The organism is Cellulosimicrobium sp. XJ-DQ-B-000 (assembly GCF_031119065.1).
Classification (GTDB): domain Bacteria; phylum Actinomycetota; class Actinomycetes; order Actinomycetales; family Cellulomonadaceae; genus Cellulosimicrobium; species Cellulosimicrobium funkei.
Window position 1 is genome coordinate 284458 of the sequence record NZ_JAVHYN010000003.1, and the last position, 57671, is coordinate 342128.

The following is a 57671-nucleotide window of genomic DNA, read 5'->3' on the forward strand; positions in this document are numbered from 1 at the left end:
GGACGACGTCGACGACGACCTGCGCGGTGAGCTCGAGGAGCTCGTCGGCGGCGAGCTCGTCGACGAGGACTACGACGACGTCACGGACGGCGTGGTCGTGTGGTTCCGCCAGGACGACGGCGACCTCACCGACCTGCTCGTGGACGTCCAGACCGTGCTCGACGACGGCGGCCTCATCTGGGTGCTCACCCCGAAGCCCGGCCGGCCGGGCCACGTGGGCCACAACGACATCCAGGAGGCCGCGACCACGGCCGGGCTGCACGCGACGAGCACGTTCGCCATCGCGCCCGACTGGTCCGCGACGAAGCTCGGGACCCGTGGCCGCGGTCGCTGACGACGCCGCGACGACCGGGCGCACCACGCCGCCCGGTCCGGGCGACCCGGCGCCCGACTTCACGCTGCCGGACACCCACGGCACGCCCGTCCACCTCGCGGACCTGCAGGGTGGGCCGGTGCTCCTCGTGTTCTACCCCTTCGCGTTCTCGGGGATCTGCACGGGCGAGCTGTGCGAGCTGCGCGACAACCTCGAGGAGTTCGAGGCGGCCGGCGTCACGCTGCTCGGCATCTCGTGCGACTCGGTGTTCGCGCAGAAGGCGTGGACCGCGCAGGAGGGCTTCGAGTTCGACCTGCTCTCCGACTTCTGGCCGCACGGGGACGTCGCGCGGGCCTACGGCGTCCTCGACGAGGACAACGGCCTCGCGCTGCGCGGCTCGTTCCTGCTCGACGCCGACGGGATCGTGCGGTGGTCGGTCGTGAACCCGCGCGGGCAGCGTCGTGACCTCGACGGTTACCGACGGGCGCTGGAACAGCTCTGAGCCCTGGGAGCCGGGCGGTCGTGGCAGGTGGCGGGGTGCCGACCCGGTAGGCTGTGCTCCGCCGTTCCAGGGCCTGTAGCTCAGCTGGTTAGAGCGCCACGCTTACACCGTGGATGTCGGGGGTTCGAGTCCCTCCGGGCCCACCCACCACTCCCTTCCCGCCAGTCACGGTCGTGCCGTGCTGCGACGTGGCACCCGCCGCCCGTGCGAGGGCAGCGCGCCGTGTCGGCGGCCGCCCCTAGCATCGGGCCCACCAGCAGCGACGACGTGACGGTGAGGTAGAGGGTGCTCGAGAAGGTCAAGGGTCTGTTCCGGCGTGACGAGGGGCAGACAGGAGGCGACCGCCCGAGCGCTCGGCTCGTCGACGCCCTGAAGGTGCTCGCCGTCGCGTCGCCGGAGCTCGAGGACCGTGCGGTCGCGTACGTGCACCGGGGCGAGGGTCCTGAGGTGCTGCTCGAGCTGGAGGCGCTGCGGGGCGGCGACGTCGAGGCGCTCCTCGGCCGTCCCGGTCAGTCCGGGGCCTACTCGTGGACGACCCCCGCCCAGGACGACCGGTTGAAGGCCGCCGTGCCGGGGTGGACGTCGGCCAAGGCGGTCACGGCGCGCTCCAACCTCTACACGCTCTCGGACTCCGTCACCGTCCCGGAGCTCGTGCGCCTCGGCCGCGTCCTCAGCGCGGTCTCGTCCGAGGTGGACCGCGAGCGGGCGTCGGACCCGCGCTGGCTCACCACGCTCGTCAACGACATGTCGCGGCGCGCGAACGAACGCCGGCACGGCCAGAAGGGCAAGGGCGCGCCCGACCGCTGGACGCCGGACCTGCTCGTGGCCCTCGCGGTGGAGGGCGGCGTGCCGGAGGCGGACGCGCCGGCGGTGGTGCTGCGCGAGCTGTTCGAGCGGCCGGCGTCGGCAGGCTGGGCGTCGCGGCACCTGGGCCCGGCGCTGCTCGGCGACCCGGCGCGGGAGTTCGTCGTCGCGCACCTTGACGTCGCGACGCAGGTCCTGCCGGGGGTGAGCGCCGCGGGGCGAGGTGAGCTCGTGGCGCTCGTCGCGGGGGACCCGGCGGCGACCGAGACGCTCGCCCCGCTGCTCGCCGTGCTCGCCGCGGACACGAGCAAGGCGGTGCGCGAGGCGGCGGTCGCCGCGCTCGTCCCGCTTCCCGCGGCGCGCCAGCGCGAGCTCCTCGCCCCTCTGCTCACGTCGCTCCCGGCCTCGCGGCTCGGCGCCGTGGTGACGCGGCTCGCCCAGGTCGACGGCGGTCTGGCCACCCTGGAGGAGGCGGCCGAGCGGTCGACGGGCGCCCGGGCGACGCTGCTGCGCGACACCGTCGAGCGAGCGCGTGTGCTCGACGCCGCGCAGGAGGACGAGCCCGAGATCGACGTGCCGCCCTTCGAGCCGCTGCCGGAGACGGTGCTCGGCGACGAGCTCGTGCGGGCCGCGCGAGCCGCGATCGACACCGCCCTCGAGCGCGCCCGCGCCGACCACGCGGCGAACGCAGGGAAGAAGGACGACGACGGGTGGCCGCGGTGGCGCCGTCTGACCGTCGAGCAGGACCTCAAGGAGCTGCCGGGCATCACCGACGAGGACATCCGGGTCTTCGCGGCGTTCCTGTCCGGGACGAGCACCCGGCGCCCCGGCGGCGTCGTCATGCGCCGGCTGTCCGCGCCGGGCGTCTTCTCGCGCCTCCCGGGCATCACGCTCCTGCACCGGCTGCGGCTGCAGGGGAACGAGGGGCGCGGGCGCAGCGAGCGGTTCGGCTGGTACCGGCTCCACGAGGGCGACCTTCTCGACGTCGACCTGCGCGTCCTCGACGAGGCGCTGCGGCGCATCGGACGCGACGACGCCGGGGCGCTGGTCGACGAGCTGTACTTCTCGACCTGGTGGGCGACCGACACGGTGACCCCCGAGCACGCGTGGCCGTACTACGCGGGGCATCTCGACCGGCTCGCCGCCGCGCTCGACGACCGCGAGCGCACGTACGGCAGCGCCAAGCCGGCCCGGGCGCTCGCGGTGCTCGCACAGCTGCCGCAGGTCCCGCGCCGGTTCCTGCCGCGCCTGACCGAGCTCGCGCTGGGCGAGGGCCGCACCTATCGCGCGACGGCGCAGGCGGCCCTGAGCACGCACCCCGGGGTGCGCGGGCTGGCCGAGCAGGGCCTGGGCAACGGCCGGTCCGAGGTGCGCCGCAGCGCGGCGGAGTGGCTCGCCCGGCTCGGCGACGTCGAGGCGGTGCCCGCGCTGCGCGCCGCGCTCGGCAAGGAGCGCAGCGAGGTCGTGCGCGCCGCGCTCCTCACGGCGCTCGAGGCGCTGGGCGAGGACATCTCGGCCGACCTCGCGCCCGAGGCGCTGCTCGCGGAGGCGACCAAGGGCCTGCGCGCGAAGAAGCCGGTCAGCATGGCGTGGTTCGACCTCGACGCGCTACCCGCGGCCCGCTGGGCGGCGGACGGCTCGCCGGTGGACCCGACGGTCCTGCGCTGGTGGGTCGTGCTCGCGGTCAAGCTCAAGGACCCGAGCGGTGCCGGGCTGCTGGAGCGGTACCTGTCGCTGCTGCAGGAGGAGGACCGCGCACGGCTCGGCAGCCACGTGCTCGCGGCGTGGGTCGCGCAGGACACGCGCAACCCCTCGCCGCAGGAGAGCGACGCGTACGCGACGGCCGGTGCCCAGCTGCGGTACGACCAGTACCAGGCCTGGGCCAAACGCTCGCCCGAGCACTACTCGGTCGAGGCGTCCAAGACGCTCGAGGACCACCACCGCGACCTGTACCGCGAGCACCAGGCCACGTACGTCGGCTCGGCGGTCAAGGACAAGGGTCTGCTCGCGCTGACCGTCGCGATGCCGGGCGCCGAGCTCGCCGCGACGTTCCAGCGCTACGCGAAGGCGCACGTCGGGCGTCGCGCGCAGACCGAGGCGCTCGTGCACGCGCTCGCGGCGAACGGGCAGCCGGCCGCGATCCAGGAGCTCCTCGCCGTCTCGCGACGGTTCCGTCAGGCGACGGTCCAGGAGACCGCGCAGCGCCTGGCGGCCGAGCTCGCGGAGCGGCGCGGCTGGACGGCGGACCAGCTCGCCGACCGCACCGTCCAGACCGCGGGGTTCGAGGACGACGGGCTGCTCCACCTCGACCTCGGCTCCCGGGAGTACGTCGGGCGCATCACCCCCGCCTTCACGCTCGAGCTCACGAGCGACGCCGGGAAGGTGGTCAAGGCACTCCCGGCGCCCCGGGCGCAGGACGACCCCGAGCTCGTCGCGGCCGCCAAGAAGCAGCTCACCGCGAGTCGCAAGGAGCTCAAGGCCGTCGTCGCCCTGCAGACCCAGCGGCTCTACGAGGCGATGTGCGTGGGCCGCACGTGGACGGCGTCGGAGTGGCAGGAGTACCTCCTCGGGCACCCCGTGATGTCGCGGCTCGTCGAGCGGCTCGTCTGGGTCGAGAACCCCGGGACGGAGGGTGCCCGCCCGTTCCGGCCCGACGGCGGCGCGCTCGTCGACGCCGACGACGAGGACGTGGAGCTCGGGGCAGAGTCCACGGTCGGGCTCGCGCACGCCGTCCTGCTCGGCCCGGAGGCGACGGCGGCCTGGACGGCGCACCTGGCGGACTACGAGGTCGCCCCGCTCTTCGCGCAGCTCGACGTCACGACGCCCGACGTCCCCGCGGGTGCGACCGCGATCGACGACCACAAGGGCTGGTTCTCCGACAGCTTCTCGATCCGCGGGCGCGCCACGAAGCGGGGCTACTCCCGCTCGCAGGCCGAGGACGCCGGGTGGTTCAGCGCGTACACCAAGGCGTTCACGAGCGCGGGGATCGTCGTGCAGATCGAGTTCACGGGGTCGTTCGTCCCGGAGGAGAACATCCCGGCCGCGGTGACGGCGCTGACGTTCGAGCGGACGGGCCGCGGCTCCGGACGGGGGACCGCGCGGATCGCGGACCTGCCGCCCGTTCTCGTCGCGGAGGCGTACCGCGACTACGTGGCGGTGGCCGAGGCGGGGTCGTTCGACCCCGACTGGGAGCGGAAGAGCCAGTGGTGACCCGGCGGACGCTCCCGTGAGCGGCGGCGCCGCCCCGTGATCGTCGTCGCGACGCTCGCCTGGCTGCTCGTCGCCGTGCTCGCGCGCCGGTCGCCGGCGGTCCGGTCCGCCGTGAGCACGGCGACGTCGACGCTGCTCGCCCTCGCGGGGGTCGGGGCGGTCGTCGTCGTCGTGGCCGTCGCCGCGGACGACGGCGGGACCCGGGCGCTCGGCGCGCTCGCGAGCGTGCCCGCCGCGGCCGGCGCGGTCGCGGCGGGTACGTGGTGCGCGCGAGCGGTGGTCCGCCCCTGGACGGTGCGGCGGCGCGAGCGTGCTGCGGGCCGGGTCCCGTGGCAGGACCGCGTGCTCGCCGCCGCGGCGCGCACCGGGCCGCGCGTGCGGGGCGTGCGCGTCGCCGACGTCGCCGCCCGCTCGGCGTTCCGCGTCGCCGGGGTCCGCGTCACGGGCCTCGCCGCCGAGATGTCGTACTACGGCCTCATCTCGCTCATCCCGCTGACGACCGCGATCGGGTCGAGCCTCGGCTTCCTGCGCCCGCTCCTCGGCGACGACACCGTCGACTCGATCCGCTCGTCGATCGTCGGCGGGCTCACCACGGTGTTCGCCGAGCACGTGTCGACCTCGGTCGTCGCGCCGCTCGTCGACAGCCTCCTCGACGAGCAGCGCACCGGGTTCGCCGTCGGGTCGTTCCTCGTCGCGCTCTGGCTCGCGAGCCGCGTCTTCCGCGCGGCGGTCCGCGCCCTGGACGACGCGTACGGCGTCGAGCGGCGCCGCGGGGTCGTGGCGCAGTACGTCCTGGGGGTCGCGCTCGCCCTCGGCGCGATCGTCACGGCGGTGTCCGTCGTCGCGCTCGTCGTCGTCGGCCCGCTCCTGGGTGACGGCGCCGACCTGGCCGAGCGGCTCGGTCTCGACGCGGCCTTCCGGCAGACGTGGGACGTGCTGCGCTGGCCGACCGTCGTGCTCGTCTGCGGCGCGTACCTCACGCTGCTCTACCGCTACGCACCGAACGTCGACACGACGTGGCGGCGGTGCCTGCCGGGCGCGGCCGTCGGTACCGGCGGCGTCCTCGTCGTGTCCTGGGGGTTCGGTCTCTACGTCCGGCTCGCGGGACCGGCGGCGCCGGGCTCCGAGGCGGGGACGACGGCGGTCGTCCAGGCGGCCGGGCAGATGCTCGGCCTCGTCCTCGCCGGGGTCCTCTGGGGCTGGCTCACGAGCATCGTCGTGCTCGTGGGCGGCGTCGTGAACGCGGAGGCCGACCCGCACCGCGTGGTCCCGGCGGGACGCGCCACGGGCGCAGCCTGGGCCGGTGGGGAGAGCGCCCCCGTGACGGGCACGGCCGCCGAACCCGTCGACGACCGCTCCCGCGGCACCGGCGCCGGCCGTGTGGGACGCGGCTCCTACGCTGACCTGCAGGATCACGGGCACGGTGCCCGCGACCGGACCGAGGAGGAGCCCGGGTGACGAGCACGACGACCGGTGACGAGCAGGCGCTCGCGGAGCTGCGACCGCCGGCGGAGGTCCGGTACGCCGACGAGCTCGCGGTGCTCGCGCAGGCCGACGCCCGACGCGGGGCCGACGTCCCGCCGGGCTGGCGCCTGAGCCCGCGCGCGGTGCGGGCGTTCGTCGTGGGCGACCGGGAGCTGGGCGTGAGCCGCAAGTTCTTCGGCGACGACCCGCTCGTCGACCGCGCGGTCGTGTCGTTGCTCGGCCGGCAGGGCCTCATGCTCGTCGGTGAGCCCGGTACGGCCAAGTCCCTGCTGTCCGAGCTGCTCGCGGCGGCCGCGAGCGGCACGTCGACCCTCACGGTGCAGGGCACCGCGGGCACGAGCGAGGACCACGTGCGGTACTCGTGGAACTACGCGCTCCTCATCGCGGAGGGGCCGAGCGAGCGCTCGCTCGTCCCGTCGCCCGTCTACCGCGCGATGGAGAGCGGGCGCGTCGCGCGGTTCGAGGAGATCACGCGCTGCGCCCCGGAGATCCAGGACACGCTCGTCTCCGTGCTGTCCGAGAAGCAGCTCATGGTCCCCGAGCTCGGCGCCGACGCCCGCGTCGCGGCGCGGCCCGGGTTCAACGTGCTCGCCACGGCGAACCTGCGCGACCGCGGGGTCCACGAGATGTCGGCCGCGCTCAAGCGGCGCTTCAACTTCGAGACGGTCGCGCCGATCCGCGACCGCGCGTTCGAGATCGAGCTCGTCGAGACGCGCCTCACCGCCGAGCTCGGGCCCGTCGAGGACCGCCCGGTGCTCGACCGTGACGTGCTCGAGGTGCTCGTCACCGTGTTCCAGGACCTGCGCACCGGCACGACGGCGAGCGGCGCACCGGTCAAGCGCCCCGAGACCGTGATGTCGACGGCGGAGGCGGTGAACGTCGCGATCGCGGCGTCGCTCGAGGCGCGCTACCTCGGTGACGGCACGGTCACGGCGGGGCAGGTCGCGCGCCAGGTGGGCGGCGTCGCGCTCAAGGGCGACGAGGAGGACGCGCGGCGGCTGCGGCACTACGTGGACAACGTCGTGCGGGAGCGCGCGCGGTCCGACGCACGCTGGAAGGACTTCCTCACGGCGGCGGGCGACCTGTGGCGGTAGCCCGGCGCGCCGCGTGGGACGCCGCGCCGCCGCGGCTGCGACAGGCGGCCCACGACCTCGCGCTGCTGCGCGAGCGCGACGGCGTGCACCTCGTCGGGGTGCGCCACCACAGTCCCGCCTGCGCGGTCGCGGTGGCCGCGCTGGTCGCCGAGATCCGGCCGTCCGTCGTGCTCGTCGAGGGGCCCGAGGAGTACACGCGTCTCCTGCCCGCGCTGCTCGACGAGCGGACGGTCCCGCCCGTAGCGGTCCTCAGCCTCGCCGGCGACCTCGCGGACGCCGCGGGAGGCGGCGTGCGCGCCGCGGGCTTCTACCCGCTCGCGCGGTACTCGCCCGAGTGGGTCGCCGTGCGCGCGGGGCACGCGGCGGGCGCGGAGCTCGCGTTCGTCGACTCCCCGTGGGGGGAGCGGGCAGGAGAGGAGGACGACGAGCGGGGAGCCGCCGCGCGGACCGTCCTCGCGGAGCGCCACCTCGCGCACTCGCGCACGGTCGCCCGGCTCGCGGAGCGGCTCGGGTGCCGCGACCACGACGAGCTGTGGGACCACCTCTTCGAGGCGCGCGAGACGGCGCGCCTGCGCGACTGGCGCGAGCTCGTCGACGACGTGTTCGCGTGGGCCGCGCTCGCGCGGCTCGACTACGAGGACGAGGCGCTCGCCGCCGACGGCTCGCTCGACCGCGAGGCGCGCATGTCCGCGCGCGTCGCGGAGCACGCCGCGCGTGCGGACGGGCCGGTCGTCGTCGTGACGGGGGCGTTCCACACCCTCGCGCTCGTCGAGGCGCTCGTCGGGAGCGAGTACGGCACGGCGGTCGTGGCGCGGCGCCCCGCGGACGGGTACGGCGACCTCGCCGACGCTCCCGCGTGGCTCGTCCGCTACGACGACGAGCGGCTCGACGCCCTGCGGGGGTACGGCGCGGGCATGCCCGCGCCGGGCTACTACGACCGGCTCTGGGCCGCGCACCACGACCCGGCCGGGCTCGCTGCCGCCGCGGCCGGGGTGCTGGTCGACGTCGGGCGCGGGGCGTCGGAGCGCGGGGCCCTCGTGAGCGTGGCGCAGTCCCAGGCCGCCGTCGAGCACGCGCACCGGCTCGCGGCCCTGCGGGAACGGCCCTGGCCGTGCCGCACCGACCTGCTCGACGCGATCACCTCGTGCTACGTGAAGGACCCGGACGACCTGGACGCCGCGGGCGACCGACCGCTCGGTCTCGCGGTCGCCGAGGTCTTCGCCGGGCGCGCGCTCGGCGACGTCGCCCCGGGCGGTGCGGCCCCGCCGCTCGTCGAGGAGGCGCGTGCCCGCGCCCGGGCGCTGCGCCTCGACGTGTCCGACGCCGTGCCGCGCACCGTGCGGCTCGACGCCCGCCGTCGTGCCGCGCACCGCGACCGGCGCCGGTTCCTCGCGCTGTGCGCGTTCCTCGAGCTGGGCTTCGCCCGCCGGGTCTCCGGCCCCGACCACGTCGCGGGCCGCGGGCTGGGCCTCGTGCTGGAGGAGTGGACGTACGCGTGGACGCCGCTCGTCGAGGCGCGCCTCGTCGAGCTCTCCCACCGCGGGGCGACGCTCGAGGCGGTCGCGGTCGCGCTGCTCGACGACGCACGTGAGCGGGCGCGCGAGGAGCGCTCGAGCGACGCCGTCGCGCGCCTCGTCGCGCAGTGCGTCGTCGTCGGCCTGCCGGAGCGGCTGCCCCCGCTCGTCGCCCTCGTGCGCACGACGCTCGACGTGGACCCGTCGCTCGCGTCCGTCGTCGCGGGCATGCGACGGCTCGTCGCGCTGTGGCGGGCGCGCGTCGAGCTGGAGCTGGGCGACCACGCGCAGGCCCTGCTCGACCTCGCGGAGCAGGGGCTGGCCACGACCGCGTACCTGGTCCCGGACCTCGCGGCGGCCGACGCGACGACGCAGGACGACGCCCTGGCGAGCGTCGTCGCGCTGCGGTCCCTCGTGCGCGACGTGCGCGGCGCAGGCCGGGACGGACCGGGCTCGGCGGCCGCGACGGTGGGGCAGGCGCTCGCGCGCGTCCGCGAGGACGCCGACGCGTCCCCGGCGGTGCGCGGGGCGCTCACCGCGTTCGCCGCCGTCGACGACGAGCTCGACGACGAGCCCGGCGACCACGGGCTCGTCGAGCGGGTGCGCGCCCAGCTCGCACCCGGCGCGGACCCCGTGGCGGCGACGGCGTTTCTCGGCGGGGTCCTGCGCGCAGCCCCGGACCTGCTGCTCCACACGCCGGAGATGTTCGACGCCGTCGACGAGGGCTTGCGTGGTCTCGACGAGGACGCGTTCCGAGCGGTCCTGCCGGACCTACGGCGCGCGTTCACGTGGTTGCGGCCGACCGAGACGCACCGGCTCGCCGAGCGCGTCGCCGCGCGCACCGGGACGCGCGCGGACGCGCTGGACCGGCGCGTGCACGTCTCGGAGGACGACCTGCGGGCCGCGCTGGTGGTGGAGCGCGAGCTCGTCGCCGTGCTCGAGCGGGACGGGCTGGGCGCGTGGGCTCGCGGGAGCGCCTCGTGACGGCGGGCGGCGGTCTCGGCGTGGCCGGGCGGGCGGACGACCAGGAGGCCGCGCGGCGCTGGCGGCTCGTGCTGGGCCGGTACGCGGGCGACACGCTGCCCGTGGCGCCACCGGACCAGGCGCTGGACCGCACGCTCGGGCACCTCTACGACCGCGAGTACACCGCGCGCGGCCACCGGCACGGCACCGGGGGAGACGCCGGCGAGGGCCGGGGCCGCGGAGGTGGCCGCGGAGGGTCGGTCGTCGAAGGGCTCGACTGGCTGGGGTCGGCGCGCGAGCTGTTCCCGCGCGAGACGTTCGAGCGCATGCAGGTCGAGGCGGTCGGCCGGTACGGCATGACCGAGCTGCTCGCGGACCCGCAGGCGGTCGAGGCCGTCGAGCCGAGCACGGAGCTGGCGTCGGCGCTCCTGCGCGTGCGGGGCAGGCTCGGGCCGCAGGTCCAGGACGGGCTGCGACGGATCGTCGCGCGCGTCGTCGAGGACGTGGTGCGCCGCCTGCGCCCCCGCTTCGTGACGGCCGTCGACGGGCGCCGGGACCGGTCCCGCCGCTCGTTCGTGCGATCCAGCCGCACGTTCGACGCCGCCGCGACGGTCCGCGCGAACCTCGGCCGCTGGGACCCGGAGCGCGGGCGCCTGGTCGTCACGGACCTGCGCTTCTCGGCGCGGCGGCGTCGGGCGCTGTCGTACGACGTCGTGCTGCTCGTCGACCAGTCGGGGTCCATGGCGGCCTCGGTGCTCTACAGCGCGGTGAGCGCGGGCATCCTCGCGGGGCTGCCGGGGATCACGGTCCGCCTCGTCCTGTTCGACACGGCGGTCGTCGACATGTCGCACCTCGCGCACGACCCGGTGACGGTGCTGCTCACCGCGCAGCTCGGCGGGGGGACCGACATCGCGCGCGCCGTGCGGTACGCGGAGCAGCACGTGCGCGACCCGCGGCGCACGGTCGTCGCGCTCGTCAGCGACTTCGAGGAGGGCGGCTCGGTGTCGCAGCTGGTGTCCGCGGTGGGGCGCCTGCACGCGTCGGGCGTCCGGCTGCTCGGGCTCGCGGCCCTCGACGGGCAGGCGAACCCTGCGTACGACCGCGGCGTCGCGCGCCGGCTCGCCGAGCAGGGCATGGAGATCGCGGCGCTCACGCCGGAGCGGTTCGCCGAGTGGCTCGGCGAGGTGCTCCCGTGAGCGGGTCCGGCGCCGGGCCCGGTGCGTGGGCCGCGGTGTACGCGGGGTACGACGACGCCGCCCTCGCCACCATCGCGAGCCCGGGTCTCGTCCGGCGCGCCCGCAAGGACGTCGCGGCCGGGCGGGTCGAGCCGGTCGAGGCGCGCCCCGACGGCGTCGTGGTGTCCGTGGGCGGGGTGCGGGTCGAGCTCGACGCGCGCGGTCCCGCCGGGGCGCGGTGCGCGTGCCCGACGCCGGGCACGTGCCAGCACGTCGTGGCCGCGAGCCTGTGGGCGCGGGAGGCGGGTGCCGCACCCGCGGCGGCTCCCGCCGCGGCAGGTGACGGCGCGGCGCCGTCCGCCCCCACCCCGGACCCGGTGGCGGAGATCCTCGCGCTCGACCCGCGCGTCGTGCACCGTGCCGCGGGCGCCGCCGTCGTGCGGGCGGTCGCCGAGACCGTGCCTGCTGATCCCGTGGAGGGGGCGGTCGGTGGGCCGCCGGTGGAGGTGGCGGTCGACGGCCCGCGCGCGGAGGTCTCGTGGCCCGGCGCGCCGCGCGTCACGTACGTCGCGGGGGCGGGGTTCCCGGGGATGCTCGTGGCCCGCGAGGGGGCGGCGTGGAGCGACGCCGACGAGCGCCGGTGGCGGCTGGAGGCGCTCGTGCACGTGTGGCGTGCGCACGGCCGGCCGTGGCCCTGGCCCGAGCGAGCCGCCGCGACGCCGCGTGCCACGGGCGTCCCCGACGCACGGGCGGTGGCCGACGAGGTCGTGCGCGCGGTCGAGCGGCTGCTCGACGTCGGGCTCTCGCACGTCGGCCGCGACGACCTGGAGGAGCTGCGCGGTGCGGGCGTGGTGGCGCGGCTCGGCCGGCGGCCCGCGGTCCAGCGCCTCGTGACGTCCGCGGTCGGGCGGCTCGAGGCGCTCGCGGACCGCCGCGACGCGGTCGACGAGACGGACTGCCTCCTCGCGCTGGCCGAGCTGTGGGCGTACGTGCAGGCGGAGCCCCCGCCCGACGCCGGCACGCCCGACGAGCGCCCGACCGACCTCGCGCGGGTCGTGCCGCTCGGTGCACGGTGGTGGGTCGCGGCGTCGGGCGCGCGGGGTGTGACCGTGCACCTGTGGGACGCGGACGCCGGGCGCGTGCGGTCGGTCACCACCGGCCGCCCGCCGGGCGCCGACCCGACCTTCCGGCGCTCGTGGGACCTCCCGCTCGTCTGGGGCCGCTCGGTCGAGGCGCTGTGCCGCGGCCCGTTCGCGCTGCGGGGCGCGACCGAGCGTGCGGATACCGGGCTGCGCGCGGGCGAGGGGCCCGCCGTCGAGCCGCTCGGGGCGCTCGACGCCGACGAGCTCCGCGACGTCGCGGCCCGCACCGCGACGACCCCGCCGCGGGCCGAGGCCGGGTTCGGCCGGGCGCCCGCCGCCGTGCGGGTCGTCATGGTGCGCGAGGTGGGGGCGATCGCCCTCGACGAGGTCGCGCAGGAGCTCACGTGGACGCTGGTCGCGGCGGACGGCACGGAGACGGTCGTGCGCGTCGACGCCGCGGACGAGGCGGCGTGCGACACCCTGCTCGGGGTCGCGGCGGGGAACCGGCGTGTGGTCGCCGTCGCCGTCGAGCGCGACCTCGCGTCGCGGAGCGACGAGGCCGTCGGGCTGTTCGTCGACCGCCCGGGCGAGGGCCTCGACGTCGTCGTCCCGACGCTGACGCCGGCGTACGACCACCGGGCATGGTCGACCCCGTGGACCCGGCTCCGCGCCCGGGTCCGGTCGCTGCGCGGGCGCGCCGGCACGCACGCGCGGGAGGTGGTCGTGCCCACGCCCGTCGAGGAGGTGTGCGACACGCTGCTCGACACGGTCGTGGCGCTCGCCGCCACGGGGCGCCGGCACCTCACGCCCCACCAGGCGAGCGCGCTCGCGCGCGCCGCGCGCACCGCCGACGACCTCGGGGCGACGACGCTCGCCGCCACGGTCGGCCTCGTCGCGCACGAGCCGGACGCCCCCCGGCTCCTGCGGGCCGGCTTCGTCGCGTCCCGGGGTCGGACGCTCGCGCGCGCCGTGGCCGCCGCGCCCGACCCCGGGCCCCGAGCACGGGAGGTGAGCGCGTGAGCACCTACGCCGTCCACGTCGGCTCGCCGGGGCGGGCCCGGGTCGAGCACGTCTCGGACGGCCCGGCGGACCCGGTCCGCGAGACCTGGGACGACACGAACCGGTGGTACCCGCCCCTGCTCACGGCCGGGCGGCGCGTGGAGCGGTCGCACGACCTGCGCCTGTCCCACGTGCTGCTACGACGCTCGCGGCTCGTCGCGGGCACGCCGTTCGCGCGGCGCGACCCCGGGCCGTGGGACGCGCTCGCCGCGGTACCGGCCGGGCGCGACCCGTCCGCGCCGCGGCAGCCCGTCGGGCTCTTCGAGCTCGGTGCGCAGGACGGCCCGAGCGTGCGGCTCGACCCCGTCGCCGAGCTTCGCGACCAGCTCGTGACCGTCGCCGCCGCGGACGGGCCGGACGCCGCTGGGCGGCTGCGGCTCCTGCTGGCCGCTGAGTCCGCGGGCGCACTCGTCGCCGCCGAGATGCACCACGCGGGCGTGCCGTGGCGCGCCGACGTGCACGACGCGATCCTCAGCGGCGAGCTCGGGCCGCGGCCGCGGCCGGGCGAGCGGCCCGCGCGCATGGAGGAGCTCGTCGCGCGCATCCGTACGGCGCTCGACGCGCCGCCCACGCTCAACCCCGACTCCCACCCCGACCTGCTCAAGGCGCTGCAGTACGCGGGCGTCGGCGTGCGGTCCCTGCGCAAGGGAGAGCTCGAGCGCACGGACCACCCCGTCGTCGAGCCGCTGCTGGAGTACAAGAAGCTCGCGCGGCTCCTCACGGCGAACGGCTGGGCGTGGCTCGACACCTGGGTGCACGACGGCCGGTTCCGTACCGAGTACGTCGTGGGCGGGGTCGTCACGGGCCGGTGGGCGTCGAGCGGCGGGGGAGCGCTGCAGCTCCCGAAGCAGGTGCGGCGCGCCGTCGTCGCGGACCCGGGCTGGCGGCTCGTCGTGGCCGACGCCGCGCAGCTCGAGCCGCGCGTGCTCGCCGGGCTCGCGCACGACGAGCGCATGGCCGCCGCGGGTCGCGGCGGCGACATGTACGCGGGGATCGTCGCGTCGGGCGCCGTCGCGACCCGCGACCACGCGAAGGTGGGGATGCTCGGCGCGATGTACGGCGGCACGACCGGCGACAGCGCGCTCGTGCTCCCGCGGCTCGCGAAGGCGTTCCCCGACGCCATCGGCCTCGTGGAGCGCGCCGCCCAGGCGGGTGAGCGCGGGGAGATCGTCTCGACGCTCCTCGGCCGCAGCTCCCCGCGCCCCGGCGAGTCGTGGCACGCCGCGCAGGACGGGGCGTACGCGGTCGAGGAGGTCGGTGCCACGGAGGACGCCGCGTCCGGGGCCGACGCGCAGGCGCGGGCCCGGTCGTACACGCGGGCCTGGGGCCGGTTCACGCGCAACTTCGTCGTGCAGGGCACCGCCGCCGAGTGGGCGCTGTGCTGGCTCGCGTCGATCCGGCGGCGGCTGTGGGACCTGCCCCTCGCCGCGACCCCCGGGGCGGCGCCCGCCCCGTTCGCCGACCGGGCGCACCTCGTCTTCTTCCTGCACGACGAGGTCGTCGTGCACGCGCCGGCCGAGCTCGCCGAGACGGTCGCGCACGAGGTCCGCGCCGCGGCGGCCGAGGCGGGGCGCCTCCTGTTCGGCGACTTCCCGGTCGACTTCCCGCTCACGGTCGCGGTCGTCGACCACTACGCCGAGGCGAAGTGAGACGCGGCGGGCAGGACGCCCGGCGTCGTCACCGCCGCGGCTCCCCGCGGTACGTGCCGAAGGACCAGAGGTTCCCCTCGGGGTCCCGGAGCACGAGCTCGCGGCTCCCGTAGTCCGTGTCCCGCAGCGGCACGACGACGCGACCGCCGGTACCCGGCACGCGCTCGCGCAGCCGGGCGTCGAGCGCCTCGATCGCGGCGTCGTCGGGCACGACGGCGTACGTGCCGCACGTCCCCGGCTCGCGCGACCACTCTTGCTCGGGGGAGTGGCTGCCGAGCATGATCCCGCCGCCGTACGGCCAGTCGAGCTGGGCGTGCGCGACGTCGCGGTCGTCGCCCGCCATGACGGCCGTCGCGACGAACCCGACGACGTCGGTGAGGAACGCGACGAGCGCGCGGGCGTCGCGCGCCTGGAGGGTGGGCCAGACCTGGGGGCTCGGCGTCCCGGTCGGCGTCCCGGCCGCGTCGGCAGCGGGTGCGTGGTCAGTGGTGTCCCGGGTGCTCTCGTGGATGCTCATGGTCCCAGGCTGGGCCGTCGGTGTGGCCCCCGGCTTGGATGTTCCCGACCTCCTCCCGGACCCACCCGGTCGGGGTCGTACCGGCGAACCGCCGGAAGTCGCGCACGAGGTGGGAGTGGTCGGCGTACCCGGCGCTCGCGGCGACGTCCGCGAGCGTGCGGGGCCCGCGGCCGAGGGCGAGGCGCTGCACCGCGCGACGGGCGGCGTCGAACCGCGCGAGCCCGCGCGCCGCGCGCGGCGAGACCCCGAGCTCCGTCCGGAACAGCGTCTCCAGGCGGCGCTCGCCCAGCGCCACGTGGCGGGCCACGTCCCGGACCCGGGCGCGCCCGTGCGTGCGCACGAGCACCCGCCACGCCTCCGCGACCTCGGGGCGCACGCCGTCGCGCCGGGCGACGGAGCCACCCGGCGCGACGCCCCCGGGCTGCGTGAGCACCGCCCGCACGACGTCGAACGCCGCGGGCCACGAGCCCGCCTCGGCCACCTGCTCGCGCAACCGCTCGGCGACGGGCCCGAGCACCGCGTCCGCGTCCTCGACGAGCCCGAGGTCGCCGGCCCGGACGCCGAGCAGCTCCCGGCACGCGAGGGGGTCGAGGGCGAGCTGCACGCCCGCCTGCTCGGGCGGCTGGTGGATGTACGCGGGCCGCGTGTGCAGACCGCCGACGAGCGAGGCGTAGCCCACCGGGGCGTCGTCCGGCCCGACCGCCGTCGGCACGGCGCCCGCGGTGCTCACGACGAGCGTGAGCCACGGCGACGGCAGGCCGCGGTGGACGGACGGCGTGCCGTCCGTCGTCGCGGTCCGCAGGCGGTAGCCGACCATCGACACGACGCCGGGCGGCAGCGCCGGCGGCAGGGCTCGCACGTACTCGTGCACGGCTCCAGGCTAGGCACTCACGTCGCGGGCCGCAGACCGCGCACCTGCGGGACGTCGGTGCCGCTCGCCGCGCGGCGCACGTGGGAGCGCGCGTGCTCGACGGCGGCGTCGAGCGTGTCGAACAGGTGGTTCTCGTGCCGGAGCTCGGCGAGCGCGCCGACGTTGGTCAGCAGCGCGCGGTGCCGGTCCTGGACGCCCTTGACGAGGACGGTCACGCCGCGCGCCTCGAGGCCCTCGATGAGCCCGCCGAGGGCCTTCGCCCCGGTCGCGTCGACCATGCGGAGCTGGGAGAGCCGCAGGACGACGACCGCGACGTCCTCGTGCGCCGAGGCGTCGTTCACCTCGGCGAGCACGCGGTCGGCGGCACCGAAGAACATGGACCCCTCGAGCCGGAAGAGCGCGACGTGCTCGTCGCCCGGCTCGGCGGGGCCGGGCAGCGGCTCGCGGTGGACCCCGGAGGCGCGGGCGACGGTCCGCAGCGCGAAGAACGCGGCGACGAGGATGCCGATCTCGATGGCCTGCACGAGGTCGAACGCGACGGTGACGACGGCAGTCACGGCGAAGGTCGCCGCGCTGGAGCGCCCGGCCCCGACGACGGAGCGGATCGTGCGCCCGCCGATCATCCGGAAGCTCGTCACCATGAGGACGCCGGCGAGCGCGGCGAGCGGGATCCGCGAGACCGGGCCGGTGGCGAGGTACATGACCGCGAGGATCACGACCGCGTGCGCGACGGCGGAGAGCCGCGTCCGGGCGCCGGAGCGCACGTTGACCGCGGTGCGGGCGATGGCCCCCGTGGCGGGCATGCCGCCGAAGAGGCCGCTGGCGACGGAGGCGGCGCCCTGGCCGACGAGCTCCCGGTCGGGCTGGTAGACGGAACCGCCGCCCGGCCCGGACTGCACCATGGTCGCTGCGACGCGCGCGGACAGCAGGGACTCGATCGCGGCGAGCGCGGCGATGGCGAGCGCGGCGCCGCCGAGGTCGCGCAGCGCGCCGGGCGTGACCGACGGCAGGACGGGCGCGGGCAGCGACGACGGCAGCGCACCGATGCGCGGGACGGGCGCGCCGAGCACCTCGACGAGGACGGTGGCGAGCACGACCGCGACGAGCGACGCGGGGATCCCCGCGTGGAGCCGGGGGAGCAGCACCATGGTCGCGGCGACGAGCGCGACGCAGCCGAGCGTCCACAGCACCGGGGCGGCGGGGACGTCGGTGACGGCGGCGCGCACGGCCTCCACGGCGGACACGAGGGTGTTGTGGCCGGGCGCGACCTCGACGCCGACCGCGGCCGGGACCTGCTGGAGGAAGATGATGCACGCGATCCCGAGCGTGAACCCCTCGACGACCGGCCACGGGATGTACGTGACGACCCGGCCGAGCCGGGCGAGCCCGGCGACGAGGACCACGAGCCCGGCGAGGACGGTGACGAGCGCCACGGAGCCTGGGCCGTGCGTGACGACGACCGGCGCGAGCACGACCGCCATCGCCCCGGTCGGTCCGGACACCTGGTGGTTCGACCCGCCGAGGACCGCCGCGACGACGCCGGCGACGACGGCGGTGACGAGCCCGGCGGCGGCCCCGACGCCGGAGCTGACGCCGAACGCGAGCGCGAGCGGGAGCGCGACGACGCCCACGGTGACGCCGGCGAGGAGGTCGGCGCGCAGGGTCCGGGGGCGCAGGTCGTAGTCGGAGCGGCGGGGCAGCAGGTCGCGGACGGCGGCGAGGCGGTTCATGCCGAGGGGGACGACGCCGTGGTCGCGTCGAGCACCGCGCGCGCGGTCGCGCCGGGCAGGGCCGGGAGCCGCCGCGCGGCCTCGAGCTGGTCGGACGCGCCGGCGAGGTTCGACAGGAGGAACGCCCGCGCGACGACGAGCAGCTCGGCGACGAGCGGCTCGGCGAGGCGGTACTCGACGGCGTTCCCGCTGCGCGTCGAGGTGACGACGCCTGCCCGGCGCAGCACCGCGAGGTGCTGGGAGAGCTGGGACGCCTCGCACCCGGTGACGTCGAGCAGCACGGAGACGGGCGCGGTGTGGTCGGCGTCGGCGGCGAGGACCTCGAGCACCTGGATCCGCGTGGGGTGCGCGAGGCACCGGAAGAGCTCGGCCTTGATGCGGTAGAGGGGGGCGGTCTCGTCGGTGCCGGGGGCGCCGTCGTCGGGTCGGGGTGGGCGGGGCACGGGTCCTCCGGGCAATGGGATGATGGTTTGCGCAATCCATCAAACCATGGCGAGCGGCGTCCGGCGGCCCGCCCGGGATAGCCTGCCGCCATGACCGCCGCGCCCGACCCGAGCACCGACACGTCTCCTGCGGACCCGGCGGCCGAGGGCGCGGGGCACCCGACGCTCGGCCGCGTCGTGCGGACGCTGGACGAGCTGTACCCGCCGTCGACGGCGGAGGACTGGGACGCCGTCGGCCTGGTCGCCGGGGACCCGGACGCGCCCGTGCGCAAGGTGCTGCTCGCCGTCGACCCCGTGGAGGAGGTCGCGGACGAGGCGCTGGCCTGGGGCGCCGACCTCCTCGTGACGCACCACCCGCTGTTCCTGCGGCCCGTGCACTCCGTCGCCGCGACGACCTTCAAGGGCTCGCTCGTGCACCGCCTCATCCGGGGCGGCTGCGCGCTCTACGTCGCGCACACCAACGCCGACGCCGCGCAGCGCGGGGTCGCGGACGCCCTCGCCGACGCGCTCGACCTCCTGCACCGCGTCCCCCTCGTGCCGCACCCCGCGCCGTCGCCGCACGAGGCGGCGCGCACCGGCACCGGCCGCGTGGGCCGGCTCGCGGAGCCGACGACGTTGCGCGCCTTCGCGGAGCGCGTCGCGCAGGTGCTGCCCCCGACGGTGCAGGGCGTGCGCGTGGCGGGCGACCTCGACGCGCGCGTCGAGTCGGTGGCGGTCGTGGGCGGGTCCGGCGACTCGCTGTTCGACGCCGTGCGCGCGAGCGGGGCCGACGTCTACCTCACCTCCGACCTGCGCCACCACCCCGTGTCCGAGCTGCGCGAGCGCGCGCGGCTCGACGGCGGCGAGGCGGGGACGCCGTTCCTCGTCGACGTGCCGCACTACGCCTCGGAGTGGCCGTGGCTCCGCTACGCTGCCGAGGACCTCGTGCGCGTCCTCGCGCGCTCCGGCGCGGCCGTGGAGACGCGGGTCAGCACGCTCGTCACCGACCCGTGGACGGCGCGGTTCCCGTCCGCACCCGCCGACCCCGCAGCCGACGCCGGACCGCCCCGCGACACCGCGCAGGGCTGACCCCCGGCGCGCGTCGACCCCCACCCGTCCCCACCGACCCGCACGCCGGCCCCGTCCGGGGCCCACGAAAGGAACCACCCGTGGCCACTGCACCGCCCGCCGACCAGCTCCGCCTGCTCGACGTCCAGGAGCTCGACACGCGTGCCCAGCAGCTCGCGCACCAGCGCAAGAACCTGCCGGAGCACACGCGCATCGCCGAGCTCGACGCCCAGCTCGAGGACCTGCGCGGCAAGCTCGTGGAGTCGCGGACCGCGGTGAGCGACCTCCGGCGCGAGCTGACCAAGGCCGAGGGTGACGTCGAGCAGGTGCGGACGCGCGCCGCGCGCGACCAGTCCCGCCTGGACTCCGGCCAGGTCGGGGCGAAGGACGCTCAGGCGCTCGTCGCCGAGCTCGAGTCGCTCGCGCGCCGGCAGGGCGTCCTCGAGGAGGTCGAGCTCGACGTCATGGAGCGCCTCGAGGCGCACGAGGAGGCCCTCGCGAAGCTCGAGTCGGCGCACGCCGAGCTCGAGTCCGCCAAGGCCGAGGTCGTGGCCGCGCGCGACGCCCGGTACGCCGAGCTCGACGCCGAGGCCGCGCAGGTCGCGGGGCGGCGCACGGACGCCGTCGCCGGCCTCGACGCGGGCCTGCTCGCGCTCTACGAGCGCGTGCGCGACCAGAACGGCGGCCGCGGCGTCGTCGCGCTGCGCGGCCAGCACGTCGACGGGCTCAACGTCTCGCTGAGCCCGGCCGAGCTCGCGGCGATCACGTCGGCCGCGCCCGACCAGGTGGTGCGGCTCGAGGACTACGGCCACATCGTGGTGCGGCCGGAGGGCGCCGGCGCGTGAGCGGCACCAGCGGTCGGCAGCTCGTCGTCGAGGCCGACGGCGGCTCGCGCGGCAACCCGGGGCCCGCGGGTTTCGGGGCGCTCGTGCGCGACGCCGCGACCGGCCAGGTGCTCGCCGAGCGGGCCGCGTACCTCGGCACGACGACGAACAACGTCGCCGAGTACTCGGGCCTCGTCGCCGGGCTGCGCGCCGCCGCGGAGATCGACCCGGACGCGCGCGTGACGGTCCGGATGGACTCGCGGCTCGTCGTCGAGCAGATGTCGGGGCGCTGGCAGATCAAGCACGACGACATGCGCCGCCTGGCGGCCGAGGCCGCGGCGGTGCTCCCCGCCGCGCAGGTCACCTACGAATGGGTGCCGCGCGCGCAGAACGCGGCAGCCGACGCCCTGGCCAACGAGGCGATGGACACCCGCGGGACCGTCGTGCGCGACCACGACCCCGCGGACCCGTCCTCGGGTGCAGCAGCCGACCCCGCGGCCGAGACCGCGCCCGTCCCCGTGGACGGGGCGACCCTCCCCGCCGTCCCCGAGGGCGCGGCGCTCGACACGCCCGCTCGGCCGTCGGGCGCCACCGTCCGGTTCGACGACGCGCCCGCGCTCACGGTCGTGCTCGTGCGCCACGGCCAGACGCCGCTCACCGTCGCGGGCGCGTTCAGCGGCTCGTCGGTCCCGGGGCCGTCGCTCACCGCGCGCGGCCGGACCCAGGCCGCGCAGGCAGCGGACCTGGTGTTCCGGATCGGTCGTCAGGCGTGGCCCGACCTGCCGCGCCCGTCGGCCGTCGTCTCCTCGCCCATGGTCCGGGCCCAGGAGACCGCGCGCGCCGTCGGCCGCCGCCTCGGGGTGCCCGTGACGACGGACGACCGGTTCGCCGAGGTGGACTTCGGCGCGTGGGAGGGGCTCACGGCCGCGGAGGTGGACGCCGGGTGGCCCGGCCTCCTGCCCGCCTGGTACACGACCGGGACGACGCCGGCCCCGGGCGGCGAGTCCGCCGCCGACGTCGGCGTGCGCGTCCGGCAGGGGCTGTGCGACCTCGTCGACACCATGCTGCCGGGTGCCGGACCCGCGGGCCGCACCGTCGTCGTCGTGGGCCACGCCGTCCAGGTGCGGGCCGCGATCGGGACGGCCGTGGACGCGCCGCCCGAGCAGTGGTCGCGGATCCGCGTCCCTCCGGCGTCGGTGAGCATCCTGCGGCTGTGGGCCGACGGCACGAGCGAGCTCACGGCCCAGGGCGTCCCGAGCGACCTCTGACCCGGCCGAGGTAGAGGCCTGGTAGCGCGAGGTAGAGGCCTGGTAGCGCGAGGTAGAGGCATGGTCGTGACCAGGCCTCTACCTCGGCGGCCTCGGACGCGCGGTGCGGGCGACCTGGAGACCGGTCTCCACCCAGGCGTCGAGCTCGCGCGTGTCCGCCAGGCGCGGACCGTCGACGACGACCCACCCCGCCATCGTGCGGGTGCCCATCGTCATCGGCCGGGCGCCGCGCTCCAGGGCGGCGGTGCGTCCGCCCGTCCCGACCCGCACCATGAGGGCGTCGCCGGTGATCGCGACCGCCATGCGCCCGTCGACGAGGAACGCGAGGCCGCCGAACATCGTCCGCTCCTCGAGCGGGGCGCGGGGCGCCAGCACCGCGCGGACGCGGTCGGTGAGGTCCTGGCTGACGGCCATGGGTCCACTGTGGACCCCTGCCCGTCCCGGCGCAGTGGCACGCGGCGCCGGCCCGGGCCGACAACCGCGCCGGACCGCTCGCCCGGACCGCTCGCCTGGACCGCTCAGGCGATGACGAGCTCGAGCGTCCGCGGGCCGCTGCGCGTCGTGGCGTCGTGCAGGGTCGCCTCGATCAGCCGGTAGGTGAGGCCCGAGCCGACCTCGGTCCCGATCACCGTGCCGACGAGCTCGCGCGCGGCGTCCAGCAGCCCGGCCGCGGACGACGGCGCCGCCGCCTCCCGGCGCACGAGGTGCCCGGCGAGCACGCCGCGCGTGTGCTTGGCGTTGTGCGAGACGACGGTCCGCTTCCCGGCGTGCTCGCGCACGACCCGTACCGCGACCCACTCGGCAGCCAGCGGGCCGGACGTCCGCGGCTTCCACGCGCCCACGTACGTCGCGGACCGGCAGTCGACGACGACGTCGCCCGCGGCCCGCTCGTCGAGCACGGGGGCGAGGTGAGGTCGCCACGCCGTGGCGAGCTTCCCGACGCCCGGCAGGTCCACCGCCATGGAGAGCCGGTACGCCGGGACCCGGTCGGCAGGGGAGAGGGTGCCCCACAGCCCCGACACGACGCGCACGTCCTCGCGGGCCCGACGCGCGGGCTCCCCGCCCGCGGCGAGCGCCCCCGCGAGGTCCGCGGCGCCGTACAGCACGCCCGTGTACACGTCGGCCGCCGGACCGGCCGGGGCCGAGCGCAGCACGGTGTTGCGTCGCACCTCCTCGGCGAGCCCCGGCGTCGTGCCCAGGACCTCGGGGGCGTCCGGCCGGGCGCTCGCGGCGGCGAGCGCGTCGAGGACCGTCACGCGGTGCGCGGTGAGCGCGGGGGAGGTCAGGGTGTCGAGGTCGACGGGCGGGGCGCCGTCGGGCGCGGGGGTCTTGCCCTCGGACGGGGGGAGCAGCACGAGCACCGGGTCACTCTACGAGCGCGCGCGACGTCCCCGCCGCGGGTGACCGGGGCCGACGGCGTGGGGTGCGTCACGGCTACGCTCGCCCGATGGCCCAGGTGAAGATCTACGGACGCCGCAGCGTGTGGGGCGCGCGGCGGAGAGAGGTGTCCGACGCGCTGCACGACGCGCTCGTGCGCGCGTGGCAGCTCCCGCCGGACAAGCGGTTCCACCGCTTCCTGCTCCTGGACGACGACGACCTGGTCGCCCCGCGCTCGGACGCGTACCTCGTCGTCGAGGTCGTCTGCTTCACGGGCCGCACGCGCGAGGCGAAGCGCGCGCTGGTCGCGGCACTGTACGAGGACGTCGTGCCCGCCCTCGGCCTGACGGCGGACGACGTGGAGCTCGTGATCCTCGAGAGCCCGCGCGAGAACTGGGGCATCCGCGGGGTCAGCGGCGACGAGCTCGCGCTGTCGTACCGCGTCGACGTCTGACTCGCGCGTCTCCTGCCTCGGGCGGCGGGGGGCGGTCCGAGCCCGTGTGCGGCCGCTCAGCCTGCCTCGGCGACGACGGCCAGCACCGCGTCGCCGTACCGGGCGAGCTTGTTCTCGCCGACGCCGCTCACCAGCGCGAGCTGCTCGAGCGAGCCGGGCCGGGCGGTCGCGATCCCGCGGAGCGTCGCGTCCCCGAACACGATGTACGCGGGCACGCCCTGGGTCTTCGCCTCGCCCGCCCGCCAGGCGCGCAGCGCCTCGAACAGGGGGACGTCGGCCTCGGCCAGCTCGGCGGCGGCGGCCGCCTTCCGTCCCTTCGCCGCGCGTACCGGACGCGCCGGCTCGTGCCGCATCCGGACCTCGCGGCGCCGGGCCAGGACCTCCCCGCTCGCCGCGGTGAGCACGAGCGTCCCGTGCGCGCCCTCGACGGTGAGCAGCCCCTGGGCGAGGAGCTGGCGCACCACGGCCCGCCACTCGTTCTCGGACAGGTCGTCCCCGACCCCGAACACCGACAGCTCCTGGTGCCGGAACCGTCGGACCTTCTCCGTGTCCCGGCCGAGGAGGATGTCGACGACCTGCCCGACGCCGAAGCGCTGCCCGCGCTCGCGGTCCAGGCGGAACACCGTCGAGAGCACCTTCTGCGCGGCGACCGTCCCGTCCCAGGCCTCGGGCGGGGCGAGGCACGTGTCGCACGTCCCGCAGGCCCCCGGGTGCTCCTGGCCGAAGTAGGCGAGGAGCTGGGCGCGGCGGCACTCCACGGTCTCGCAGAGGGCGAGCATCGCGTCCAGGTGCCGGCCCAGGTTGCGCCGGTGCGCGGCGTCGCCGTCGGACGTCTCGATGAGCTTGCGCTGCTGCACGACGTCGGCGAGGCCGTAGGCCAGCCAGGCGGTGGACGGCAGGCCGTCACGCCCCGCGCGTCCTGTCTCCTGGTAGTACCCCTCGACGGACTTGGGCAGGTCGAGGTGCGCGACGAACCGGACGTCGGGCTTGTCGATGCCCATGCCGAAGGCGATCGTCGCGACCATGACCAGGCCGTCCTCGCGCAGGAACCGGGACTGGTTCGCGGCGCGCACCGACGCGGGGAGCCCCGCGTGGTAGGGTAGCGCCTGGATCCCGTTCTCGACGAGCGTCGCGGCGGTCCTCTCGACCGACGCGCGCGAGAGGCAGTAGACGATGCCCGCCTCCCCGGCGTGCTCGGTGCGCAGCAGGTCGAGCAGCTGCTTCTCGGGCCGGTCCTTGGGCACGATCCGGTAGGTGATGTTGGGGCGGTCGAAGCTGGAGACGAAGTGTCGTGCGCCCTCCAGGTCGAGGCGCTGGGCGATCTCGGCCCGCGTCGCGGCCGTCGCCGTCGCGGTCAGCGCGATGCGCGGGACGGACGGCCAGCGCTGGTGCAGCACCGACAGCTCGAGGTAGTCCGGCCGGAAGTCGTGGCCCCACTGGGACACGCAGTGCGCCTCGTCGATCGCGAAGAGCGCGATCGGCGTCCTGTCGAGCAGGTCGAGGGTGGCGCGGCTGCGGAGGCCCTCCGGCGCCACGTAGAGCAGGTCGAGCTCACCCGCCACGAGCGCGCGCTCCACGGCGCGGCGGTCCTCCGAGGACAGCGTGGAGTTGAGGAACGCGGCGCGGACGCCGAGCGCCGCGAGGGCGTCCACCTGGTCCTGCATGAGGGCGATGAGCGGGGAGACCACGACGCCGGTCCCCGGACGGACCAGGGCGGGGATCTGGTAGCACAGCGACTTGCCCCCGCCGGTCGGCATGAGCACCAGGGCGTCGCCGCCGTTGACGACGGTGTCGATGACGGCCGCCTGCTCACCCCGGAACGCGTCGTACCCGAAGACTCGCCGGAGCACGTCGAGCGCGGGGTCGGTCGCAGTCGCTGTGGCCACCCGGGCACCCTACCGAGGAGTTCCGACACGCCGGTCCCGGCGCGTCCGCGCCACCACCGAGGCGCCCGTCACGGGCGGCGGAGCTCGGCGGGCAGGTCGTCCCGGTGGCGGACGGCGAGGGACGTCACCGCGCGGGTCAGGCAGACGTACAGCCGTCGCAGCCCCGTGACCCGGTCCGGCTCGCCCCGGACGACGCCCTCCGGGTCGTCCAGCACGACGTGGTCGAACTCCAGCCCCTTCGCGAGCGACGCGGGCACGAGGTCGAGGCGCGCGTCGAACTCGACCGCGCCGTCGTCGTCCGACGCCTCGCCGACGACCGCGAAGGCGAGGCCCGCCGCGGCGAGCGCGGCGCGCGCGGCGTCCGTGCCGGCGTCGGGCACGATCAGCCCGACCGACCCCTCCCGGGCGAGCGCCGTGCGGACCAGGTCCACGACCGGCCTCGTGGTGAGGACGAGCTCGCCCCGCGCCCGGCGGACGGCGACCGGCGGGTCGAGGTCCGGCGCGATCGAGGGCAGCAGGCGGGCCGCGTACTCGATGACGTCGCCGGGGACGCGGAAGCCCGCGGTGAGCTGCTCCACGTGGCCGTCGGGCTTGCCGAGGTGCGTCAGCGCGTCGGTCCACGAGGAGACCCCCCACGGCGTCGTCGCCTGGGCCAGGTCGCCCAGCACCGTCAGCGAGCCGGTGCGCGCCCGGCGCCCGAGAGCGCGCAGCATCATCGGCGAGAGGTCCTGCGCCTCGTCCACCACGACGTGCGCGACCGACGCCCCGCGGGCCAGCAGGTCCGCGATCTCGTCGAGCAGGACGAGGTCGGCCAGCGTCCAGCGAGCCGTGCCCGGCGTCCGGGACGGTCGGGCCGGGCGCAGCAGCTCCTGCTCCGCCGCGGTGAGGACGCCGTCGGCGCTCGCGGCGAGGAACGCGGGGTCGACGAGGAGCCGGTGCAGCAGCGCCGTCGGCGTGACCTTCGGCCACACCGCGGCGGTGTAGTCCCGGACCGGGCGCGTGCGTGCGAGCGCGTCCCAGGCCCGCTCGTCGAGCGCCTCCCCGGACTCCTCGATCTGCACGAGGATCCGGTGCGCGAGCGCGTGCCGCAGGTGGTCGCGACCGGCGTCGAAGCGCGGCTCCCGGCCGACCACCTGCGCCACGCACTCGCGCGCCTCGTGCGCGGCGACGCGCCAGCGGCGCGCACCGCGCGGCAGCACGAGAGCCTCGGACGGCTCGACGAGGTGCGACCACACCGCGCGGCGGAGCACCTCGGCCAGCCGCGCGTCGCCCTTGAGCCGCGCGACGTCCGCGGGCTCCGTCCCGCGCAGGCGGCCGTGCGCCGTGACGATCTGCTCGACGGTGGTCTGGGTCGCGTCGACCTCGCCGAGGGCGGGCAGCACGTCGCGGATGTACCGCAGGAAGCTCGCGTTGGGGCCCACGACGGTCATCCCGGCGCGGCTCACCCGCTCCCGGTGGGAGTACAGCAGGTACGCGGCGCGGTGCAGCCCGACGGCGGTCTTGCCGGTGCCGGGCGCGCCCTGCACGACGACGGTCCGGTCGAGCCCGCTGCGCACGATGACGTCCTGCTCGGGCTGGATGGTGGCGACGATGTCGCGCATTGGCCCGGTACGGGGCCGCTCGATCTCGGCCTCGAGGATCGCGGAGGACTCCGCGCCCGCACCCGGTGCGGTGAGCGACTCGTCCTCGAAGCCGGTGAGGGCGCCGCGCTGGAAGCCGTAGCGGCGGCGGACGGCGACCCCCATCGGCTCCGTGCGCGTGGCGCGGTAGAAGGGCGTGCTCACCGGGGCGCGCCAGTCGACGACGAGCGGGTCGCCCTCGGGGTCCGAGACGTGGCGGCGTCCGATGTGGAAGACCTCGGCGGGCCCGGGCCCGGGACCGGTGCCGTCGAGGTCGATGCGTCCGAAGAAGAGCGGGACGCCGGGGTCGTCGGCGAGCTGGGCGAGCCGACGGGCGAGCGCCGCCTCGAGGTACTCGGCGCTGACCCGGTCTCCCGCGAGCGCGTCGAGCGACCCCGCCCGCTCGCGCATGCGCGCGAGCTGCCTGCGGGCGTCGGCGAGGAACTCCTGCTCCCGGGCGAGCTCGGCCGACGTGTCGGTGGCGGGTGCCGTGCTCGGGGCGTCGGGGGCGGACGGTTCGGCGGTGGCGGGCACGACAGACCTCCGGGAGCAGGCTTCGAGGGGGCGGGCCATCCTACGGGGCACGACCCGCCGACGGGACCGGTCGCTGGTCCGCCGAGCCGCCCGGGAGCGGTAGCCTTGCTGGCGCGGACGAGTCGGTCGGACGGTCGCGTCGGGAGGCCTCGTGCCTCCCGCCGAGGAACGTCCGGGCTCCGAAGGGCAAGGTGGTGGGTAACGCCCACCCGGGGTGACCCGCGGGACAGTGCCACAGAGAACAGACCGCCGCGTCGGGAAGGGCTCCGGCCCCGACCGGTGCGGTAAGGGTGAAACGGTGGTGTAAGAGACCACCAGCGGACCGGGTGACCGGTCCGGCTCGGTAAACCCCACCTGGAGCAAGGTCAGACAGACTGTGTCTGAGGGCTGCCCGCCCGATTCTCCACGGAGAAGCACAGTCGGGTAGACCGCTCGAGCCCTGCGGCGACGCAGGGCCTAGATGGATGACCGTCGCCCGCGCGAGGGTGACCTCGCGCGGGAACAGAACCCGGCGTACAGACCGGCTCGTCCGCATCTCACCACCCGACCTGGGGCGTCGCAGGAGGGCTCTCCTCGGTCTGCACGAGGACCACGAGACGGCTGGGGGTCTCCTTCGGCGGGTCGGTCCCGCGTGTCGCGGTTCCGTACGGGCTCGTGAAGCTTCACGCGACGTGGGCCCAGGCGCGGACGGCGGCGCGGATCGCCTCCGACTCGTTCGCCAGACCCTCTCGCTCGGCGCGCTCCCGGAGCGCGGTCAGGGTCTGCTCGTCGGGGACCGGCTTGCCGTGGATGGTGCGCTGCTCCTCGCTCACAGGAATGACGTACACGAAAATGTGTGCGGCGGTCAGTCCGTCGCGGGGGCGCCGGGCCGCGGCGCCCGCGGGGCGGCGGGACGGCGTGAGAGACGCGGTGCGGCGTTAGGCTGTCGTGCCGCACCCGCCGCGGAGACGCCGGTCCGCCGGCGCGTCCGCCCGCCTCTCCCGGCACCACCGGGAGGACGGGCCCCGTCCTACTCGTGCCGAGGAGCACCATGTCGCACCACGACTCGCACACGCCTCCGCTCGCCTACGTCATCGCCGGTTCCGAGGCCACCGGCGGCGCCGGCATCCAGGCCGACCTGAAGACGTTCCAGGAGCTCGGCGCCTACGGCGTCGGCACGCTCACGTGCATCGTCTCGTTCGACCCGAAGAACGACTGGGGCCACCGCTTCGTCCCCGTGGACCCGCAGGTGATCGCCGACCAGTTCGAGGCGGCGACGGTCACGCACGAGCCCTCGGTCGTGAAGATCGGCATGCTCGGCACGCCCGCGACGATCGACGTCGTCGCCGAGTCGCTGCGCTCGCGCACGTGGGAGCACGTCGTGCTCGACCCGGTCCTCATCTGCAAGGGCCAGGAGCCCGGTGCCGCCCTCGACACCGACACGGCGCTGCGCGCGCAGGTCCTCCCGCTCGCGACCGTCGTCACGCCCAACCTCTTCGAGACGCGCACGCTCGCGGGCGTCGAGTCGATCGAGACGGTCGAGGAGCTCGTCGAGGCGGCGCGCAAGGTCCAGGCGCTCGGCCCGCGCGCCGTCGTCGCGAAGGGCGGCGTCGAGCTGCCCGGCCCCGACGCGGTCGACGTCCTGGTCGACGGCGACGAGGTGCACGTGCTGCGCACCCCGAAGATCGGCGAGGAGCGCGTGAGCGGGGCAGGCTGCACGTTCGCCGCCGCGATCACGGCGGAGCTCGCGAAGGGCGCCTCCGTGCTCGACGCCGCGCGCGTCGCCAAGGACGTCGTCACCGCCTCCATCGAGGACCGCGTGGCCTCGAACGCGCCGTTCGACGCGGTACGGGTCGGCGCGCGCCGCTGACCTCCTGCGGTTCGCTGGGGTCGCGCACGCGACCCCGGGCCGACCCGTGCTCGACCAGCGATCACCCCTCGGACGTCTCGACGTCCCCTGACGGTCAAGGAATACTCTCGTCACCGTGAACGACCTCTCCCCTTCGGAACTGTCCCCGTCCCCGGGTGCTGCCGACGGCCCCGACCGGGTCTCCGCCGACGTCTCCGACCTCCCCGACGACACCGGTCACGCCGGGCGCGGCCTCGCGCGCCACGACGTCCCGGGCCCGCTGCGCGACGACGTCCGCCTGCTCGGCGGCCTGCTCGGCACCGTGCTGCGCGAGACGGGCGGCCAGGACCTGCTCGACGACGTCGAGCGGCTCCGCGAGCTCTCGATCCGCGCGTACGACGACCCGTCCGGTGCCGTGCTGGCCGAGGCGGAGACGCTCGTCGAGGGCCTCTCCATGGCTCGCGCCGAGCAGGTCGCCCGTGCCTTCACGTGCTACTTCCACCTCGCGAACCTCGCGGAGGAGTACCACCGCGTGCGCGTCCTGCGCGAGCGCGAGGCGGAGTTCGCGACCCGCGCCACGACGCCGGACGACTCGCTGCCCGAGGCGTTCGAGCAGCTCGTCGGCGAGGTCGGGCGCGAGGAGGCGCTGCGCCGGCTGCGTCGCCTCGAGTTCCGCCCCGTGCTCACCGCGCACCCCACGGAGGCGCGCCGTCGTGCGGTCTCCGGCGCGGTGCGGCGCATCGCGACGCTCCTCGACGAGCGGGACGCGCAGCGCCTCGGCGGCACGTCGCTCGCGGAGAACGAGCGTCGTCTCCTCGCCGAGATCGACACGATGTGGCGCACCGCCCCCATCCGCGAGCACAAGCCGTCGGTCCTCGACGAGGTGAAGACGGCGCTCGGCGTGTTCGACGCGACGATGTTCGACACGTTCCCCACCGTCTACCGCCGCCTGGACGACTGGCTGCTGGGCGACGAGGCGGGGCGCGAGGAGCCGCTCGTGCGGCCGTTCGTCAGCCTGGGCACGTGGATCGGCGGCGACCGCGACGGCAACCCGAACGTCACGGCCGACGTGACGCGCCAGGCCGCGGCGATCGCGGCCGACCACGCGCTCGCGGCGCTCGAGCAGCAGGCGCGCGCCGTCGGGCGCAAGCTCACGCTCGACCAGGACGGCACGCCGCCGTCGGACGGCCTGCGCGCCCTGTGGGAGCGCCAGCGCCGGCTCTCGGAGGCGGTCACCGTCGCCGCGTCGGAGGCGTCGCCGCGCGAGCCGCACCGCGCGGTCCTGCTCGTCGTCGCGGACCGCATCGCCGCGACGCGGGCCCGCAACGCCGACCTCGCCTACCCGAACGCCGAGCAGCTCGAGTCCGACCTGCGGGTCGTCCAGGAGTCGCTCGTGGCGGCGGGCGCGCCCCGTGCGGCGTACGGGGACCTGCAGCAGCTCGTGTGGCAGGTCGAGACGTTCGGGTTCCACCTCGCGGAGCTCGAGGTGCGTCAGCACTCCCAGGTCCACGAGGGGGCGCTCGCCGAGATCGCGGAGAAGGGCCTGCACGGCGACCTCTCCGACCGCACGCGCGAGGTGCTCGACACGTTCCGCGCGCTCGGCGCGGTCCAGCAGCGCTACGGCATCCGGGCCGCACGCCGCTACATCGTGTCGTTCACGCAGAAGCCGGAGCACCTGGCGGCGGTGTACGAGCTCGCAGAGCTCGCGTTCGAGGGCTCCGACGAGGCACCCGTGGTCGACGCGATCCCGCTGTTCGAGACCTTCGCCGACCTCCGGGCGAGCGTCGACATCCTCGAGTCCATGCTCACGCTGCCGCAGGTGCAGCGTCGGCTCGCCGAGAACGGGCGCCGCGTCGAGGTCATGCTCGGCTACTCGGACTCGTCGAAGGACGTCGGCCCGGTGTCCGCGACCCTCGCCCTGCACGACGCGCAGAGCCGCATCGCGCAGTGGGCCGAGCGCCACGACATCACGCTCACGCTGTTCCACGGCCGCGGCGGCGCCCTCGGCCGCGGCGGCGGCCCGGCGAACCGTGCCGTGCTCGCCCAGCCCCCGGGCTCGGTCGACGGCCGCTTCAAGCTCACCGAGCAGGGCGAGGTCATCCTCGCGCGCTACGGCGACCCGACGATCGCGTCGCGCCACATCGAGCAGGTCGCCGCGGCGACGCTGCTCGCGTCGGCGCCGTCGACGGAGAAGCGCAACGCCGAGGCGACCGAGCGCTACCGCGACCTCGCAGCCGCGCTCGACGAGTCGTCGCGCCGCCGGTTCCACGAGCTCGTGCGCGCGGACGGGTTCCCGCAGTGGTTCTCGCAGGTGACCCCGCTCGAGGAGGTCGGTCTCCTGCCGATCGGCTCCCGCCCGGCACGTCGCGGCCTGTCGGTCTCGTCCCTCGACGACCTGCGCGCGATCCCGTGGGTGTTCTCCTGGTCGCAGGCGCGCATCAACCTCGCGGGCTGGTACGGGCTCGGCACGGCGCTGCGCGACTTCGGCGACCTCGAGCTGCTGCGCGAGGCGCACCGCGAGTGGCCGCTCTTCGCGACGCTGCTGGACAACGTCGAGATGTCGCTCGCCAAGACGGACGAGCGCATCGCCGAGCGGTACCTCGCGCTCGGGGACCGCGACGACCTCGCGCAGGCGATCCTCGACGAGCTGCGCCTCACGCGCGAGCAGGTCCTCGCGGTGACGGAGAACGCGTGGCCGCTCGCCGGCCGGCGCGTGCTGGGCCGTGCGGTCCAGCTCCGCAGCCCGTACGTCGACGCGCTCTCGCTGCTCCAGGTCCGCGCGCTGCGCGGCCTGCGCTCCGGCGCGGAGGGCCCTGTCAAGGACGAGCTCCAGCACCTGCTGCTGCTCACCGTCAACGGGGTCGCGGCCGGCCTGCAGAACACCGGCTGAGGTCCGGCGCCCGCCACGACGGCCGTCACGTCGACCCGCGACCGGGTCCGTGGCGGCCGTCGTCGTCTGGACAGCCGTCCAGTTGTTGAATGAATCCTCAACCATCGCCCGGGTGAACGGCCGCTCACGGGGTTCTGGGTAAAGTCTTCGCCAGAGGCCTACCAGCCGCCGCTATCCGTGGGGTACTCTGGCGACGACCGACCACGCCGGAGTCCTGCTGTCGCCCGACGACGTACGAGAGCAGGGGCCGACAGGTCGGGGCGTCGGGCAGGAGGCGCGGCACTCGTCGGGGTGGGCGAGGCAAGGCGGGACGAAGGGCGGGGCAGTGTTGGTACAGGAGCTCGAACGCAGCGACACCGGGGCAGGGACGGGCGGCATCCGGCTGCTCGAAGAACGCGACGCGAGCGTCGTGGACATGTGGGGCGAGATCGACGTCGCCCTGCGCAGCGAGGCGAGCGCCGCGCTCGCCAACGCTCTCGAACGCGACGTACCCGTGGTCATCGACACGTCCAAGGTGACGTTCATGGACTCGACGGGCATCGCGTTCCTCGTGCAGTTCTACACGATCGGCTCCGAGGAGGGGCTGTCCGTGACGCTGCGCAACCCGCCGACGGTCGTCACCGACGTCCTGGAGATGCTCGGCGTCATCGAGATCTTCGGCACCGAGCACCACGAGGTCAGCCCGGCCTGAGGGCCCCGGCGAGCCCGGCCCCTCGGGACCGGGCTCGGACCGTGGCACGATCGTCAGACGGCGTCGGCCGCGAGCGACGCGGCGCCCACGATGCCCGCTGCGTTGCGCAGCTGGGCGGGCACGATCGGCGCCCGCAGGTGCAGCAGCGGCAGGAAGTGCTCGTGCTTCTTGCTCACGCCGCCGCCCACGACGATGAGGTCGGGCGAGAACAGGTCCTCGACGACCCCGAAGTAGCGCTGGAGCCGCTCGGCCCACTGCGCCCAGTCGAGGTCCTCGCGGTCGCGCGCGGCGTCGGAGGCCCGGGTCTCGGCGTCGTACCCGTCGATCTCCAGGTGGCCGAGCTCCGTGTTGGGGAGCAGGTGACCCTCGACGAGGATCGCGCTGCCGATGCCGGTGCCGAGCGTCGCGACGAGCACGACGCCGTCCGCGTCGCGCGCGGCGCCGTAGCGCACCTCGCCCACGCCCGCGGCGTCGGCGTCGTTGACGGCGACGACGTGCCGTCCCGTCTCGCGCGCGACGAGCGCCGGGAGGTCGACGCCCGTCCACGACTTGTCGAGGTTCGCGATGAACCGCACGACGCCGTGCTGGAGCGGGGCGGGGAACGCGACGCCGATCGGCACGTCCTGCGGGAGGTCGTAGGCGCCTACGAGCTCGGCGATGACCTCCGCGACGGCCTGCGGCGTCGACGGCTGGGGGGTGGGGATGCGGTGCCGCTCCTGCGCGAACTCGCCGGTGGCGAGGTCGACCGGGGCGCCCTTGATGCCGCTGCCGCCGACGTCGATGCCGAAGGCGGTGCGGGGGCGCGGGCGGTCCGCGGGGGGTGCGGCGTGCGAGTCCTGGTGGGCGTTCATGGCAGTGTGAGGATCTCCGCTCCGTCGTCGGTCACCAGCAGCGTGTGCTCGAACTGCGCGGTCCGCGAGGCGTCCGCGGTGACTACCGTCCACCCGTCGTCCCACATCCGCCACTCGGACGTGCCGAGCGTGAGCATGGGCTCGATGGTGAAGACCATCCCGGGCTCGATCACGGTCGCGTGGTCGGGCGCCGCGTCGTAGTGCGGCACGACGAGCCCTGAGTGGAACGCACGCCCCACGCCGTGGCCCGTGTACTCGCGCACGACCCCGTACCCGAAGCGGGCGGCGTAGCGCTCGATGACGCGACCGACGACGTTGATCTGGCGGCCGGGCGCGACGGCCTTGATGCCGCGGGCGAGCGCCTCGCGCGTGCGCTCGACCAGCAGCGCCGACTCCGGGTCCACCTCCCCGACGGTGAAGGTGGCGTTCGTGTCGCCGTGCACGCCGCCCACGTAGGCGGTGATGTCGACGTTGACGATGTCGCCCTCGACGAGCTCGGTGGAGTCCGGGATGCCGTGACACACGACCTCGTTGAGCGAGGTGCACAGCGACTTGGGGAACCCGCGGTAGCCGAGCGTCGACGGGTAGGCGCCGTGGTCGAGGAGGAACTCGTGGCCCACGCGGTCGAGCTCGTCCGTCGTGACGCCGGGGGCGACGTGGCGCCCGACCTCGACGAGCGCCTGCGCCGCGACACGCGAGGCCGTCCGGATGCGCTCGACGGTCGCGGGGTCGTTGACCTCGCTCCCCTCGAAGGGCCGCGGTCCCGGCCGGCCCACGTACTCGGGGCGCTCGATCGTCGTCGGGACCTGCCGCTGGGGTCCCACGACACCCGGCGTCAGGGGGCCACGGCGCCCGGGGCGTGGGAGAGCGGCGGCGTCGGGCGGGACGGGGGCGGTGCTCATGGCCGCCAGTCTACGAACGCGCGGGCGCCGTGGGCGGCCGGCCGGGCCGGGATGGGGGAGGATCGAGGCATGAGCACCGGATCACGCTTCAGCGACGACGGCGAGCCCGCGGCCGCGGACGGGTACTACTACGACACGCGCACCGGCGAGGTGCACCGCGGCCCGAGCGCGTCGTGGTCGCACCGCATGGGCCCGTACCCGACGCGCGAGGCCGCCGAGAAGGCCTTGGAGACGGCGCGCGAGCGCACCGACGCCTGGGACGAGGAAGACCGCCGCGAGCGCGAGGAGTGACCCACGCCCCACCGCCCGGCCCGCGCCGGGTGTGGTCGGGCCGTCTCGGCCTGCTCCTCGCCGGGCTGGCGGTGGGCGCGCTGACGTTCCTCGTCGCGCTGCAGGTCCGCGCCGTGTCGGGGGCCGACCCGACGACGGTCACCCCCTCGGGCGGGGCCGTGCCCGCCGCGCCGGAGCCCGCGCCGTCGACGGCGTCGCCCGACCCGACCGCCACGGAGACCGGGCCGGCGCCCCCGCTCGCGGGCGTGACGGTCGCCGTCGACCCGGGGCACAACGGCGGGAACGGGGCGAACCCGCTCGTCGTGAACGCGCCCGTCCCCGATGGCCGTGGCGACACCAAGGCCTGCAACACCGTGGGGACGTCCACGGACTCCGGCTACCCGGAGCACGCGTTCACGTGGGACGTGGCGGGACGGCTCGCGGGACGCCTGACCGAGCTGGGCGCCGTCGTCGTGCTCACGCGCCCCGACGACGCGGGCGTGGGCCCGTGCGTCGACGCGCGCGGCCGGTTCCCGCAGGAGAACGACGCGGACGTGCTCGTCTCGCTCCACGCCAACGGCACGGAGGACCGCCGCGCGCACGGGTTCTTCGCGATCGTGTCCGACCCGCCCGTGGACGAGGCCCAGGGGGAGCCGAGCGTCGCGCTCGCGCACGAGCTCGTGGCCGCGCTGACGGCGGCCGGGTTCGCGCCGTCGTCGGCGGTCGCGGCCGACGACGGTCCCGTCCAGCGGCGCGCCGACCTGGCGACGCTCAACCACGCCGAGCGGCCGGCCGTGATGCTCGAGCTGGGGGAGATGCGCAACCCCGACGAGGCCGCGGTCATGGAGTCGGAGGAGGGGCGCCAGCGCTACGCGGACGCCGTCGCGAGCGGCGTCGCCGCGTGGGTGACCGACGGCGGTGCGGGCGCGGGGTGACCCGGCGCCCGCACCGGGTGCTCAGCGGGCAAAGCTGTGCGCGTCGTCGGGGAAGGTCCCGCCGCGCACGTCGGCGGCGTAGTCGGCCGCCGCCTGACCGAGCGCGGCGCCGATCTCGGCGTAGCGCTTGGCGAACCGGGGCGACCAGTCCGTCATCCCGGCCATGTCGGTCCAGACGAGCACCTGGCCGTCGCACGCGGCGCCCGCGCCGATGCCGATGGTGGGGATGCGCAGGATCTCGGTGACGCGCGCGGCCACCTCGACCGGCACCATCTCGAGCACGACCGCGACGGCGCCCGCCTCGGCCACGGCGAGCGCGTCCTCGCTGAGGCGCTCCGCGGCGTCGTCGCCCCGCCCCTGGACGCGCGGGCCGCCGAGCAGGTTCTCGGACTGCGGCGTGAAGCCGAGGTGCCCGACGACGGGGATGCCCGCGTCCGTGAGCGCCTGGATCTGCGCCGCGACGCGGCGGCCGCCCTCGAGCTTGACCGCGCTCACGCCCGTCTCCTTGAGGAACCGGACGCCGGTGGCGAGCGCCTGCTCCGGGCCCGCCTCGTACGAGCCGAACGGCAGGTCCACGACGGTGAACGCGCGGCGCGCGGCGCGCGCGACGGCGCGGGCCGGGGGGATCAGGTCGTCGACCGTGACGGGCAGGGTCGACGCGTGCCCGTGCATCGTGTTGCCGATCGAGTCGCCGACGAGCAGCATGTCGATCCCCGCGTCGTCGAAGATGCGCGCGGTCACCGCGTCGTAGGCGGTGAGCATGGTGATCTTCTCGCCGCGCGCCTTGGCCTCGGCGAGGTGGTGCACGCGGACGCGGCGCGGTCCCGTGCCGCCGGTCGCGGCGGGCTCGGGGGCGGTGTGAGCAGACATGACGGCCTTTCCTGGGTGCGGGAGGGGGCGGACGACGCGCGGGGTGCCGGCGTCGTCAGGCGAGCGGCTCGCGCCAGCGGTTCGTGATCGGCAGACGGCGGTCGCGGCCGAACGCGAGCGCGGTGACCTTGGGGCCCGGCGGGTACTGGCGGCGCTTCCACTCGGCGCGGTCGACGAGCGTCACGACCTTGTCGACGACCTCGGGGTCGAACCCGCGGGCGAGGAGCTCGGCGCGTCCCTCGGCGTGCTCGATGTAGGCGTCGAGGACCTCGTCGAGCAGGTCGTAGGGCGGCAGCGAGTCCTGGTCGGTCTGGCCGGGGCGCAGCTCCGCCGACGGGGGCTTGGTGATCGACGACTCCGGGATGGGCGGGATCTCGCCGCGGTCGAGCGCGGCATTGTTGCGCCAGCGCGCGAGCTGCCACACGCGCGACTTGTCGACGTCCTTGAGCGGCGCGAACCCGCCGATGCTGCCGGCGTCGTAGATCGTGGCGTACCCCGTCGCGAGCTCGGACTTGTTGCCGGGCGCGATGACGAGGTGGCCCTCGCGGTTGGAGATCGCCATGAGGATCACGCCGCGCACGCGCGCCTGGAGGTTCTCCTCCGCGACGCCCTCCAGTGCGAGCTCGCCCTGGAACGCCTCGACCATGGGCGCGATCGGCTGGACGCGGTAGTCCGCGCCGAGCCGCTTCGCCAGGTCGGCCGCGTCGTCCTTGCTGTGGTCCGACGAGTACCGCGACGGCATCGAGACGCCGACGACGTTCTCGCCCCCGATCGCGTCCGCGGCGACGGCGGCGGTGAGCGCCGAGTCGATGCCGCCCGAGACGCCGAGGACGACCGAGCGGAAGCCGTTCTTGCGCACGTAGCCCGCGAGGCCCGTCACGCACGCCCGGTACACCTCCTCGTCCGGGTGCAGCTCGGGGGCGCGCGGCCCGCGCGGGGCGCCGTCGGCGGGGAGCTCCCAGACGAGCAGGTCCTCCACGAACTGCGGCGACGAGGCGACCACCGTGCCCGCGGCGTCGGTGACGAACGAGCCGCCGTCGAACACGAGGTCGTCCTGGCCGCCCACGAGGTTCACGTACGCGACCGGGGCGCTCACCTCGCGCGCGCGGCGCGCGGCGAGGTCGGTGCGAACGTGCCCCTTGCCCTCCTCGTACGGCGACCCGTTGAGCACGAGCAGCAGGTCGAGCCCGTTGCCCGCCTCGTCGAGCGTCGCCATCTCCGCGACGGGGCCGCCGTCCTGCCAGATGTCCTCGCAGATCGCGATGCCGACGCGGCGCCCCTCGACCTCGACGACCGTCGTCGTCTCGCCGGGCGCGAAGATGCGGAACTCGTCGAACACGCCGTAGTTGGGCAGGTGGTGCTTGTCGTACGCGGCCTGCACGGCGCCGTCGCGCAGCACGACCGCGCGGTTGGTCGGCAGGTCGGCGGGGGAGCCTGAGGCCTCGCGCTCCGCGGCGCCCGCACCGCGCGGCGCGCCCGAGGTGCCCACGGTGCCGAGCACGACGGTGACCGCGCCCAGTCCCTCGGCGTCGAGCCGCGCCGCGATGTCCGCGGCGGCGTCCCACGCCGCGCGCCGGAACGACGCCCGCAGCGCGAGGTCCTCGATCGGGTAGCCGGTGAGGGTCATCTCCGGGAAGGCGACGAGCTGCGCGCCCGCGGCCGCGGCCTCCCGGGTGCGCTCGAGGACCAGGGCGGCGTTGCCGTCGAGGTCCCCCACGCACGTGTCGACCTGTGCCAGCGCGACGCGCAGATCAGCCATGCGTCCACCCTAGACGAGCAGGGCGGACGGCTCGTCCGGGGGCCCGCCGCGCGGCACGACGTCCAGGACACGACCGTGTCACCCGTTCGTCACACGGATCAGGCAGGATGTACCGCATGGACAGGCAGCAGGAGTTCGTGCTCCGCACGGTCGAGGAGCGCGACATCCGCTTCATCCGGCTCTGGTTCACCGACGTGCTCGGCATGCTCAAGTCGGTGGCGATCGCGCCGGCGGAGCTCGAGTCGGCGTTCGCCGAGGGGATCGGGTTCGACGGCAGCTCGATCGAGGGCCTCACGCGCGTGTACGAGGCCGACATGATCGCCAAGCCGGACCCGACCACGTTCCAGGTGCTGCCGTGGCGCGGCGAGCGGCACGGCACCGCCCGCATGTTCTGCGACATCCTCACGCCCGACGGCGAGCCGTCCCTCGCGGACAGCCGCAACGTCCTCAAGCGTGCACTCGCCCGGGCGAGCGACAAGGGGTTCACGTTCTACACGCACCCCGAGGTCGAGTTCTACCTCTTCAACCAGCCGGCCGACGCCGGGTCGCCGCTCGTCCCCGTCGACCAGGGCGGGTACTTCGACCACCTCGCGCGCGGGAGCACGCACGACTTCCGGCGCGCCGCGATCACGATGCTCGAGTCCATGGGCATCTCGGTCGAGTTCTCCCACCACGAGGCCGGGCCGGGGCAGAACGAGATCGACCTGCGCTACGCCGACGCGTTGACGACGGCCGACAACCTCATGACGTTCCGCACGGTCGTCAAGGAGGTCGCGCTCGAGCAGGGCGTGTTCGCGTCGTTCATGCCCAAGCCGATGGCCGACCACCCCGGCTCGGGCATGCACACGCACCTGTCGCTCTTCGAGGGCGACCGCAACGCGTTCCACGAGCCCGGCGCCCAGTTCGAGCTGTCCAAGACGGCGCGCCAGTTCATCGCGGGCCTGCTCGTCCACGCGGCGGAGATCACCGCGATCACGAACCAGTACGTGAACTCGTACAAGCGCCTGTGGGGCGGCGCCGAGGCCCCCAGCTACGTGTGCTGGGGCCACAACAACCGCTCCGCGCTCGTGCGCGTGCCCATGTACAAGCCGGGCAAGGGCAACTCGAGCCGCGTGGAGTACCGGGCGCTGGACTCGGCCACCAACCCGTACCTGGCGTTCGCCGTCATGCTGGCCGCCGGGCTCAAGGGCATCGAGGAGGGCTACGAGCTCCCCGAGGAGACCGAGGACGACGTCTGGGAGCTCACCGACGCGGAGCGTCGTGCGCTCGGCATCAAGCCGCTCCCGCAGTCGCTCGACGAGGCGATCCGCATCATGGAGGGCTCCGAGCTCGTCGCCGAGACCCTGGGCGAGCACGTGTTCGACTTCGTGCTGCGCAACAAGCGCCAGGAGTGGGACGCGTACCGCGCGCAGGTCACGCCGTTCGAGCTGAAGCGGTTCCTCCAGGTCCTGTGAGCGGGTCCACGACGACGTCCGGTCGGTCCGGCGGGTCCCGCCGGCCCACGCTCACGGGTCGGCTCGCGCGGTTCGGCTTCGCCGACATCACGCGTTCGGCCGGCCTGCTCGCGGACCCGGACCTGGCGCTGCTGCTCGACCCGGGTGCCCGGTCCGTCGACGGTCCCGAGGCCGGCGCCGCCGACCCGGCGGGCGTCGTCGACGACGAGCTGCTCGCCGCGTTCGGCCAGGCCGCCGACCCGGACCTCGCGCTCCTGCAGGTCGTGCGGCTCGCGGGCGCGCTGCGCCCCGACGTCGAGGCGCGCGGTGCGCTCGCGGACCTCGCGCGCGGCACCCTGCGGCCCGGCCCGGCCCGCGACCGGCTGCTCGCGGTGCTCGGGGCGTCGGTCGCGCTCGGCGACGACGTCGTGCGGCGCCCCGCGCTGCTCGAAGTCGTCGCGGACCCGGCGCCGGGCACCGGGGTGGCCGCGGGCGACGTGCGGGCGGAGCTGCTGCGCGCCGTGGGCGCCGACCCGGACGCCGCCGTCCCGGTCGCGGCCGAGCCGGGGCCCGAGCGGGTCGACGCGCTGCGCCGGGCCTACCGCGAGCGGATCCTGCGCATCGCGGCGACCGACCTCACCGTCACCGACCCCCTGACGCGCATGCCCGCGGTCGGTGCGGCCCTGGCCGACCTCGCCGCCGCCGCGCTCGAGGGTGCGCTCGCCGTCGCGCGCGCGGAGCTCGACGACCACGGTGCGGGGGTGCGACTCGCGGTCATCGGCATGGGCAAGTGCGGGGCGCGCGAGCTCAACTACGTCTCCGACGTCGACGTGATCTACGTCGTCGAGCCCGCCGACGGCTACGACGAGGAGCACGCCACGACCGTGGGGGCGCGCCTCGCGACGAGCCTCGCGCGCGTGTGCTCCGGCACGTCCGGCGAGCCCGCCCTGTGGCAGGTCGACGCCGCGCTGCGCCCCGAGGGCAAGCAGGGGCCGCTCGTGCGCACGCTCGCGAGCCACGTCGCGTACTACGAGCGCTGGGCCAAGACGTGGGAGTTCCAGGCGCTGCTCAAGGCGCGCACCGTCGCGGGCGACCGCGAGCTCGGGCGCGCGTACGAGGAGGCGATCGCCCCGTTCGTGTGGTCGGCCGCGGGTCGCGAGAACTTCGTCGAGGACTCGCAGGCGATGCGCCGCCGCGTCGAGGCGCACGTGCCCGCGGCGGAGGCCGACCGCCAGCTCAAGCTCGGCAAGGGCGGCCTGCGCGACGTCGAGTTCACCGTGCAGCTGCTTCAGCTCGTGCACGGGCGGTCCGACGACTCGATCCGCAGCCGCAGCACCCTCACCGCGCTCGCCGAGCTGGCTGCCGCCGGGTACGTGGGGCGCGAGCACGCGGCGCGGCTCGGCGTCTGCTACCGGTTCCTGCGCTCGCTCGAGCACCGCATCCAGCTCTTCCGGCTCCGGCGCACGCACCTGCTCCCGACGGCCGACGACGAGCTGCGTCGTCTCGCCCGGTCGCTCGGCATGCGGACCGAGGGCGCGGCAGGTCTCACCGAGCGGTGGCGCGCGACACGGCGCGAGGTGCGCGGCCTGCACGAGGAGATCTTCTACCGGCCGCTCCTGCCGGTCGTCGCGCAGCTCTCGCCGGACGAGGTGAGCCTGGCGCCGGAGGCCGCGAAGGCCCGCTTCGCCGCCATCGGCTACCGCGACCCGGCGGGCGCCATGCGGCACGTCACCGCGCTCATCGAGGGCGTGAGCCGTCGCGCCGCCATCCAGCGCCAGCTCCTGCCCGTGATGCTCGGCTGGTTCGCCGAGGGCGCCGACCCGGACGCCGGGCTGCTCGCGTTCCGCACGCTCTCCGAGACGCTCGGCACGACGCACTGGTACCTCCAGCTCCTGCGCGACTCCGGGTCCGCGGCCCAGCGGCTCGCGCACCTCCTGGCGAACTCGCGCTACATGGCCGACGCGCTCGGCCGGTCGCCCGAGTCCGTGCGCTGGCTCGCGGGCGACGCGGACCTCGTCCCGCGCGGCATCGAGCGCCTCGCCGCGGAGACCGACGCGATCCTCACGCGCGCCGACGAGGTCGAGCCGGCCACGGTGAGCCTGCGCGCCGTGCGGCGGCGCGAGCTGGCCCGCACGGGCGCCGCCGAGCTGCTCGGGGTCGTCGACCCGGTCGACGCCGCGCGCAGCATCTCCGACGCGGCGGACGTCGTGCTCGCGGGCGCGCTCCGGGTCGCGGAGTTCGTGGCGCGCGACGAGCTCGGGTACGACGCGCCGGACCCGTCGTCCGCGCCGGCGCGGCTGCTCGTCGTCGCGATGGGGCGCCTGGGCGGCCGCGAGATGGGCTACGGCTCGGACGCCGACGTCATGTTCGTGCACGACCCCGCGCCCGGTGCGGCCGGCGACGCCGCCCAGGCGTACGCGCTCGCCGCGGCGACGCGGCTGCGGCAGCTGCTGTCCGCCGTCGGGCCGGAGCCTGCGCTGCCCGTGGACGCCGACCTGCGGCCCGAGGGGCGCAACGGCCCGCTCGTGCGCTCGCTCGCGTCCTACACCGAGTACTACGAGCGCTGGTCCAGCGTGTGGGAAGCGCAGGCGCTGCTCCGCGCGCGGCCCGTCGCGGGCGACGTCGCCGGGCTCGGCGAGGCGTTCACGCGCGTCGTGGACGCCCGGCGCTACCCGGCCGGAGGTCTCGACCTCGCGCACGTGCGCGAGGTGCGGCGCATCAAGGCCCGGGTCGAGGCGGAGCGGCTCCCGCGCGGGGTCGAGGCGTCGCGGCACCTCAAGCTCGGGCGCGGGGGAGTGTCCGACGTCGAGTGGACCGTCCAGCTCCTGCAGCTCCAGCACGCCCACGAGGTCCCCGCGCTGCGGACCACGTCCACGGTGGACGCCCTCGACGCCGCGGTCGACGTCGGGCTCGTCGACCCCGACGACGCCGCGACCCTCGGCGAGGCGTGGCACCTCGCGTCGCGCCTGCGCAGCGCGCTCGTGCTGTGGTCCGGGCGCACGACCGGCACGACGGTGGACGTGCTGCCGCACGACCGCTTCGCGCTCAACGGCCTCGCGCGAGTGCTCGACCTGCCGGGCGTGGACACGGGCGCCGAGCTGGAGGAGCACTACCTCCGCACGGCCCGCCGGGCCCGCACCGTCATGGAGCGCGTCTTCTACGGCGAGGACTGACCGCGGGCCGCGCGGGGCGGTCAGATCGTGCGCGGGGCGCGTGCGAGGTTGGCCCGCAGCTCGTCGGCGTCCTGGCGCGCGACGTACGCCGGGCGGTCGCGCTCGACGCGCCACGACTCCGCGAGCGGGCTCGTGTCGACGGTGTCGAAGCCGAGCTCGTCGTAGAACCGCTCGACCCACGCGGCGGCCTCGGGGAAGTCGCTCGACGTCGCCAGCGCGCGGCGCCCCGGCGTCCCGGCGGGCGTGCCGTCGGTCGTGATGTGCGCCGACTGGATGTGGTTGAACGCCTTCGCGACCTTGGACGACGGCAGGTGCTCCTGGAGCAGGCCCGACGACGTCGCCTCGCCGCGGTCGAGCGCCTCGACGTGGCCGTCGCGCTCCCAGTAGTAGTTGTTCGTGTCGAGCACGATCTTCCCCGCGAGCGGCTCGACCGGGATCTCGCGGTACGCGTGGAAAGGCACCGCCACGACGGCGACGTCGGCGGCCCGCGCCGCCTCCTCCGCGGTCGCCGCGCGCGCCCGCGGACCGAGCTCGGCGACGAGGTCGTCGAGCGTGCGGGGGTCGCGCGAGTTCGCGATGACCACGTCGTACCCCTGCCCGACGGCGGCCCGCGCCACCTGGGAACCGATGTTGCCTGCGCCGATGATGCCGAGAGTCGTCATGGTCATCGACAACGCACCTGCGGCGTCACTATTCCGCACGGCTCGCCGTCCGGGCCGCTGTGGCATCCTGACGTCCGAGAGGGGGCCCCATGATCGATCCGCTGGTCGCCACGTTCGCGATCCTGGCCCTCGCCGTCGTGGGCTTCATGACGAACCGCCTGCCGCTCGTCGTCGTCGCGCTCTTCGTGCCCGTCGCGCTGTGGGCGACGGGCGTGCTCCCGCTCGACGAGGCGCTGGGAGGCTTCAGCGACCCGATCGTCCTCTTCATCGCGTCGCTCTTCGTGCTCAGCGACGCGCTGGACTCCACCGGCGTCACGGCGTGGATCGGGCAGTGGCTCGAGCGGCGCGCGTCGCTCGGGCGCGCGGGCCTGCTCACGCTCATGGTGGGCGTCGCGGCGCTGCTCGCGGCGGTTATCAGCATCAACGGCGCCGTCGCGGCGCTGCTCCCCGTCGCGGTGGTCGCGGCGGCGCGCGCCGGGATCGTGCCGTCGCGCATGCTCGTCCCGCTCGCGTTCGCCGCCGGCGCGGGGTCGCTGCTCACCCTCACGGGCACGCCCGTGAACATCATCGTCTCCGAGGCGGCGGCCGAGGCCGGCGGCCGCGAGCTCGGCTACTTCGAGTTCGCGCTCGTCGGCGTCCCGCTCGTCCTCGCCACCGCGGTGCTCGTCGTGACCCTCGGCGACCGGCTGCTGCCCGAGCGCGTCCCCGAGCACCTCGCCGACACCGCGACCGACCCGCGCGAGCGCGTGCGCTCGTGGCGCGAGAGCTACACGCCCGACCTCGACACGGGCCGCCTGTTCACCGGCGGCACCGGGGTCGTGGAGGTGGTCATCGCACCCCGATCGACCCTCGTCGGGCGCACCGTCAGCCCGGGCATGACGACGCGCGACGAAGGGCTCGTCGTGGTCGCCCTCCGGCGGGGCGAGGCGCACGCGTCGGCGTCCGACGCCGAGCGGGCCTCCGGGACGCTGACCCTCCAGCCGGGCGACGCCGTGCTCGTGCGCGGGCCGTGGGACGCGCTCCACCGGTACACGCAGTCGCCCGACGTGCTCGCGGTCGACTCGGCGCGCAGCCTGCAGCGTGGCGTCCCGCTGAGCCGCGGCTGGCGCCGCTGCCTCGCCGTGCTCGTCGTGACCGTCGTGCTGCTCGCGACGGGCGTCGTGCCGCCCGTCATCGCCGGCCTGCTCGCCGCGGGTGCCCTGGTGGTCGGCGGGGTGGTCACCGTGCCGCAGGCGTTCCGTGCGATCTCGTGGGACACCGTCGTGCTCATCGCGGCGCTCATCCCGCTGTCCGCGGCGTTCGTCTCGTCCGGGGCGGCGGAGGCGATCGCCGGGCTCGTGCTCCGGCTCACGGGCGACGGGTCGCCGCGCCTCGCGCTGCTCGTGGTGTGCGTGCTCACGCTCGTGCTCGGGCAGTTCATCTCGAACGTCGCGACGGTGCTCGTCATGGCTCCCGTCGCGGTGTCGTTCGCGCAGACGCTCGACGTGAGCGTGCTGCCGTTCATGATGGCGCTCACGGTCGTGGGCGCGGCCGCGTTCCTCACCCCGATCGCCACCCCCGTCAACCTCATGGTCCTGCAGCCCGGCGGGTACCGGTTCGGCGACTACTGGCGCCTCGGCCTGCCGCTCGCCCTCGTCTTCCTCGCGGCAGCGGTCATCTACGTGCCGCTCGTCTGGCCGTTCTGAGCCGCGAGCCCGTGACCGTCCTGCGGTCACCGTGGCACGACGTCGCAGGTCGTGGCACGGTATACCGCGTCGCGCGGGCACCGGGCCCGTGCCGACGTACCTGACACGGGGGAGTCGTCCATGGCGGAGACCACGAACGGCACGTCCTACGACGCGGTCGTCATCGGGGCGGGCTACTCGGGCCTGGCGATGCTGCACCATCTGCGCGAGATCGGTCTGTCCGTGCTCGTCGTCGACGCCGCGGACGGGATCGGCGGCACCTGGTGGGCCAACCGCTACCCGGGCGTGCGGACCGACTCCGAGTACCTCGCGTACGCGTACTCGTTCTCGCGCGAGGTGCGCGACGAGTGGGACTGGTCCGAGCGCTACCCGCGCGGCGAGGAGATCCGCGCCTACCTCGAGTTCGTCGCCGACCGGCTCGACCTGCGCCGGGACATCCGGCTCGGCGTCGCCGTCGAGCGGGCCGAGCACTCCGACGCGACGAACCTCTGGACCCTCACCCTCGCGGACGGCTCCCGGCTGCGTGCGACGTACGTCGTCTCCGCGACCGGCCTGCTCTCCCGGCCCCTGTACCCGGACCTGCCCGGGCTCGACACGTTCGCGGGGCCGGTCCACCACTCGGCCCGCTGGCCGCACGACGGCGTCGACCTGGCGGGCAAGCGCGTGGGCCTGCTCGGGGTCGGTGCCTCGGGGATCCAGATGCTGCCCGAGCTCGCGGCCGTGGCGGAGCACGTCACCGTCTTCCAGCGCACCCCCAACTATGTGCTGGAGACGACGAGCCCCGCCGTGACGGCCGACGAGCTCGCCGCCCTTCGCGCCCGCTACGACGAGGTCTTCGAGCGCGCCGCGCGCCACCCCTTCGGTGTCCCCATGGAGATCCCCACGCGGTCCGCGCTCGAGGTCGACGCCGAGGAGCGCCGCCGCGTCTTCGAGTCCCGCTGGGAGGCGGGCGGCTTCCGGTTCGCCAACGAGTGCTTCACGGACCTCGTGTCCAGCCCCGAGGCGAGCGAGCTCGCGTCCGAGTTCCTGCGCGGCAAGATCCGCGAGGTCGTCGAGGACCCACGGACGGCCCACCTGCTCACCCCGACGACGTACCGCTTCATGGGCAAGCGACCCCCGACGGGCCACGGCTACTACGCGGCGTACAACCGCGAGAACGTCGAGCTCGTCGACGTGCTGAGCACGCCGATCACGCGCGTGACGCCGCGCGGGTTCGTCGTGGGGGAGGTCGAGCACGAGCTCGACGTGCTCGTGCTCGCCACCGGCTTCGACGCCATGACCGGGGCGCTCACGGCGTTCGACGTCGTCGGGCGGGACGGCATCACCCTGCGCGAGCGCTGGGAGCGCGACGGTCTGCGTACCTACCTCGGCATCTCCGTGCACGGCTTCCCGAACTTCTTCATGTCGCTCGGGCCGCAGACGCCGCTGTCCAACCTCACGGTGCCGGTCCAGCGCGGCGCGCAGTGGCTCCAGCGCGCGCTCGCGTACGCGCGCGAGCACGGCATCGACCGGCTCGAGGCCACGCCCGAGGCGGAGGAGTGGTGGCGCGCCGAGACGGAGCGCGCGGCCCGCGCGACCGTCATGTACGAGGAGGGCAAGAAGGCGGGCGCCTGGTTCGTCGGCGGCAACGTGCCGGGCAAGCGCGAGGAGATCGCCGTGTATCTCGGTGGTGGGCACGTCTACCAGGACGAGTGCGCCCGCGCCGCGGCCGAGCACTACGCCGGGTTCCGCCCCGGCACGGGGCTGCCGTCCTCCCACGTCGTGCGGCCTGAGGATGACCCGGAGACTGCGCCCGACGCCGGCTCGGCATCCGGGACCGAGGAGGCGCCGGTGGCCGCCGGGGTCGGCGGCTGACCGGCGGGTGCGGTGCGCCCCCTGCGTGCACCGCACCCGCCGCTCACGCCGCCGGACGTGCTGCGGCCGACCGGCCGCCCACGCCGCGGTCCGGACCGCTCAGCAGGTCAGTCCCGAGCCCGGGGCGACGCCCAGCACCTCGGTGATCCGCACGTAGCGGTCCACGCGGGACTGCACCGACGCCGGGTTGCCACCGCCGCACTCGAGCGCCCCGTTGAGCGAGTTGATCGTCTGGCCGAAGCCCGCGCCCGACACCATCGCCTGGTGCGACGTCATCACGCCGGGCCCGTTCTGGGTGTTCCAGTACCAGAGCGCGGTCTGCCACGCGACGGAGGGATCCTCCTCGACGAGCCACGGGTCGTTGAGGAGGTCGATGCCCAGGGCGTCGCCGGCAGCCTTGTAGTTGAAGTTCCAGCTGAACATGATCGGCCCGCGCCCGTAGTAGGCCGTCTGGCCCGCCGGGCAGCCGAACGGCTGGGAGTAGTCGCACTTGATCCAGTAGTTCGCCTCGTTGATCTCCTTCACGTACCGGAGCCCGACCGACTCGAAGTCCGCGTGCGTGAGGAACGCCGCGGCCTCGCGCGTCCGGGTCTCCGGCGTCCCCGTGCTGGCGAACGCCGGGTACGCACCGAGCGCGTCGACGAACCCGTCGTACGTGTAGAACGGGTGCCGCTTCGGGAAGATCGCGTCGAACTCCGCGCGGCTCACCACGAAGTCGTCCCCGCCGCCCGTGCACCGGCCCGCGTCCACCCAGACGCTCGTCGACCCCGGCGTCTCGCGCTGGGTCCACCACCGCGCCGTCCAGTTCCGCCCGTGGTGCGACGCCGTCTTCCCGCCCGAGTACGAGGTCGTCGGCGACCACGTCGCGGCGCACGCGGCGGCGCTCGCGGGCTGGTCGGCGCTCGCGGGGGAGAGGCCCGTTCCCGCGCCCGCCGGGGCCGTGACGGACACGGCGAGGACCGCCGAGGTTAGGACGGAGACGACGGTGGTGAGGGCGCGCCGGAAGCGAGTGCTCATGAATCCCCCTGCTGTTGCGGGCGGCATCGTTACCGCCGCTCGCAAACCTAGCGCGAGGGGTGCTCCGGCGACAAGGGCATGCTCGTCGCACCACGCGGAACGGCGCCCGGCCTGCACGGGAGAGGTGCAGGACGGACGCCGTTCGCTGTCATCCTGGGCAGGGCCGTGAGGCCCTCCGATCAGATGTCGTAGTAGAGCTCGAACTCGTGCGGGTGCGGGCGCAGGCGGATCGGGTCGATCTCGTGGGTGCGCTTGTAGTCGATCCACGTCTGGATGAGGTCCGGCGTGAACACGTCGCCCTGCGTGAGGAACTCGTGGTCGGCCTCGAGGTTGTCCAGCGCCTCGGCGAGCGAGCCGGGGACCTGCTGGATCTGCGCGTGCTCCTCGGGCGGCAGCTCGTACAGGTCCTTGTCGATCGGCTCCGGCGGCTCGATGCGGTTCTTGATGCCGTCGATGCCGGCGAGGAGCTGCGCGGCGAACGCGAGGTACGGGTTGGCCGACGGGTCCGGCACGCGGAACTCGACGCGCTTCGCGGCGGCGGACGAGCCGGTCACCGGGATGCGGATGCACGCGGAGCGGTTGCGGGCCGAGTAGACCAGGTTGACCGGGGCCTCGTAGCCCGGGACCAGGCGGTGGTAGGAGTTCACCGACGGGTTGGTGAACGCGAGCAGCGACGGCGCGTGCTTGAGCAGGCCGCCGATGTACCAGCGCGCGAGGTCGGAGAGACCGCCGTAGCCCTTCTCGTCGAAGAACAGCGGCTTGCCGTCCTTCCACAGGGACTGGTGGGAGTGCATGCCCGAGCCGTTGTCGCCGAAGATCGGCTTCGGCATGAACGTGACCGACTTGCCGGCCTCGAACGCCTCGTTGCGGATGACGTACTTGAACTTCATCAGGTCGTCGGCCGCGTGCAGCAACGTGTTGAAGCGGTAGTTGATCTCCTGCTGGCCGGCGGTGCCCACCTCGTGGTGCGCGCGCTCGACCTCGAGGCCGACCTTCTCCAGCGTCGCGCACATCTCGTCGCGCAGGTCCGCGAAGCGGTCGGACGGGGAGACGGGGAAGTAGCCGCCCTTGTAGCGCGTCTTGTACGCGAGGTTGCCACCCTCCTCCTCGCGGCCCGTGTTCCACGCCGCCTCGACGGAGTCGAGGTAGTAGAAGCTCGAGTGCTGGTTCGTCGCGAAGCGCGCCTCGTCGAAGAGGTAGAACTCGGCCTCGGGCGCGAAGAACGCCGTGTCGGCGATGCCGGTGGAGCGCAGGTACGCCTCGGCCTTGGCCGCGATGTTGCGGGGGTCGCGCGAGTACGGCTCGCCCGTGAACGGGTCGACGATGGAGAAGTTCACGACGAGCGTCTTGCGCTTGCGGTACGGGTCCACGAACGCGGTCTTGACGTCCGGCACGAGCTTCATGTCCGACTCGTGGATCGCCTGGAAGCCGCGGATCGACGACCCGTCGAACATCAGGCCGTCCTCGAACGCCGACTCGTCGAACTGCGAGACGGGGATGTTGAAGTGCTGCATGATGCCGGGCAGGTCGCAGAACCGGACGTCGACGAACTCGACGCCTTCGTTCCGCGTGAAGGCGATTGCCTCCTCCGCGTTGTTGAACATCCGTTGCTCCTTGATCGGGTGGTGCCGTCGGGCTGCGCGGCGGACGAGCCGCTGACGTGGCGCCCACGAACCTAGGCCGGGGCGGTTTCCCTGCGGTGTACCCCTTGTTTCGGTCGTGTTACGTCCCGCGTCCCCGTGTGACGATCGTGCGACACGAGGGCGCGCGGCAGCCGACGTGGGGTCGGTGTGCCGTTCGGCACGATACCGCCGTCCGGCCGCCGGCGGGCGGTCCCGTCCACCGCGTGGCACGTACGCTGGTCCCGTGGTTTCACGCGAGGACATGGGTTCGTGGCTCGAGGGCGCCCCGGGCGGCCAGAACAGCGGTCGCGGTGCGCGGCTCGGACTCCCGCCGGACGGCCCCGGCTCCCTCGCGACGCTCGGTCGGCGCGTCGTCGCGCTGGTCATCGACTGGGTCCTCGCGACCCTCGTCGCGTTCCTCTTCTTCCGGCCCGCCGCCCCGGGGTTCTTCGAGGGCATCTCGGCGCTGCCGGTCTGGTCGCAGCCGCTGGTCTTCGCGATCGAGAACGTGCTGCTCGTGAGCACGCTCGGGTTCACCGTCGGCCACCGCGTCATGGGGATCCGGGTCCGGCGACTCGCCGAGCCGGCCCGCATGGTGGGTCTCGGTCGCGGCGTGCTGCGCACGGTCCTGCTCTGCCTCGTCATCCCGGCGGTCGTGTGGGACGCCGACGGTCGCGGACTGCACGACCGGGCCGCGGGCACGGTCCTCGTCCGCTCCTGACCCCGGGCGGCCGGGGCGGCCGGATCCCTACCCCACGCACGACGACGCCCGGCCGGCAGAGGGAAGATCCTCGCCGACCGGGCGTCGGTCGTGGTGCAGGGGGTGCGTCAGCGCCCCTTGAGGCCCTTGCGGTCCGGGCGGGCCCGGGTCGGGTCGATCCCCTTGGGGATCGGCAGGCGCGAGACGCCGAGCGCGCGCAGGCGCTTGGAGACCTCCGCCGTCTCGGGCTTCGTGAGGGTCGGCTTGAGCTTCTGGACGGCGCGGGGGAGCTTGGGCAGCGCCACCTGGTCCTCGCCGTCGCCGACCTGGATCGTGGTGACCGGCACGTTCGGCAGCACCCGCGCGACGCGCTTGCGCTCGGCGTCGAGCAGACGCTTGGCGCGGTGCGGCGGGCCCTCGCTCACGAGCACCACACCCGCGCGCCCGACGCCGCGGAACACGAGGTCCTGGGTGCGGGGGTCGATCGCGACGGGCTCCTCGTCGAACGTCCACCCGCGGCGGATCGTGCCGAGCGCGGCGCGCGCGGCGCCGGGCTGACCCTCGATCTGCTGGTAGGCGGCGCGCTCGGCGCGGCGCGTGAGGACGAACATCGCGCCCAGCGCCGCGAACGGGATGCCGACGATGAGCGTGTAGACCCACTGGCCCCACCACAGGCCGATGCCCAGCGCGACGGCGAGGATGCCGACGAACACGCCGAGCATGACCCACGTGACCGCCGGGTCCTGCTTGCGGGTCATCTGGTAGGCGGCCCACACCTGGTGGTACCAGCGCTGCTTCTTGGGCTTCTTCTGCTTCGCGACCTGCTCGCCGGCGGCGGGCGCGCCGGTGCTGTCCGAGTTCTTGCGGGCCATGCCGGTCAGTCTAGTGGGGTGCGCGGGCCAGCAGGCTCGCGGCCTCCTGGCGGGACGTCGTCGGCTCGGCGAGGTGCGCGAGCGCGGCGGGGATCTCCATGCCGCGGCGCGTCATGGCCTGGCCCCAGAGCCGCCCGGCGCGGTACGACGACCGCACGAGCGGGCCGGACATGACGCCGAGGAAGCCGATCTCCTCCGCGGCGTCCGACAGCTCGACGAACTCCTCCGGCTTGACCCAGCGGTCCACGGGGTGGTGCCGCAGCGACGGGCGCAGGTACTGCGTGATCGTCACGAGGTCGCAGCCGGCGTCGTGCAGGTCCTGCAGCGCCTCCTTCGCCTCGTCGATCGTCTCGCCCATGCCGAGGATGATGTTCGACTTGGTGACGAGCCCCGCCTCGCGCGCCCGCGTGAGCACGGAGAGCGAGCGCTCGTACCGGAAGCCGGGACGGATCTGCTTGAAGATGCGCGGGACCGTCTCGAGGTTGTGCGCGAGCACCTCCGGCCGCGAGTCGTTCACCTCGTCGAGCAGCTCGGGGATCGCGTTGAAGTCCGGGATGAGCAGCTCGACGCCGGTGCCGGGGTTGAGCGCGTGGATCTGGCGGACGGTCTCCGCGTAGAGCCAGGCACCGCCGTCGGGCAGGTCGTCGCGCGCGACGCCCGTGATGGTCGAGTAGCGCAGGCCCATCGCCTGGACGGACTCCGCGACGCGGCGCGGCTCGTCCGCGTCGAAGTCGGCCGGCTTGCCCGTGTCGATCTGGCAGAAGTCGCACCGGCGCGTGCACTGGTCACCGCCGATGAGGAAGGTCGCCTCGCGGTCCTCCCAGCACTCGAAGATGTTGGGACAGCCCGCCTCCTCGCAGACCGTGTGCAGACCCTCGCGCTTCACGAGCCCCTTGAGCTCGGAGTACTCCGGGCCCATGGTCGCGCGGGTCTTGATCCACTCGGGCTTCTTCTCGATCGGCGTCGCGGCGTTGCGGGCCTCGACCCGCAGCATGCGCCGTCCTTCAGGTGCGATCGTCACGGGTGTCTCCCGGTCGTCGTGGCGAGTGAGCGCCGACGTCGCGCCGAGCAAACGGGCGGGCGGCGCACCGTTCGGGTGCGCGCCCTGGTACGGCGCCGGACTCCGGTCAGACTACGCGCTCGCGCTCGTCGTCTCCCGCGCGTCGCTCACCCTGTGGACGTGACGTCAGCGACACCCCGGTCACCACGAGCAGGGCCGCCGCGACGACCGGCAGCGCGAACGCGCTCGTCGTCGAGACGGTGTCGGCGAGCGCACCGCCCCCGGACGCACCGATCGCGACGCCGACGACGTTCGCGCTGGCCACGAGCGTCATGGCCGACGCGGTCCGCCCGGCAGGCGCGCGCTCGCCCGCGACGGTGAACACGGTGACCATGACAGGGCCGACGAACAGGCCGGTCGCCGCGACGGCGACGACGACGGCGGTCAGCGAGCCGCCCGCGGCCGCCAGCACCAGACCGGCGGTGCCGACCAGGAGCCCGGCCGCGAACGTGATCCAGCGGCTGCGCAGCCCCCAGCGGCGGGGGAGGGCGACCACGGAGAGCGCGGTGATCGCGGAGCCGACGCCCATGACGGCGTACACGAGCCCCGCGCTGCCGGGCACGCCCGCGTCGCGCGTGAGGGCGGTGAGCGCGGCCTGGGTCCCGCCGAACAGCAGCCCCATGGCGAGCATCCCGACGAGGACGACCGCCTCGCGACGCACGAGCGCGGCCGTCCCGCCGTCCGCCGCACCGGCCGTCGCGGCGTGCGGGCCGTGGCCGTGCGGCGTGGTCGCGCGCGCCGTGGGGTGGAGCGCGAACGCGGCGCCGAACACGGCGATGCCGCCGGCCGCGGCGAGCACCGCGACCTGGGGCGAGCCCGCGGACGCGAGGACGCCCACGAGGGCGGGCCCCAGGACGAAGCTCACCTCGTCGGCCGTGCTCTCGTAGCTCATCGCCGCCTCGACGGTGCGGGGCTCGTCGGCCGCCAGACGCAGCCAGCGCACGCGGGCCAGCGGACCGACCTGGGGAGCGCTCGCGCCGGTCGCCGCCGCGGCGAGCAGCACCGCGGCAGTGGCGCCCGGCGCGGACGCCGAGAGGACGAGCGCCAGCACGGCGACCGTCGCGACCGGCACGCACACGAGCAGGACCCGGCGCTGACCGACGCGGTCGGCGAGCGCGCCCTGGGTCGGGCCGCCGAGCGCCGTCCCGAGCGCCGTCGCCGCGGAGGCGAGGCCGCCGAGCGCGACCGACGACGTCGTCGACGACACGAGCAGCAGCGTCCCGATGGTCAGCATGGAGAACGGCAGGCGCGCGAGGAAGGCGACGGGGAGGAACGCGCGGCCCGCGAGCTGGGGGAGCCGGGCGTAGCCCGTGCGGACGGGAGCGTCGCCGGGCGGGGGAGGTGCGGGGGTGCGGGTGCGCGACGCCGCGCGCGCGGGGGTGGTGGTCATGCGGTCCAGGTCCTCGGGGTACGTCCTACCGCGCGCCGACCCACCCGTACTCCGGCGCGCGAGGATTCCCTGGAGCCTCCAGCCTATCCCGCGAGCGCGGCCGGTGGGGCGTCCGGAGCGTTGGCCGCGAGCAGCGGGCCGAGTGCCGTCCCGAGCGCGTCGACGAGGAGCGGTGCGACCTCGGCGAGCGTGACCTCGCGGCCGAGCTCGGCCGTGAGCGACGTCACGTCCGCGTCCTCGATGCCGCACGGGACGATCCGCTCGAACCGCGACAGGTCGGGCACGCAGTTCAGCGCGAGCCCGTGCATCGTCACGCCGCGCGCGACCCGCACGCCGATCGCGCAGACCTTGCGCTCGCGGCGGGACGCGTCGGCCGCGACCCAGACCCCGCTGCGGCCCTCGACGCGCATCGTCGCGAGCCCGAGGCGGGTGCAGACCGCCATGACGGCCTCCTCGAGCGCCCGGACGTACGCGACGACGTCCACGGGCTCGGCGAGCCGGACGATCGGGTAGACGACCTGCTGGCCGGGACCGTGCCAGGTGATCTTCCCGCCGCGGTCGACGTCCACGACGGGCGTGCCGTCGTCGGGCCGGTCGGAGCGGTTCGTGCGGCGCCCGGCCGTGTAGACGTCGGGGTGCTCGACGAGGACGAGGGTGTCCGGCCGCGTGCCCGCGACGACGTCGTCGTGCACCGCGCGCTGCAGGTCCCAGGCCTCGTGGTAGTCCGTGATCCCCGGCAGCGCGAGCAGGTCCATCGGGCCAGGCTAACGCTCGTCGCCCGGTGTGCGGGGGAGGGTCTCGAGGAGCGTGAGGAGCGCCGCGCGCAGGGCGGCGATCTGGTCGTCGTCGAGGCCGCGGGTCGCGAGGTCCTCCGCGGGGCGGCGGCGCGCCGCGGCGAGCCCGGCCACGCGGCCGGCGTCGGTGATGGCCACGGCCCGACGACGGCGGTCGGCCGGGTCGTCGGTGCGCGTCACGTAGCCGGCCCGCTCGAGCCGCGCCACGATCCGGCTCATGGTCTGCTCGGTGACGCCCGACTCGTCCGCGAGGACGCGCTGGGACCGAGGCCCGGACAGCAGGTGCATGAGCACGGGGAAGCCGGCGTGGTTGAGGTCCCACTGCCCGAGGTGGGCGTTCCACTCCCGTTCGATCCGGCGCGCGACGGCGAAGAGCAGCCGGCCGGTGGCCCACTCCTGGGGGTCGCCGGGGGTGGGGTCGCCGACGTCCGGGTCGACGTGCGGCCCGGTGCGGTCCCTCGGTGCAAGCTCCAACGTGCATTCCTCCCTCCACCATGGCACCATTCCTCAGCATGCTGAGCAATCGGACGGGCGGGTTCCTCCGCGGACTGATCATTGTCGCAGTCATCGGTCTCTGGATGGCCATCGGCGCACTGGGTGGTCAGGCGCAGGGTCGTCTGAGCAGCGTGCAGACCAACGACGCCGCGGCGTTCCTGCCCGCGAGTGCCGAGTCGACGCGCGCCGCCGAGGTCGCGCAGGAGTTCACCGACTCCGAGACGCTGCCCGCGCTCGTCGTCGCGACGACTGGCGATGGGAGCGCGCTCACTCCCGACGACCTCACGGCGCTCGACGCCTACGCGCAAGCCGTCCCCGCTGCGCCGCTCGAGGGGACCTCGGGCGACGAGCCCGCGACCGTGGGCGACGTCTCGATCGCCGACCCGGTCCTCGTGCCGTCCGAGGACGGGGAGGCCGCGCTCGTCGTCGTCTCGCTCGACGCGTCCGTCGCGTCCGACCGCATCGGGGCGGACGAGAGCAGCGTGAGCGAGCTCGCCGTCGGCGCGCTGCGCGACCTCGCCGCCGCGGACGCGGCCGACGGCGGCCTCGCCGGCACGTCGCTCGACGTGTGGGTCACCGGCCCCGCCGGGTTCGTCGCCGACCTCGTCACGGCCTTCGGCGGGATCGACACCGTGCTGCTGCTCGTCGCGCTCGGTGCGGTGCTCGTCATCCTCGCGGTCGTCTACCGCTCGCCGATCCTGCCGTTCATCGTCATCCTCACGGCCGTGCTCGCGCTGACGCTCGCCGGTCTCGTCGTCTACGAGCTCGCGGCGGCGGACGTCCTGACGCTCAACGGGCAGTCCCAGGGCATCCTCTCGATCCTCGTCGTCGGGGCCGCGGTCGACTACTCGTTGCTCGTGGTGGCCCGCTACCGCGAAGAGCTGCGCCTCGTCCGGTCGACGGCGACGGCGCTGCGTCGTGCCGTGCGGGCCTCGGTCGAGCCGATCGCGGCGAGCGCCGGCACCGTCATCGCGGGTCTGCTCTGCCTGCTCCTGTCCGACCTGTCGTCCAACCGCAGCCTCGGCCCCGTCGCGGCGATCGGCATCGCCGCGGCGTTCGTCGCCGCGCTCACGCTCCTGCCGGCGCTCCTGCTCGTCGCGGGGCAGCGGTCCCGCGCGCTGTTCTGGCCGCGCATGCCGCGGTACGACGCCGACCACGCGGCCCACGAGGCCGCCGTCGCCCAGGCGTCGCCCGAGAACGAGAACAGCGTGAGCATCGACGGGCACGGCGTGTGGTCGCGCGTCGCGAGCTTCGTCGGGCGCCACGACCGGCGCGTGTGGATCGTCACGGCGCTCGTGCTGGCCGCGTGCGCGGCGTTCGTGCCGACGCTCGACGCCGAGGGGACCGGCGACTCGGAGGTCTTCCTCGCGGACGTCGACTCCGTCGCGGGCGAGGAGGCGCTCACGGCGCACTTCGAGGGCGTGTCCGCGCAGCCGGCGACCGTCATCGCGCCCGAGGCGGACCTCGACGCCGTCGTCACGGCGGCCGAGAGCACGGACGGCGTCGCCGCGGCGACCCCCGTCACCGACCAGCCCGCCGTCGCCCCCGGGGCGCCCGCGCAGGGCGACCCGCTCGTCGTCGACGGGCAGGTGCGCGTCGACGTCACGACCGAGGCGCCGTCCGACAGCCAGGAGGCCGTGGAGACGGTCTCGGCGCTGCGCGAGGCCGTGCACGAGGTCTCGCCCGAGGCCGTCGTCGGCGGTGCCGCGGCCGAGCGCCTGGACACCCAGCTCGCGGGGCAGCGCGACCTGCGGGTCATCGTGCCCGTCGTGCTGGTCGTGATCCTGCTGATCCTCATCCTGCTGCTGCGGTCCGTGCTCGCGCCCGTGCTGCTCATGCTCGCGAACGTGCTCTCGTTCGGGGCCGCCCTCGGCGTCGCCGCGATCGTCTTCAACCACGTGCTCGACTTCCCCGGCGCAGACCCGGCCGTCCCGCTCTACGCGTTCTGCTTCCTCGTCGCGCTGGGCGTGGACTACTCGATCTTCCTCATGACCCGGGTGCGCGAGGAGAGCCTGCGCGTCGGGACGCGGCGCGGCGTGCTGCGCGGCCTCGCGGTCACGGGGTCGGTCATCACGTCCGCGGGCGTCGTGCTCGCGGCCACGTTCGCCGCGCTCGGGATCATCCCGCTGCTCTTCCTCGCCCAGCTCGCGTTCATCGTCGCGTTCGGCGTCCTCGTCGACACCCTCGTGGTGCGGTCGCTCCTCGTGCCTGCCCTCGTGCACGACGTCGGGCGTCGCGCCTGGTGGCCGAGCGCCCTCGGGCGCCTGGACCGCGGACCGGCGGAACCGGCTCAGCCCGCCGGCAGCGGCTCGGCCGGGCAGTCCGCCAGCACGCGCGCCATCGCCTCGGACTCCGACGGCGTGACCGAGAGCTCGTAGGCCGCCTTCACGGCGATCTGCCGGGCGACGTACGGGCACCGGAACGCGTGGTTCGGGGGCAGCCACGCCGACGCGTCGCGCGCGCCCTTCGACTGGTTCGCCGGGCCGTCGGACGCGAGC

General features: G+C 75.3%; 46 protein-coding genes, 1 tRNA gene and 1 other RNA gene (2 of these 48 only partly in view). 26 read left to right on the top strand and 22 right to left on the bottom strand.

What is annotated here, in order from left to right; genetic code table 11:
* From RDI86_RS07435 to RDI86_RS07480, 10 genes are all read left to right on the top strand, one after another.
* Nucleotides 1-334: the 3' portion of a DUF3052 domain-containing protein gene (locus RDI86_RS07435; RefSeq protein ID WP_031316633.1), read on the top strand. 80 nt of this gene lie to the left of the window's left edge; only the last 334 of its 414 coding nucleotides appear in the window; its start codon lies beyond the left edge, outside the window; it ends in the stop codon at nt 332-334.
* The gene (locus RDI86_RS07440) at nt 318-815 is read left to right on the top strand and encodes a peroxiredoxin (RefSeq protein ID WP_021483100.1); all 498 of its coding nucleotides are present in this window, start codon (nt 318-320) and stop codon (nt 813-815) included. Before RDI86_RS07435 ends, RDI86_RS07440 begins: the two co-directional genes overlap by 17 nt.
* A gap of 69 nt (nt 816-884) precedes the next feature.
* Nucleotides 885-958 (top strand) — tRNA-Val (locus RDI86_RS07445).
* A 142-nt stretch (nt 959-1100) separates the two neighbouring features.
* Nucleotides 1101-4829 (top strand): DUF4132 domain-containing protein, encoded by a 3729-nt coding sequence (locus RDI86_RS07450; protein WP_308821053.1) that lies wholly within the window; start codon nt 1101-1103, stop codon nt 4827-4829.
* A gap of 36 nt (nt 4830-4865) precedes the next feature.
* Nucleotides 4866-6287, top strand: coding sequence for a YihY/virulence factor BrkB family protein (locus RDI86_RS07455; RefSeq protein ID WP_308821054.1), 1422 nt, complete (start codon nt 4866-4868; stop codon nt 6285-6287).
* Complete coding sequence (locus RDI86_RS07460; protein ID WP_251176182.1) at nt 6284-7408, top strand: AAA family ATPase; 1125 nt, start codon at nt 6284-6286, stop codon at nt 7406-7408. The genes RDI86_RS07455 and RDI86_RS07460 overlap by 4 nt, the downstream gene beginning before the upstream one ends.
* The gene (locus tag RDI86_RS07465; RefSeq protein WP_308821055.1) at nt 7399-9906 is read left to right on the top strand and encodes a DUF5682 family protein; all 2508 of its coding nucleotides are present in this window, start codon (nt 7399-7401) and stop codon (nt 9904-9906) included. Before RDI86_RS07460 ends, RDI86_RS07465 begins: the two co-directional genes overlap by 10 nt.
* A complete protein-coding gene (locus RDI86_RS07470) occupies nt 9882-11081 on the top strand; it encodes a VWA domain-containing protein (RefSeq protein ID WP_308821056.1) in 1200 nt (399 codons plus the stop codon). Before RDI86_RS07465 ends, RDI86_RS07470 begins: the two co-directional genes overlap by 25 nt.
* On the top strand, nt 11078-13162 hold the full coding sequence (locus tag RDI86_RS07475; RefSeq protein ID WP_308821057.1) for a hypothetical protein: 2085 nt from the start codon (nt 11078-11080) through the stop codon (nt 13160-13162). The genes RDI86_RS07470 and RDI86_RS07475 overlap by 4 nt, the downstream gene beginning before the upstream one ends.
* Entirely contained in the window at nt 13159-14850 is a 1692-nt protein-coding gene (locus tag RDI86_RS07480; protein ID WP_308821058.1) for a bifunctional 3'-5' exonuclease/DNA polymerase, read from the top strand. The genes RDI86_RS07475 and RDI86_RS07480 overlap by 4 nt, the downstream gene beginning before the upstream one ends.
* A 28-nt stretch (nt 14851-14878) precedes the next feature.
* Here RDI86_RS07480 and RDI86_RS07485 read toward each other — a convergent pair whose 3' ends face one another.
* The 4 genes from RDI86_RS07485 to RDI86_RS07500 are packed head-to-tail and all read right to left on the bottom strand — an operon-like array spanning nt 14879 to nt 18411.
* Nucleotides 14879-15367, bottom strand: coding sequence for a VOC family protein (locus tag RDI86_RS07485; RefSeq protein WP_308821060.1), 489 nt, complete (start codon nt 15365-15367; stop codon nt 14879-14881).
* A complete protein-coding gene (locus tag RDI86_RS07490; protein WP_076405487.1) occupies nt 15333-16238 on the bottom strand; it encodes a helix-turn-helix domain-containing protein in 906 nt (301 codons plus the stop codon). Before RDI86_RS07490 ends, RDI86_RS07485 begins: the two co-directional genes overlap by 35 nt.
* 17 nt (nt 16239-16255) lie before the next feature.
* Nucleotides 16256-17968: a SulP family inorganic anion transporter gene (locus RDI86_RS07495; protein ID WP_308821061.1), complete on the bottom strand. Its 1713-nt coding sequence runs from the start codon at nt 17966-17968 to the stop codon at nt 16256-16258.
* Complete coding sequence (locus RDI86_RS07500; RefSeq protein ID WP_076405483.1) at nt 17965-18411, bottom strand: metalloregulator ArsR/SmtB family transcription factor; 447 nt, start codon at nt 18409-18411, stop codon at nt 17965-17967. The genes RDI86_RS07495 and RDI86_RS07500 overlap by 4 nt, the downstream gene beginning before the upstream one ends.
* Before the next feature lie 90 nt (nt 18412-18501).
* On the opposite strand from RDI86_RS07500, the gene RDI86_RS07505 reads away from it, so the two are divergent.
* The 3 genes from RDI86_RS07505 to RDI86_RS07515 all read left to right on the top strand — a co-directional run bounded on the left by RDI86_RS07505 (nt 18502) and on the right by RDI86_RS07515 (nt 21550).
* On the top strand, nt 18502-19479 hold the full coding sequence (locus RDI86_RS07505; RefSeq protein WP_086151068.1) for a Nif3-like dinuclear metal center hexameric protein: 978 nt from the start codon (nt 18502-18504) through the stop codon (nt 19477-19479).
* An 80-nt stretch (nt 19480-19559) separates the two neighbouring features.
* Nucleotides 19560-20303, top strand: coding sequence for a zinc ribbon domain-containing protein (locus RDI86_RS07510; RefSeq protein ID WP_137281099.1), 744 nt, complete (start codon nt 19560-19562; stop codon nt 20301-20303).
* The gene (locus RDI86_RS07515; RefSeq protein ID WP_308821062.1) at nt 20300-21550 is read left to right on the top strand and encodes a bifunctional RNase H/acid phosphatase; all 1251 of its coding nucleotides are present in this window, start codon (nt 20300-20302) and stop codon (nt 21548-21550) included. Before RDI86_RS07510 ends, RDI86_RS07515 begins: the two co-directional genes overlap by 4 nt.
* Before the next feature lie 78 nt (nt 21551-21628).
* Here the strand turns inward: RDI86_RS07515 and RDI86_RS07520 are convergent, their stop codons facing one another.
* Both RDI86_RS07520 and RDI86_RS07525 read right to left on the bottom strand, forming a co-directional pair.
* The gene (locus RDI86_RS07520; RefSeq protein ID WP_308821063.1) at nt 21629-21964 is read right to left on the bottom strand and encodes a TfoX/Sxy family protein; all 336 of its coding nucleotides are present in this window, start codon (nt 21962-21964) and stop codon (nt 21629-21631) included.
* 104 nt (nt 21965-22068) lie between these two features.
* Nucleotides 22069-22911 (bottom strand): peroxide stress protein YaaA, encoded by an 843-nt coding sequence (locus tag RDI86_RS07525; protein ID WP_308821064.1) that lies wholly within the window; start codon nt 22909-22911, stop codon nt 22069-22071.
* A gap of 86 nt (nt 22912-22997) precedes the next feature.
* Between RDI86_RS07525 and RDI86_RS07530 the strand changes: the two genes are divergently transcribed.
* Nucleotides 22998-23381: a tautomerase family protein gene (locus RDI86_RS07530; protein ID WP_308821065.1), complete on the top strand. Its 384-nt coding sequence runs from the start codon at nt 22998-23000 to the stop codon at nt 23379-23381.
* Nucleotides 23382-23437: 56 nt separating this feature from the next.
* Here the strand turns inward: RDI86_RS07530 and recQ are convergent, their stop codons facing one another.
* Together recQ and RDI86_RS07540 are read right to left on the bottom strand one after the other, a co-directional pair.
* Nucleotides 23438-25267 carry a DNA helicase RecQ gene (recQ, locus tag RDI86_RS07535; RefSeq protein ID WP_308821066.1) on the bottom strand — a complete coding sequence of 610 codons (1830 nt, stop codon included), beginning with the start codon at nt 25265-25267 and terminating at the stop codon, nt 23438-23440.
* Nucleotides 25268-25335: 68 nt separating this feature from the next.
* Complete coding sequence (locus RDI86_RS07540; protein WP_308821067.1) at nt 25336-27420, bottom strand: AAA family ATPase; 2085 nt, start codon at nt 27418-27420, stop codon at nt 25336-25338.
* A gap of 118 nt (nt 27421-27538) precedes the next feature.
* Here RDI86_RS07540 and rnpB point away from each other — a divergent pair.
* Nucleotides 27539-27952, top strand: an RNA gene (gene rnpB, locus RDI86_RS07545) — RNase P RNA component class A.
* Nucleotides 27953-28082: 130 nt separating this feature from the next.
* Here the strand turns inward: rnpB and RDI86_RS07550 are convergent.
* On the bottom strand, nt 28083-28232 hold the full coding sequence (locus RDI86_RS07550; RefSeq protein ID WP_240949075.1) for a ribbon-helix-helix protein, CopG family: 150 nt from the start codon (nt 28230-28232) through the stop codon (nt 28083-28085).
* A 218-nt stretch (nt 28233-28450) separates the two neighbouring features.
* On the opposite strand from RDI86_RS07550, the gene thiD reads away from it, so the two are divergent.
* From thiD to RDI86_RS07565, 3 genes are all read left to right on the top strand, one after another.
* Nucleotides 28451-29269, top strand: coding sequence for a bifunctional hydroxymethylpyrimidine kinase/phosphomethylpyrimidine kinase (gene thiD / locus RDI86_RS07555; protein ID WP_021483778.1), 819 nt, complete (start codon nt 28451-28453; stop codon nt 29267-29269).
* A gap of 259 nt (nt 29270-29528) precedes the next feature.
* A complete protein-coding gene (locus RDI86_RS07560) occupies nt 29529-32138 on the top strand; it encodes a phosphoenolpyruvate carboxylase (RefSeq protein WP_240949107.1) in 2610 nt (869 codons plus the stop codon).
* A gap of 325 nt (nt 32139-32463) precedes the next feature.
* Nucleotides 32464-32829 carry an STAS domain-containing protein gene (locus RDI86_RS07565; protein WP_021482430.1) on the top strand — a complete coding sequence of 122 codons (366 nt, stop codon included), beginning with the start codon at nt 32464-32466 and terminating at the stop codon, nt 32827-32829.
* Nucleotides 32830-32882: 53 nt separating this feature from the next.
* Here the strand turns inward: RDI86_RS07565 and ppgK are convergent, their stop codons facing one another.
* On the bottom strand, nt 32883-33680 hold the full coding sequence (gene ppgK / locus RDI86_RS07570; protein WP_021482429.1) for a polyphosphate--glucose phosphotransferase: 798 nt from the start codon (nt 33678-33680) through the stop codon (nt 32883-32885).
* Nucleotides 33677-34582, bottom strand: coding sequence for a type I methionyl aminopeptidase (gene map, locus RDI86_RS07575; protein ID WP_081599903.1), 906 nt, complete (start codon nt 34580-34582; stop codon nt 33677-33679). Before map ends, ppgK begins: the two co-directional genes overlap by 4 nt.
* A 69-nt stretch (nt 34583-34651) precedes the next feature.
* Here map and RDI86_RS07580 point away from each other — a divergent pair, with 69 nt between their 5' ends.
* Complete coding sequence (locus tag RDI86_RS07580; RefSeq protein WP_043653514.1) at nt 34652-34873, top strand: hypothetical protein; 222 nt, start codon at nt 34652-34654, stop codon at nt 34871-34873.
* Nucleotides 34870-35787 (top strand): N-acetylmuramoyl-L-alanine amidase, encoded by a 918-nt coding sequence (locus RDI86_RS07585; protein ID WP_308821068.1) that lies wholly within the window; start codon nt 34870-34872, stop codon nt 35785-35787. Before RDI86_RS07580 ends, RDI86_RS07585 begins: the two co-directional genes overlap by 4 nt.
* A 21-nt stretch (nt 35788-35808) precedes the next feature.
* On the opposite strand, the gene panB is transcribed toward RDI86_RS07585, so the two are convergent.
* Entirely contained in the window at nt 35809-36657 is an 849-nt protein-coding gene (gene panB, locus RDI86_RS07590; RefSeq protein WP_076405463.1) for a 3-methyl-2-oxobutanoate hydroxymethyltransferase, read from the bottom strand.
* Nucleotides 36658-36712: 55 nt separating this feature from the next.
* On the bottom strand, nt 36713-38416 hold the full coding sequence (locus RDI86_RS07595) for an NAD+ synthase (protein WP_076405461.1): 1704 nt from the start codon (nt 38414-38416) through the stop codon (nt 36713-36715).
* Nucleotides 38417-38532: 116 nt separating this feature from the next.
* On the opposite strand from RDI86_RS07595, the gene glnA (RDI86_RS07600) reads away from it, so the two are divergent.
* Both glnA (RDI86_RS07600) and RDI86_RS07605 read left to right on the top strand, forming a co-directional pair.
* Nucleotides 38533-39870, top strand: coding sequence for a type I glutamate--ammonia ligase (glnA, locus tag RDI86_RS07600; protein ID WP_021483141.1), 1338 nt, complete (start codon nt 38533-38535; stop codon nt 39868-39870).
* Nucleotides 39867-43022 (top strand): bifunctional [glutamine synthetase] adenylyltransferase/[glutamine synthetase]-adenylyl-L-tyrosine phosphorylase, encoded by a 3156-nt coding sequence (locus RDI86_RS07605; protein ID WP_308821069.1) that lies wholly within the window; start codon nt 39867-39869, stop codon nt 43020-43022. The genes glnA (RDI86_RS07600) and RDI86_RS07605 overlap by 4 nt, the downstream gene beginning before the upstream one ends.
* 20 nt (nt 43023-43042) lie before the next feature.
* On the opposite strand, the gene RDI86_RS07610 is transcribed toward RDI86_RS07605, so the two are convergent.
* On the bottom strand, nt 43043-43750 hold the full coding sequence (locus RDI86_RS07610; RefSeq protein WP_285845124.1) for an NADPH-dependent F420 reductase: 708 nt from the start codon (nt 43748-43750) through the stop codon (nt 43043-43045).
* Between the two features lie 23 nt (nt 43751-43773).
* Here RDI86_RS07610 and RDI86_RS07615 point away from each other — a divergent pair, with 23 nt between their 5' ends.
* Both RDI86_RS07615 and RDI86_RS07620 read left to right on the top strand, forming a co-directional pair.
* Nucleotides 43774-45369, top strand: coding sequence for an SLC13 family permease (locus RDI86_RS07615; protein WP_308821070.1), 1596 nt, complete (start codon nt 43774-43776; stop codon nt 45367-45369).
* A gap of 120 nt (nt 45370-45489) precedes the next feature.
* Nucleotides 45490-47223 carry an NAD(P)/FAD-dependent oxidoreductase gene (locus tag RDI86_RS07620; protein WP_251176200.1) on the top strand — a complete coding sequence of 578 codons (1734 nt, stop codon included), beginning with the start codon at nt 45490-45492 and terminating at the stop codon, nt 47221-47223.
* Between the two features lie 99 nt (nt 47224-47322).
* Here the strand turns inward: RDI86_RS07620 and RDI86_RS07625 are convergent, their stop codons facing one another.
* Nucleotides 47323-48240 (bottom strand): glycoside hydrolase family 19 protein, encoded by a 918-nt coding sequence (locus tag RDI86_RS07625; protein ID WP_308821071.1) that lies wholly within the window; start codon nt 48238-48240, stop codon nt 47323-47325.
* Between the two features lie 179 nt (nt 48241-48419).
* Entirely contained in the window at nt 48420-49844 is a 1425-nt protein-coding gene (gene glnA / locus RDI86_RS07630; RefSeq protein ID WP_076405451.1) for a type I glutamate--ammonia ligase, read from the bottom strand.
* Nucleotides 49845-50106: 262 nt separating this feature from the next.
* Here glnA (RDI86_RS07630) and RDI86_RS07635 point away from each other — a divergent pair, with 262 nt between their 5' ends.
* Nucleotides 50107-50583, top strand: a complete 477-nt coding sequence (locus tag RDI86_RS07635; RefSeq protein ID WP_043656555.1) for an RDD family protein — start codon at nt 50107-50109, stop codon at nt 50581-50583.
* A gap of 107 nt (nt 50584-50690) precedes the next feature.
* Here the strand turns inward: RDI86_RS07635 and RDI86_RS07640 are convergent, their stop codons facing one another.
* The 5 genes from RDI86_RS07640 to RDI86_RS07660 all read right to left on the bottom strand — a co-directional run bounded on the left by RDI86_RS07640 (nt 50691) and on the right by RDI86_RS07660 (nt 55152).
* Nucleotides 50691-51434: a DUF4191 domain-containing protein gene (locus tag RDI86_RS07640; RefSeq protein ID WP_021480396.1), complete on the bottom strand. Its 744-nt coding sequence runs from the start codon at nt 51432-51434 to the stop codon at nt 50691-50693.
* A 10-nt stretch (nt 51435-51444) separates the two neighbouring features.
* A complete protein-coding gene (gene lipA, locus RDI86_RS07645; protein WP_031315287.1) occupies nt 51445-52455 on the bottom strand; it encodes a lipoyl synthase in 1011 nt (336 codons plus the stop codon).
* Nucleotides 52456-52561: 106 nt separating this feature from the next.
* The gene (locus RDI86_RS07650; RefSeq protein ID WP_308821072.1) at nt 52562-53884 is read right to left on the bottom strand and encodes an MFS transporter; all 1323 of its coding nucleotides are present in this window, start codon (nt 53882-53884) and stop codon (nt 52562-52564) included.
* Nucleotides 53885-53967: 83 nt separating this feature from the next.
* Nucleotides 53968-54639, bottom strand: a complete 672-nt coding sequence (gene lipB / locus RDI86_RS07655) for a lipoyl(octanoyl) transferase LipB (protein WP_308821073.1) — start codon at nt 54637-54639, stop codon at nt 53968-53970.
* Between the two features lie 9 nt (nt 54640-54648).
* Entirely contained in the window at nt 54649-55152 is a 504-nt protein-coding gene (locus tag RDI86_RS07660) for a MarR family winged helix-turn-helix transcriptional regulator (protein ID WP_061269194.1), read from the bottom strand.
* A 104-nt stretch (nt 55153-55256) separates the two neighbouring features.
* Here RDI86_RS07660 and RDI86_RS07665 point away from each other — a divergent pair, with 104 nt between their 5' ends.
* Nucleotides 55257-57551, top strand: a complete 2295-nt coding sequence (locus RDI86_RS07665) for an MMPL family transporter (RefSeq protein ID WP_244550466.1) — start codon at nt 55257-55259, stop codon at nt 57549-57551.
* Here the strand turns inward: RDI86_RS07665 and RDI86_RS07670 are convergent.
* Nucleotides 57464-57671: the final stretch of an HNH endonuclease family protein gene (locus RDI86_RS07670; protein ID WP_076405441.1), read on the bottom strand. It continues 506 nt past the right edge of the window; only the last 208 of its 714 coding nucleotides appear in the window; its start codon lies beyond the right edge, outside the window; it ends in the stop codon at nt 57464-57466. The genes RDI86_RS07665 and RDI86_RS07670 overlap by 88 nt on opposite strands.

Excerpts from the sequence above, each read along its gene's own strand:
- RDI86_RS07485 (WP_308821060.1), bottom strand. The coding sequence starts at position 15,367 with ATGAGCATCCACGAGAGCACCCGGGACACCACTGACCACGCACCCGCT.
- RDI86_RS07495 (WP_308821061.1), bottom strand. The coding sequence starts at position 17,968 with ATGAACCGCCTCGCCGCCGTCCGCGACCTGCTGCCCCGCCGCTCCGAC.
- RDI86_RS07505 (WP_086151068.1), top strand. The coding sequence starts at position 18,502 with ATGACCGCCGCGCCCGACCCGAGCACCGACACGTCTCCTGCGGACCCG.
- RDI86_RS07520 (WP_308821063.1), bottom strand. The coding sequence starts at position 21,964 with ATGGCCGTCAGCCAGGACCTCACCGACCGCGTCCGCGCGGTGCTGGCG.
- RDI86_RS07530 (WP_308821065.1), top strand. The coding sequence starts at position 22,998 with ATGGCCCAGGTGAAGATCTACGGACGCCGCAGCGTGTGGGGCGCGCGG.
- thiD (WP_021483778.1), top strand. The coding sequence starts at position 28,451 with ATGTCGCACCACGACTCGCACACGCCTCCGCTCGCCTACGTCATCGCC.
- ppgK (WP_021482429.1), bottom strand. The coding sequence starts at position 33,680 with ATGAACGCCCACCAGGACTCGCACGCCGCACCCCCCGCGGACCGCCCG.
- map (WP_081599903.1), bottom strand. The coding sequence starts at position 34,582 with ATGAGCACCGCCCCCGTCCCGCCCGACGCCGCCGCTCTCCCACGCCCC.
- RDI86_RS07580 (WP_043653514.1), top strand. The coding sequence starts at position 34,652 with ATGAGCACCGGATCACGCTTCAGCGACGACGGCGAGCCCGCGGCCGCG.
- panB (WP_076405463.1), bottom strand. The coding sequence starts at position 36,657 with ATGTCTGCTCACACCGCCCCCGAGCCCGCCGCGACCGGCGGCACGGGA.
- RDI86_RS07595 (WP_076405461.1), bottom strand. The coding sequence starts at position 38,416 with ATGGCTGATCTGCGCGTCGCGCTGGCACAGGTCGACACGTGCGTGGGG.
- glnA (WP_021483141.1), top strand. The coding sequence starts at position 38,533 with ATGGACAGGCAGCAGGAGTTCGTGCTCCGCACGGTCGAGGAGCGCGAC.
- RDI86_RS07610 (WP_285845124.1), bottom strand. The coding sequence starts at position 43,750 with ATGCCACAGCGGCCCGGACGGCGAGCCGTGCGGAATAGTGACGCCGCA.
- RDI86_RS07615 (WP_308821070.1), top strand. The coding sequence starts at position 43,774 with ATGATCGATCCGCTGGTCGCCACGTTCGCGATCCTGGCCCTCGCCGTC.
- RDI86_RS07620 (WP_251176200.1), top strand. The coding sequence starts at position 45,490 with ATGGCGGAGACCACGAACGGCACGTCCTACGACGCGGTCGTCATCGGG.
- RDI86_RS07625 (WP_308821071.1), bottom strand. The coding sequence starts at position 48,240 with ATGAGCACTCGCTTCCGGCGCGCCCTCACCACCGTCGTCTCCGTCCTA.
- glnA (WP_076405451.1), bottom strand. The coding sequence starts at position 49,844 with ATGTTCAACAACGCGGAGGAGGCAATCGCCTTCACGCGGAACGAAGGC.
- RDI86_RS07640 (WP_021480396.1), bottom strand. The coding sequence starts at position 51,434 with ATGGCCCGCAAGAACTCGGACAGCACCGGCGCGCCCGCCGCCGGCGAG.
- RDI86_RS07650 (WP_308821072.1), bottom strand. The coding sequence starts at position 53,884 with ATGACCACCACCCCCGCGCGCGCGGCGTCGCGCACCCGCACCCCCGCA.
- lipB (WP_308821073.1), bottom strand. The coding sequence starts at position 54,639 with ATGGACCTGCTCGCGCTGCCGGGGATCACGGACTACCACGAGGCCTGG.
- RDI86_RS07665 (WP_244550466.1), top strand. The coding sequence starts at position 55,257 with ATGGCCATCGGCGCACTGGGTGGTCAGGCGCAGGGTCGTCTGAGCAGC.